The organism is Rummeliibacillus sp. GQ308 (genome assembly GCF_059759115.1).
In genome coordinates this window covers 691,405-749,075 of the sequence record NZ_JCAXDQ010000001.1, presented here as the reverse complement: position 1 = coordinate 749,075, position 57,671 = coordinate 691,405, and the positions used below count along the sequence as shown (strand labels likewise).

Genomic DNA, 57,671 nt, shown 5'->3' with positions numbered 1-57,671 from the left:
AAACCTCGACTCTTTAGCATTAAACAAATGCTAGCGAACCATTTCTCCCTTATTAAATGGGCTTTCTACGACTTAATTATATTCATCTTCTGGTTTTTTCAATGTTACAGTTAATTTCGCATTTCCCTCATAAATAGTTCCTGGCTTGATGCTTTGTTTTGCACCAAATCCATCTCCACTTGTATGAATTTTAATTCCGGATATTGATTGATAAGCCAATATATCTCGCAATGACCAACCTTTGAAGTTTGGAATTTTAATGTTGTTGCCATCCGTTTTAAGGAATACATGATTTTTACCTAGTAAACTGCTTCCTTCCTGCGGGTATTGTTCCAATACTTCACCGTCTCCGCCAATTTGAACAGGCTCCATACCTTGAGATTTTAACTCTTTGGATGCTGTTTTGCTGCTACCCCCTACATATTGGCCAACGATTACAGGTTTTTCAGTCTTCATTTTGGAAGGTTTTATATTTAAATATTTTAAGCTACTGCCCATGACTGTATTGAATACTTCTGAAGTTGGCTCAGAACCAACTTCTGTCATACCTAATTGCGGTTTTTTGATAGCAATATACATAATTAGTTTCGGATTTTTCTTCGGCGCCATGCCTAAGAAAGAATAAAGGAAACTATTCTTCCCCCAGTAATAGCCGCCAGAGGGTCTTGGAATCTGAGCTGTCCCTGTTTTTCCTGAAACCTCATATTCTTTGCTTGCAAAATTCTGAGCAGTACCTTTTTTGGACGTAACAGTCGTCCCTAATGTATCTCTTACTTTTTTAGCGGTGGCAGCTGAAATCGGCTTACCCTTCACTACTGGCTCATGCTGTTGGATTACTTTCCCCGTGTTTGGATCGACGATTTTGTTAATCACATAAGGTTGCATCATTTTACCATTATTCGCAATAGCGGTAAGTCCTTGGATGAGCTGAATCGGTGTCACGGTAGAACCTTGTCCATAGGTTGTTGTTACTCGGTTAATCGGGTATTCATCCAATATTTTACCTGTTGCTTCATTTGGCAAATCTATTCCTGTTTTTTGCCCGAATCCAAATTTCCCTAGATAGTTGATAAAGGTCTTATCTCCAATCTTTTTGAGCAAGTTTGCCATTCCGACGTTGGAAGAACGCTGAATACCCTCTAGATATGTAATTGTTCCCCATCCAACTTGGTTGGCATCTCGAATTGTACGATCATATACCTTGTATTGGCCTGATTGGAATTTATCATTTGGATTCCATTTTCCTTCTTCTATAGCAGTAGCAAGAGTGAACGTCTTCATCGTTGAGCCTGGTTCCAAGGTTGTTTCAGTTAATGAGTTAATCCAACTATTATTTAGACCTGCCCCTGTCTGAGGATTAAAGGTAGGCCGCTGTGATACAGCCAGAATTTCTCCAGTTTTAGGATTGGCAACTACAGCCATCATAGATTCAGGTTTATATTTTTCATAAACCTTCGTCATTGAAGCTTCTAGAAAGTTTTGGATTGTCCGATCAATGGTTAAATAAACATTCTCACCATCTTTAGCTGGTTGGATCATTTTTTTACTATTCGGCAGTAAATAGCCAAATAAGTCACTCTTATATTGTACATTTCCATCAACACCAGAAAGCTCTTTATTATAAATGGATTCTAAACCCATTTTTCCAACAGGAGCTTTTTCGTTATCTTCTTTTCGCGCAAACCCTACTAAATTCGATGCGAATACACCATTTGGATAGAAGCGTTTTTTGTCTTCCATCAAAATAATACCCGGTAAATGTTCTTTTTGAATTTTTTGCATGGTAGCATGGTTAATATTACTACCTGCATTTCCAAACTCAACTTGCCATAAAGGCTCGTGGTTTGCATTATACTTTTTGAGCAGTCTTTCGTAAATTTCTTCTTCATCCATCGGTATATATTTTGCTAATACTGCAGCTGTTCTTCTTGGATCCACCACATGGATAGGTTTTTTTGAACCTTTTGATGCATCCGGGTTAACAGTAGCTGCAAGGCGATACGTCACTGCATCCTCTGCAATAATTTTACCGTTTCGGTCTAATATGTTTCCTCTGTCTGCTGTAATTGTTTTTTTCTTTTCATATCTGGCAGCTGCTTTTGCGGCTAATTGCTGCCCTTCTACTTGCCCAGTGACTTGGATATAGAATATTCTAAAAAACATTAAAAAAAATAGAAGCCCGTAGATGATAAGCATCGTGGAGGCTCCCCATTGAAATTTGTTCTTTTTCATTGTCCTGACGCTACTTTCATGTTTTTTTCGTTCAATTTTAGGCCTAAAGCGTTTGCTTTTTTCCAAATACGATCATATGTTGAAAGTTCACTTATTTCCATAGACAATTCTGAGTTTTGCTTTTTCACTTCTACTATATCAGCTTCTGTTTTTTGAATATCGACTGTTGTGCTGTTGATAGAAGACTGGACATTCAAATTCCCTACAGCAATAAAAGCAATTGTAGCAGTCATTACAAGCATTAGAATTTTTTCTAGCTTGGTGATTCTTGATTTACGCGGTTTAGTGACAGTCTTTGGAATATGCTGTTCGGGTGCTACTGGTTGTTTTATATACGTATGATGTTCTCTTTGTTGTGGCAATCCCATATAATCAACTCCTTTAGTCTTTTACTCTTTCAATTATCCGCAGTTTGGCTGAACGTGCGCGATTGTTTGCTTCTAGCTCTTCCGTTGAAGGCACAATCGGTTTTTTAGTAACAAGCTTGATGGCTGGCTCCATATGGGCGGGAACAACTGGCAAACCTGGAGGTAAATCTGGCAAAGAAGACACCTCTTTAAATATGGTTTTGCAAAGCCTGTCCTCGAGTGAGTGGAATGTAATCACGCTGACTCTTCCACCGACAGTAATGGTTTCAATCGCCTGTTGCAGGGAATCTTCCGCTGCACCAAGCTCATCATTCACTGCAATGCGAATGGCCTGGAAAATTCTCTTCGCAGGATGTCCACCTTTACGTCTTGCAGCTGCCGGTATCCCCTCTTTAATGAGATCAACCAATTCACCAGTTGTTTTGATTGGCTCATTTTTTCGTGCCTCTTCTATTTTGCGAGCAATTTGCTTAGAAAACTTCTCTTCTCCATAACGGTAAAAAATCCTAACTAAATCACTATAATCCCATTCATTCACCACTTCATATGCAGAAAGAGAAGCTGTTGTATCCATCCGCATGTCAAGTGGTGCATCTTGATGATAGCTGAAACCACGTTCAGCCTGATCAAGCTGAGGTGATGAAACACCTAAATCATATAGAATGCCATCGACTTTAGAGATCCCTAAATTAGCTAACTCCTCTTGCAAATAACGAAAATTTGCATGTATGAATGTCACTCTGTCTAAGTATGGTGCTAGACGAATCTTTGCATTTTCAATTGCAGCTAAATCTTGGTCAAAACAGATGAGGCGTCCTTTACCAGATAATTGGCTAACAAGGTACTCACTGTGTCCTGCTCCTCCTAAGGTGCAATCCACATAAATCCCGTCCGGACGGATGTTCAATCCATCAACGGTTTCTTTCAGTAATACGGTCGTATGATTGAACAACTGAAATCCTCCTCTTGGTTGTTATAAATCAAAATCAATCATATTCTCAGCAATTTCATTAAAGGAATCTTCAGACTCAGCAAAGTAATCTTGCCATGCCTGTTGCGCCCAAATCTCAATGCGATTGGACACGCCAAGAATAACACATTCTTTTTCAATGCGGGCATGCGATAGCAAGTTCATGGGTATGTTGATACGGCCTTGTTTATCAATATCCACTTCTGTCGCTCCAGAAAAGAAGAAGCGCGTAAACGCTCGAGCATCTTTTTTCGTTAGCGGCAATTTCTTTAATTTATCCTCTAGCTTTTCCCATTCATCCATTGGATAACCAAATAAACATTGGTCTAAGCCTCGAGTGATGACAAAACCGTCTTTAAAATACTCTCGAAACTTTGCTGGGATAATTAAGCGGCCTTTTGGATCAATGTTATGTTGGTATTCTCCCATGAACATGATACTCACCCCACTATATGAAAATAGAGTACCACATTCCCCCACTTTCCACCACTAATTCATAGACAAATTAATGGCAAACATAAAAAATATGAAAATTGTCCTTGCTATTATGTATGCCTCAACATTTTAAACGTAAATGAGCTAATGTATGCGCGTTATCGGGATTTTATGGTTGTTGCCCCTTCTTAAATAGACATCTTGGTCCATATTCAAACCAAAAGCTTTATATTTCTTGCAAATTAAAAAGACAAAAGGCATTGAGACGTATCTCCCCATGCCTTTTGTCGAATCTACCTGAGCATATTGTTCTATAAAAATACAGCTTTGTGTTTGCTGTTAAATGAAAATGGTAATCCCATCAGATCTTGAATAAAGCTTTCGCCATATTCATTCATAAATAAGAAGGGATTAAATGTTCTCTCCTGTAGGCCGCCTCCTGGTAATAGGCGATCTTCTACTAATCGATATCTTCTTAATTCTACATCATGTTGAAGTAGGATTTCTCGTTCAATCTTCTTATTTAAAAAGTCTAATTGTTGTTGATGTATAGACAGGTTTTTCTCTGCTAATTTTTCTAGCTGTATATCATTTTTGCGCATGTGTTCTAGCAGTCCATCATATTGTTCGCGTAATAAGTCCATTGTTTGGTCAATCATCTCTTTAGCGCTTACATCATATACATCCGCTTCATAGGCTCCTTTTAGCAAAGTTGCTTTACCTGCCAAGGCATCCGCAACAGACAAATCTAACTCTCCTAATACATGTTGTACCTGTCTATCTATAATTGAAACGTTTAAACGAGGCACAAAAACAGGCACTTTCATGTCTAACAACGCGAAAGCATCCTTTAATGTAGCCCAGTAGGCCAACTCACCAGGCCCTCCAATAAATGCAAGTACAGGAAATACCATATCCTGCATTAATGGTCTAGTCACTACATTATTGCTCAATTGTTCAGGGTGCTCATTAGCGATTTCTAGCATATCATTTTTACTAAATTGGACATTTGCTATATGGTTTATAAATTTGCCATTATGGTGTTCTAATAAGAATCGCTCGCCATCTCGCACATAAAATAAATTGGCTGCATCCTTTGTTGCACCAATCGGAGTCCCATAGCCAAGCTCTGCAAAATCCGCTTCCCGCTGAGTGACGACATCTGCAATTTGCTCTGTATGCTTAATCAATTTTTCAAAATAAGGAGACTCATAAGCACGCAATTTAGGATCCGCAGCATCAACAAACAAGAGCCCTTCTTCTTTAAACAGCCAGTTCATAAGAGCTGTAAAGAAATCCGTATACGTTTTGCTTTCTACCAAAAATTGGTCGATTTGCTTCAGAAGCTTTTCAGTATACGCTGTCTCGCCATATTGCTTGAATGTCTCTTGGATAAATGAACGTACTTCTTCTGTATCTAATACTGTTGTAGAAGCCATTAATTTCTTTTTTGAATTGCTTCTATAGATATGCTTTTCTAGTCTGCCATTAATCGCTGTAAAGGTATGATTAATTTCGTCAATGTCATGGTCCTCGCCAGCAATCCAAAATACAGGTACAACAGGCAATCCAAGCTTTCTTCTTTGTTCTTTTGCAAGCAGAATAACCGATAATGCTTTATGTACAGAATACATGGGCCCTGTGAGTAAGCCAGCCTGCTGGCCACCTATCACCACTACTGCTTGGTCTTCTAATTCTTTTAAATGTTCTTCTGCCTTCTCTGAAACGCCAAACGGTTTCATATAGTCACGAACAATTGCAGCCAATTGTTGTCTTCTTACAGGGTGGTTTTGTATATCCTCTAGTCGTTTCGAAAAGGAATCATCTCTATTTGCATAATGAAAAAAGGGAAGAATGGATGACTTTTCTTCGGTATAATCTTTTAGTAAAGGATTCGTTATAGGAATCTCAACTTGTTCCAATTTCATATTTTGTAAACTCCTCTATAATGGTTAGCTATATTGAAGTATATCATTTAAACACCTGTTAACAAAAAAATACGCTCACTCACAAACGTAAGAACGAAATAACAATTTTTTGTAATTGATTAGGCTTTAAAAATAAAAAAGAAGCACTTTATGTTCAGTTAACCATAAGGTGCTTTTCATCGTTTGTTTTAATTTTATACAGCTTATTCGTGCTAAACAAAGTCTATTCTTCGCATTTTAAAATCGTTAAAACGTGCTTGAGTTAATATAGCTCAATAACTTTTTGAATAATAGCGGCTAAACATATACCTATGTATGCAAAGGTTAAAATCAAAAACATTAACCGCCAGATTTTACGAAATAGCTTTATTAAATCAATTTCTTTGCTTTTTATCCATTCTACTATAGTTAGGATCATCGCAATAAAAATCCCGAGTATAATGACGATAAAGCCCAAATCAAAATGCCATATTAGTTTAGTAAGGGCAGGAATGGAGAAGAACAACAGTAAAGTTGTTGCGTCTGCTGCCTTACTAAAAGCATTCGACTTTTTGAAAAGTTTCTTAAAAAAGAAGTAGACAAACAAGAATAGGAAAAAAGGAAAAAGAATGAATGGATACGCAATCAAAGATAAAAGTGCTATCACATTTTATTCCTCCTTTCCTTCCAGAGCTAGCAACAAGAGATAGAGTGTTTTGAGCATAGGCAAATCATGCCCTCTTTCTTTTGCTAACACCATAACTCCTCCAACAATTGTGTCTATCTCCATTTTTCTGCCATGGCGATAATCTGCAAGCATAGATGAAGTATTCTGAGAGGTATTTTTGCAGATTTGTTCTATATTACTAAATGGCAACATGTTTTTTTGTTCTGGAAATGCTGAGACTATTTCAAAATACAGCTCTTTTAATATTCTATGATGAGATGGTAGGCGAATCAGATCACCATTGGGAACTTCTAAAAGTGTTGTTAGCGTATTAATTAGGCAATTGACAATTGTTTTGCGCAACAACATTTCTAAATAATTTTCAGAAAAAGAAATAGGTAAATCGATTGCTGTTAGACGCTGACACTTTTCGTTATTCCATACTTCACCTTTAAAATTGGCAATATTAAAGATACCAATGCCACGATGAATCACTTTGTTGCTATTTACTTTCTCTGCTCCAAATTCAATGGTTCCCATTAATATATTCTTTTGTTTTAAATCACGAGCAAATTCTATATGTTTAATTCCATTTTGGATAAATAATAGGATTGTTTCTTCTGGTAGCTCATCAAAAAGCAGCTGCATGTCTTGTAAGTGATGATATTTAACAGCCAGAATCCAGATTGCTTTCTTATTTAAGTTCTGCGGGTTAGTGGTAACACTTATTGGAAGAGTCTTTTCTTCGCCAACATCGTTAATAAATGTTAAACCGCCGCCAGATTGGATTGCCTTACACTGCTCTTTAGAATGTACCAGCACTTCTACATTGTGCCCATGTTCAAAAAGCTTACTTGCTAAGACTAGTCCTATGGCTCCTCCTCCCACTATTACGAAATCCATTTCGACACCTCTTCATTCTCCGCTCTAGATCGGTTACTATACCATTGCTATTATACTGTTACAAAGCAAAAAAGGAAACATCGCCTAGATGTTTCCTTTTTTTAAGAATTTAGACCCTGTTTCGAGCCACTGGAGCACTTCTACATGATCATGCTGCAATTGCTCATGCTTTTCTTTTAATTCATAGTAAGCTTCTGATAATTGATCAAAACTAGTTAAAGCTTGCTTTAAATGTGTTCTCATCATTTGTTTTGGCTGAGATTTTGCATTTTCTAGTTCTTTTTCATAAACCTTGCGTAGTGTTTTATTCCATCTAAACCCGCAGGCTTGTTTTGTTCGTCCTAATGCTTCTGCCGCTTCTTGAAATCCAGCTAATTGTGATCTTCCTTCACTCACAGCCTGTAATATAATGTTCGCTAACCTATCATCATCTTGCTGTAACCATTGATCTTTTCTTTTTTTCACTTCCATACGAATCACCTCGCATTTTTTATTACTATATGCGAGTTTTTGAAGTTTAGAAGTTATTTCGTTTTTGATAGAAATTGTTTAACAGCTTGATGATGTGCTTCGCTTTCCCATAGCTTCGCACATGTTCTTACTTCTTCCATAACTCTTTCCTTGAGATGCTGACTATTCCATTTGCGAATCAAAATTTCTTTATATGCTTTATGAACACTCGGATGAATCTTTTCCATATCTGCTATGAAATCTTTAATAGCCTCATTCTTTTCACCTTCAAAGATATATTGCGCAAAGCCCAATGCAAACAGTTGCTCTGCATTATATAGCCTAGCCTCTAATAGCATTTTTAATGCTTTCTCCTGCTGTAGGCCTCTCTCCAATAAATATGTACCACCACCCCATCCTGTGGTAATCCCTAATGTACCTTGAATAAAACCGCAGCGTGCTCCTTTCTTAACTAAGCGGAAGTCGCATGCAGCCGCTATCTCGCATCCTCCCCCAACCGCAACTCCATTGATTAATGCAATGGTTGGTATAGGTAATGTAGCTAAATCATATAGTATTTCCGCCATCTTACTGAGCATGCTATAAGCCTCTTCTTCTGTAATCAAGTGATGAAATTCTGCTAAATCCCCGCCTGAACAGAAGGCTTGATCACCAGTTCCCGTAATAACAAATGCTCGAACTGTTTCATGATTATGTATATACTCTATTGCTTCTTTCAAACCTTCCATTACCGCATAATTTATCGCATTTCGCCTCTCTGGCCGATTAATCGTAAATGTCATTATTCCCTCTTGCTCTGCAATGATAAAGTCCATCCTTCATATCCCCTTTATTCAGAATTGCTATCATCTTACCATAACTAGAATAAGAGACGAAAAAATATAAAAAAAAGAAAACCCTTAAATAAGGGTTTTCCGTTGTGTTAAAACTGCATTTAAGTCTGACTAAAGAGCCATGGTCTCTCTAGAAAGTCTCCTTTAAAGCAAATACTGAATTATTTGCTTACTACTTCTTTACCTTTGTATGTTCCGCATGCTTTACATACATGGTGAGACAATTTAAGTTCACCGCAGCTTGGGCAAGCAACCATACCTGGTACAGCTAGTTTAAAGTGTGTGCGACGTTGACGTTTCGCAGTTTTAGAAGTTCTTCTAAATGGTACAGCCATTGATGGCACCTCCTTACAGATCGGTTATTCGTCTGTTTGATCAAAATACTTAGCTAAAGCAGCCAGTCTTGGATCCGTTTTTTGGGCGTCTTTTTCTTTTTGACTTAAAAACTCTTCCTCTGTTAAATAAGACCAAGCGTCATTATTTTTGGATTTTGGGTTTTCGGCATCTTCTTTGAACACTTGTATAGGAATCTCTAATAAAATTAGTTCTTCTAATACTGGATCAACATCGATTATTTCCCCTTTTACAGGATGAACATTATCATGCTCATCTGTAGCGGCATAATCAGACCAGCTAAAGACTTCATCTGATTCAATGTCAAAAGGAAATTCGACATCTTCCCATGTGCGTGAACAAGGAAGTGTAAGCGTGCCTGTCAAATGAAAATGACAGTTCATTTGGCTCGCACCAAAAGTGCAAAAGCCTTCTACGTGGACAGGAGTTATATGGCGTATATCCGTATTGCGACGCATAATGCCTTCCAATTGTACAGTTTCGTCAATTGGCATCCCGCTTTGGCGATATTTAGATAGTTGTGGGATTGCCCATTTCATACATTATCACCTCTAAACAACAAAGTTGATTATATAATGCTCATTTATAGATGTCAAGATATTTTCTTGTCACTAGGCTAAACTACTCGTATAATCATAGTACTAAGTATAAACGGGGTGAAGACTTGATTGCAACTGGCGTAATTGTTGAATATAACCCATTTCATAACGGACATCTCTATCATATCAAACAATCGCGAGAACTTACAGACGCAGATCTTATCATTGCTGTAATGAGTGGCCATTTTTTGCAGCGCGGAGAACCGGCTTTTGTCGATAAATGGACAAGAACGAGGATGGCGATTGCAAATGGGGCTGATCTCGTAATTGAACTGCCTTATGCATTTGCTACCGCCCAAGCAAGTGACTTTGCAAAGGGTGGCGTACTGCTTCTCGATGCTCTGCAATGCGATTACTTATGTTTTGGTAGCGAACAAGGAAGCATAGATCCTTTTTTAAACACGTATACGCTTTTAGAAGAGCAGAACGCGTCTTTCCAACAATTTATACAGGAATTTGTTAAAAGCGGCTTAAGCTATCCTTCTGCGCTAAATAAAGCCTATCAAACACTTATCCCTGATAGTAATGCGCAGTTTGTGGATTTGTCTCAACCAAATAACATACTCGGCTACCATTACATAGAAGCTGCACGGAAATTTCAAACAGCTTTAAAACCGACTACTATTCTTCGCAAGCAGGCAGGCTACCATGATCCCGTCCAAGAAGGTACCACCATTGCAAGTGCGACGGGGATTCGACAAGCGATTCATGAACAACAGGCTATTGAGCATGTATCTGGCTTCTTGCCTTCTGCTTCATTTGATCTTTTGAGTGAATGGAGTCAGGGAAACCAGCCATTTGCAAGCTGGACGTACTTTTGGCCATATTTGCGCTTCACATTATTACGTTTAACACCTGGGGAACTAAAAGAATACGCAGAAGTGACAGAAGGAATTGAATTTTTGTTGCTGGAAGCTGCAAAAGAATGTACGGATTTTACAAGCTTTATGAAAAAAGTTAAATCGAAACGCTATACATGGACCAGAATTCAACGAATGCTCACACATATTTTTACGAATTTTACATGGTCGCAGTTGAAAAGCATGGACACACCTCGTTATATCCGTATCCTTGGTATGAACCAAAACGGTCAGAAATATTTATCCGAACGAAAAAAAAGCATGTCGTTACCTTTAATCAGCAGAGCCGCAAGTTCCAAAGAACCAATGCTACTTCAAGATATAAAGGCAACAGATCTATATATGCTTGGACTTGGCAAAAATAAAATGGGCTTGGATTATCGCATCCCGCCCATTCGTATTTAATCATTTTTTCTCCGGCAATTTTTCCAAGTAATCAAGAGCATCATTCACATTCTTTACAGGTACGATTTTCATTTTCGTACCTATTTTTTTGGCTTGTTTTAGTGCTTCCTGATAATTTGGCAGAATATCGGGATATTTCTTCTTCACAACCTCTGGCAATGTATCATTTGGCGCAAAGAAGATTTCAACGCCTGCATCATCTGCAGCAATCACCTTCTTCTCAATGCCGCCAATCCGACCAACATCGCCAGTCGCTAGCATTTCACCTGTTCCTGCAATATTATAGCCCTTTGTTAAATCGCCTTTTGTCAATTGATCGATGATTTCGAGGGTAAACATTAAACCAGCTGATGGCCCGCCAATATCCTCTGCTTGAATTTTCACTTCAGGGTCTGTCTTGATAGAAGTATTATCTGCAAATGTGATACCAAGACCTACTTTTCCTTTCGTACCTGGAATAGCCTTCAATACCACCTTTTTCTTCATGTTCTTTCCATCACGCTTGATCTTAATAGTTACAGTATCGCCTGATTTCTTTGTTGTTAAGTAATCAACCAGCTGCTGATGTTTATGAATTTTCAAACGGTCAATGCCAGTTACCTCATCCGCTGTCTCTAATATCCCATCTGCCGCTCCGTTCTTCACAACATAATAGACATAGACGCCATTATAGACAATTTTATAATCTAATCCTGTTTTTTTAAACGCAATATACTTTGCATTAAACTGAGAATCTGTCATAAGTTTAATTTGACGATTATTATAATCCTTATCGCTCTCGTTTGGACTTCTGACCTCATCTTCTTTTAAAATATCCTTTTCATCGTCTGCATACGCAGCAGCATATGTAAAAGGCGTAGCAACAGCCATAGATACTGTCATCATATTTAATTTCCCTTTGCCTTTTTGATCTGCATTGTCTACTTTTACATACTGATCTAAATCATATGCTCCTCCCGGCTGCATAATATAATAAGGCAGCGGATATACAAATCCCACTATAATGATTGCTGCTAATGCAATGACAATCAAAAATTTTTTCACACTCATTGAGGAACCTCCTAGATAATGTCCAATTGATAAAAGGACGAGAACTTCTGTGCAGTTTTATAAAAAATATATTACATGATTGGATGATGTAAATCTTACTACACTACAGCAATATCGCAATATGCTGGCTTTTTATTTTTTTATTGCTCTTGCAACCCGAACTAGCCCATGAAGGTGCTGATTTAGGGATTAAAATTTTTGTAGATAACTTATTCCCTTATCTACTCCCTTATTTGATTTTGACGCAATGGCTTTTGCGTTTAACGAATATTTCTAGTATACCACAGGGATCTAAATGGCGTTTTTACGTACAATTATATTGTTTGGGTGCTTTAGGCGGTTTCCCAACAGGCGCAGCGACGACTGGCTTTTTATATCAGCAACAACAGCTGACACAAAAAGAGGCTCGTTATCTATTAGCCATTTGCCATGCACCAAGCCCTCTTTTTGTCGTCGGTTTTGTCGGCATGGAAATATTAAGAAACCCCATAAGCGGATGGCAAATGCTTGGACTGTTCCATTTTGTTAATATAATCATGCTAGTCATTTTTATTCTTGTTTTCCGAAAAACGGTTCCACCTACGAACCTTCCGCCAAAACCAAAAGATACTGGCAATCCTCTAATTGAGAGTATTAAGAGTAGCTTGCCTACGGTTCTACTCGTTGCTGCGACCGTTATATTTTTCACGACCCTCAGTTATGTTTTCACACAAACTTTAGAAAACTTTGTTGATTCTTTGCCAAAGGGCGTCATGTTATCACTTTATAGCATTCTTGAAATGACATCTGGTTTAGCAGCATCGGAAGATTTCTATGGCCATTCAAGCTGGCTTCCATTAATCGTCATAACGATACTAACAATGCAAGGACTTAGCATCCATATGCAAGTTGCTGTTTTAGCAAGAGAAGCCAAAATATCGTTGAAACCTTATATTTCCGCACGGGTACTTCAAACATTGGTTGTACCGCTCTTATATTGGATTATTTTTATGTAAGAAAAGACAAGGCCTCCACCATTCATAATGGCAGTAGCCTTGTCTTTTATCTTTCTTCAAACTTTCCCTTTAAAGCTTCTTCAACAATCGGTGGGACAAGTTCATGGATATTGCCTCCATATTTACTGACTTCCTTTACAATGCTTGAGCTTAAGAAGGAATATTTGTTTTGGGTCATGATAAAGAATGTTTCAATATGTTCATCCAAAAAACGGTTCATTGAAGTAATTTGCATTTCATATTCAAAATCTGAAATGGCGCGAAGCCCACGTACAATTGCATCTGCTTTGACTGATTTCGCATAATCTATTAATAAGCCTGAGGACGAATCAATCCGAACATTGGGAATATCTTTTGTGACTTCCCTAATCAAATCCATTCTTTCGTAAACATTAAATAATGGATTTTTGCTTGAATTATTCATCACCGCTACATACACAATATCAAAAATATCCGCAGCACGCTTAACAATATCTAAATGTCCATTTGTGATTGGATCAAAGCTTCCTGGTACTACAGCAATTTTACCCAATATAATCCCCTTCTTCCTCTACAAAACGATAAATTGAAATGATAGTACTGCCATATTCCTCTTCTCGTACTTTGTGAAAGTCTAAAAATACCGCCGGCAAATCGACTTCCCTATCGTGTTCGCACACGATGGTCCCATCCTCGTGTATCATTTGATTTGCAACGATGTCTTCAACCATATTGTAATACTGCTGCTTTTTGTAAGGAGGATCTAAAAAAATCAAATCTGCCTGTACTTTATTTTTAATGAGCAATTTTATTGCTCGCAAAGCGTCATTCCGGTAAACTTCTGTACAATTTTCATAACGGCACTTAGAAATATTCTCTTTCAAATTTTGGAATGCGCGACTGTCCTTTTCAATAAAGATTCCGTGTTCCATTCCCCGGCTTAAAGCTTCAAGACCTAGACCTCCGCTTCCTGCAAACAGATCCAAAACAGTACCACCACTAAAATAAGGGCCAATAATGTTAAATAACGATTCTTTTACTTTGTCTGTTGTCGGACGGGTTGTCATGCCATTAACAGCTTTAAGAGCCATCCCTTTTCGCTCACCTGAAATTATTCTCACTTTGCACCAAACCTTTTACCACCGTTTACTGGCGTTTAATATTTATTTGTTTCTCCGATTTTTCAATATCCACTATAAATAGCCTTACAAGCCAAGCTTCTTCAATATAATAGTCACTGCCGTACTTTACAATCGGCTGTGAAAGTAAATCATAGCGATGTTCATTATATACATAGAACGGCTCATCCATAGGGAACCTAAAATTGCGCTCCTTACTCTGTGCGTAAAAACCATGTACACCTATTTTAGTCGAATAGCCCAGTTTATTTAATAGTGGTTTTACCGAATAAAGGATACGTCCATCTTTTAATATAACTTGCATATTTTTTTGTTGCAAACCATTTAAATAGATTGGCCGTTTGTCTTCAAACAAGAGCGGCGCTACCTTATTTCCATTTTGTGCATTCATTTTGAAAAAGGATGTTTTCAATTCTAGTGATGAGGACAGCTTATCATCAAGCAATCCAGCCGTTATCTTTTTCCCCTGTAGATCCTCTAAGCTTGTCTTCCAGTCTTTGAGCTGCTGTTCATTCATATAATCTTTTAATGTAGCGACCATTTTAGAAGCTTTTGGAGAGCCTACCCGACGTTCGGTCAGGAAAGAAGCTACAACTGCCGGCCCCCAATTAGGAAGCATATCAAAGTTATATTTTTGATTCATTTGCGATAAGATATATTTTTCCGTCAGCGTTTTTTTATTTAATTCAGAGGTAAAGAGGATTCGATCCCCTGATTTTTTATACTTCTTGCTTTCTATGATTGCCACATGCTCGAACCCTTCTATATCCAACCCCTTGAGGGCTTGTGCCAGGTTGTCAGAAGCATGTCCATTGCCATAAAGTGTAACTTGATCATTTGTAAATAACTCTTTCATTTTAGCCTTTTGCCAATATAGCGATGTAACAGGTCCATTCCCACTAAACATACTATATTGAATAAGCTTTAAATTTTTACTCTTCACTTCAGGCAATCCAGTAATCCACTGTCCGCCAGAATGCTTTTTATCTGTAATATGGATCGTTGTATGTACTGGTTTTCCTAAATTTAATGACAAGAAAATGTTTTTGATCACTCTACCAGACAATTTTCCCTCGCTTGGTGCAGGAATCGTATATACAAAGGTTTGTTCCTTCGTTTTACCTTTATTTAGGCTGGTCTTTGTCTTATTTAAACGGTTGCACTTCTCCGTCTGTTTATTCCCACACTCTTTTTTAACGCTTTTAGCAGGCCAGTTCAATCTCACCTGGCTTTCCGGTAAAGAATTTAAATGATGACGAATGGTAAATTTATTTTTATGATAGACAACTTCAATATCCTGATCGTAATAAAACGCCTTATCTTCTTCCGTTAATTGATTGGAATAAACATGGTATTGAAAAGTCAACATTATTCCATTTATAAATAGCAGTATGGAAAATAAACCAGCTGCTAATTTCATATGCGAATCCCCCAAATCGTGATACTATGTGATAGAAAGGAAGTGTATAGTATGATTCAACAATTTATAGAGCTAGGAGAAGGTTACGGCGATGTATACGAGCTATGCGAATTAATGAAAACAAATAAACATCGCATCAGCCGTACTATTATATTCACTGCAACAGAAGGAGAAAAAAAGGTAGCTTCTATTGCGGCCGTATTTAACCCTGTCGGAGAAAGCAAATTTACTCCGATATATATCTGCCGGGAAGGAATCCCATATTCAGCAGAAAAACCTTCAAAGCGTCTAGAAATCTTCAAGGAGACAGTAAATAGCTTAGATCAGCTACTTATTACATTAGATGTAAAACATTCTTCTATCTATGCTGAGAAAGATCTTTACTACCAATACTTAATTGGCATATTGCGTCTTTATCACTATATCCCATCATTACACTAGTCATTCTACTTTCTTTTCTTTATATCGTCAGAGGAACACAAAGGTTTATTTAGAAACAGTTTTTTTCACTAATTGTACTTATTCTAGCAATCATAGGCCTATTTTATAATCGTATTCTTTTGCTTTATCTGGTTTCGCATTTTCATATTCTGTCGAAACAAAAGGACGATAAGAAGGCAGGACTTCCTTCACATAAGGGAGCCGTTTTAGTTTCATTATAAGGCTATCGACTTCGTCTTGGTCGCAATACAAAACAACATATTTAAGCCTTCTAGAAATATAATGAACATGGCCGTATCGACGCATTGTTTTCGCTTGTTTTAAATGATGTACATAGACGATTAAGCCTTGTCGGTCTTTCATACGCATTCCCTCATTTCTTACCTTAAAGAATACCATATCTTTGAAAATGGAAGCAACCAAGGATACTGACAGATTAGAAGGCATCCGTTATAATAAAGGAAAACTTCACTCAGAATATTTTATTTAGCGCTCTGAGTGTTAAACCCTTCCTACTGTCTATAATTAAGACTTATTACCTTGGCTATAAACAGTATGAACCCGACTGTCTCAACTAGAAAAAAGCATAATTAACTGAAATGGCCAATCGGGCTATTACTTGCAAGCAATAGGGGTAAAGTAATTTACTTAACCGGCAATTCAGATAGGAGGATTATAATGGGAAAGAAAACAAAAGTGGCGGTTGCAATTGCTGCTGCAAGTGCTGCAGCATGGGCAGGCTCTAAGGCTTTATCCAAACCAGGAAAACGAGCTAGTAAACACGCATTGGAGTATAATCGCCCTGTTATCTTAGCACATCGTGGAGGATCACATTTAGCTCCTGAACATACTATGGCTGCATTTCGCAATGCTAACAATTTAGGTGTAGACGGCTTTGAGATTGATATTCGTCTTACAAAGGACGAAGAGATTGTTGTGACACATGATGAAACGATTGACCGTACCAGCAATGGATCTGGACGAGTTGCCTCTTTTACATTAGAAGAATTGCGCAAATTTAATTTTGGGTATCATTTCGTAAATTTAGACGGCTATTTGTCTTACCGGGAAGACTTTGAGCCGATTGTCACGTTGCGTGAGCTATTGACAGAGTTTCCACATATGTATATTAATATTGATATGAAAGATGCGCCGGATACATATGAAGGCGGTCTAATGCCTTCAAAACTATGGCGCTTGCTTGAAGAACTAGACGCCACCGACCGCGTTGTTGTTACGAGCTTCCATGACGAGCAAATTGACCGCTTCAACCTGTATGCTCAAAACAAAGTAGCATTAGGAGCTGGCCAAACTGAAGTACGGAGAGCCTTCACTTCTTTCACTAGCCAATTTGGACATCTCTATCATCCAAAGGTAGATGTCTTCCAAATTCCTGTAAAACATGGCATCATTAATCTTGATTCAGCACACTTTATTCATTTTTTAGATGAATTGAATATACCTGTCCATTATTGGACAATCAACAATGCTGCTGCTATGCAGGAGTTAATCGCTAGCGGAGCTCGAGGAATAGTAACAGATCGTCCCGACATCGCTTTAAAAACAATAAATAAATAACACAAAAAAGGATTCTACAAGATGTAGAATCCTTTTTAAATAACCAGGCTCCTTATTATGCTGAACAAGAGCAGCTACCGCCAGAGCCACAACCTCCGCTTGAACAAGATGACTTTTCGAAAAACGGATTGCTGACAGATACTTTTACTGCTTCTGATACCGTTTTTCCAACTAGCAAGCTAATCTCATCTAGCAGATCCTGGTATTCATTTTCTGCTATACGGAGTGCAGAGATTTTATCGTTTATGTCAAGTTCACGTTTTTTCACGCGAATCGACTTCATAATTATTTTGTAATCCGGATGGTATTTTCCAAATCGTTGGACATCCTCATACTGATCCTTCATCCTGTTGAAATCATCTACTTGGCGCACAAGCTCGGCGTCTGTATAGACAGCTTGGTGGGCCATTTTTAGATTTTCAAATTGTTCGGAGGAACGGATCATTTTATTCAATTCTTCTACTTCTTCAAGAATCATTACCCAATCGGAAGTTATCATCATTGTTTTTTCCCCCCATACACCTATGATAACAGATTTTCCCCAACTTGTTTAATATGATTGCAAATCTATCCAGTAGAATTTAGTATAGGTGGTTCATCTGGTCTTCTATTTAGTGTATAGGGAGAGCTTCTCTATCATGTAAACAGGAGGTTATTCATTGGCACTTTTAGTCTTTTCCAGATATTCATTAACTACATGCTCATCAGAGAAAGGTAGTATATCAGAACCTATTATTTGGCCTTCCTCATGTCCCTTCCCTGCTATAATCACTAGATCTCCCTTTCCTGACATGGCTAGCGCTTGTTGTATAGCTTTCTTTCGATTTGGTTGAATGCTATAGTCTGTCGTCTCAATCCCTTGCGCAATACTGTTTAATATAATGCTAGACGATTCAGTACGAGGATTGTCATCAGTTAGAATGATAAAATCAGCATATTGATCAGCAACAGCTCCCATTTCTGCTCTTTTCCCTTTATCTCTGTCACCACCGCAACCAAATACAACAATTAACCTTTCGGAAGTCTGTGTTCGCAATGCGCCTAATAACGCATTCAGTGCGCTAGGTGTATGAGCGTAATCAATAAAAATCCTATACCCCAAGTCATTATTTAATTCTTGCATCCTGCCTTTTGGTAATGTCAGTCGTTCGGTATGCGGCGCAATTTCTTGTAAGGAAAAACCCAACTCCGAAATGGTTGCAACAGCTGCTAGAACATTATATTGTAAATATTCTCCTTTAAACGGCAAGTTAATATCTACGGGAATATCGTAGTCCTGTATTAATAACCGCATTCCTTTACTGGTGGTTTCCTCATGTATGATGCTACAGTCAGCTAAAATTCCCTTGCCAAAACTTTTAACAACAGGATGCTCCATTCGCAATTGATTGCAAAACTCATCATCTATATTCACCACAATTTGCTCCGAGAATAAGCACAATCTCTTTTTAGCTGCTAAATAATACTTTTCGCCACCATGTTCTTCATAATGGTCGCGACTTACATTGAGATACACACCGATATCGATTTTACAGTCATCTAATCTATGCTCCGACAAAGCTAAAGACGAAGCTTCCATAACTAAATGGGTCACGCCTTGACTTACACAATAAGCAAATATTCTATATAGTTCTGTTGCCAATGGAGTAGTTAAAGGTTCAAGGCTAACAGTTTGCTTTTTTCCATTTATAAATAGACCGACAGTTCCTACAACAGCCACTTTATTGCCAAGTGATTGTAACAGCTGGCCAATAAAATGGGTCACTGTGGTTTTTCCATTTGTACCGGTAACCGCAATAATTGTCAGCTCTTCATCATATGGGCCGTATAGCTTCTTGCTAGCATAGGACAAAAACGTGGAACAGTTAGGGACCCATATAACGGGTAAAGGAAATTCCACACTGCTCTCATATCTGTTATGAATAATAGCTGCTGCCCCATTTTGTATCGCAAGGTCTATATAATCCCATCCATCATACTTCTTCCCTTTACGGGCAACGAACACATCGCCTGGCAATACATCACTTGCTCGATCTGTAATGCCTTTTACCTCAGTCCGAATGGATCCACATTCCAATTCACAAGGCCATTCTTTTAATAGCTCTGCCAAGATCAACTATGTTCCCCCTGCACCTTTTAGTAAGAAATGAATACATTACTATAACCACCCACTACTACTTTTATCGTATGAAAAACATGTTGAATATGTCACGAGGAGATAGGAGTTACAAAATGATTATTCAAAAATTTGGCGGAATTGCTATGCAATCGAAAGAATCGCGTGTGCATTGCCTCCACCATATTAATAGGGCGATACAAGAACATGGAAAAACAGTAGTAATTGTATCGGCAATTGGCAGAAAAGGAGACCCTTATGCTACCGATACGCTGCTGAATATTACCGAGGCATTGCAAGAAACTGCAAAGGCAAAGGATCTAGTTGCGGCGTGCGGGGAGTTAATGGCTGCTGCCGTCCTTTCCTCAGAATTAAAGGAATTCGGAATTGACAATTTACTAGTTTACGGGCCGAAACTTGGCATTACTACAACAGAGCACTTTGGAGATGCTGAAATTATAGATATAAACTGCGAAAATCTTTTATATGACTTAAAAGATTTTGATTGTATTGTAGTTCCCGGCTTTCAAGGAACTACCCTTCAAGGAGAAATTGCGACACTTGGCAGAGGAGGTAGTGATCTAACAGCTGCTGTTCTGGGAGCACATTTGCCAAGCTCAATCGTTGAATATTATAAGGATGTACCCGGGGTTATGACTGGAGATCCACACATAGAGAAAGATGTAAAACTGATTGAGTCTCTTTCTTATAGTGAATTTTTAAAGCTATTAAATAATACACATCCCATCGTCCAAATAAAAGCAGCGGAATTGGCTAGAAAACACCAACTCACGCTGCATATACGAAACGTATTTTCAAATGAACGTGGAACAATAGTTTATCCAAATGTTTGAAAGATGCAGTAAGTTGGTTTACTGAACCCTTTCAATAAATACCTGTGTAAAATGTTTATCAAAGACACCCGTGCCTATCTCATTAAATTGTTCATTTAATAATGTATCACGATGCTTTTCGGAATTTAGCAATCCATTGACAGCTTCTGGTGCATCTAAATAATCCTCTGTCACATTCTCGCCCGCAGATTCAAATTGAATGTCGGCATTTTTCAAGCGATCTTTAAACGCATCATTTTTTTGTTCTTCTTGCGAAATTTTATTTTTAGCAAGCTTTTCGCTATGCTCCATTGCAAGTTGGTTTAAATCATCTTTCGATGATAATGTCTCTAAACCTTTTTGATTTCTATATACATTCGTCAACTCAAACAATTGTAGTTGATTTTCTCGATCTATTTCCTGTTGTTTAAACGAGGAAGGAACAGAAGGTGTTATCATATCTCCCATATAAGTCATGTCGTATGGGTGTTGTTTAACTAATGTTTCTCCATCAATAAAACGAACAGCCTCTAACGATTTATCTATTTTGTCGAAGTATAATTGGACATATAAACCTTCATACATGACTAAAATGCGCGTTTGTAAATCCTCTTCGTTTAATACAAATGTATAGATATTATCATTAATCTTTACCGTCACTTCTGAATCTGTGATTGTATTGCGATAAAGTTCATCAATTCCCTGGCCTATTTTAAAAGGCAGGGCCTCAGCTTCCTTACCGGCAATATATAGTTGCTTCACTTTTCCATGCTCTACGCCAGCTAAAACATAATTCGCATCGGATAGCGGATACACCCACCAATCAAAATCGTAACCAGAAGGACTCTTGCGTGTTGGTTCTCCTAGTGTCTTCTGTAACTCTTTGGTTGATTGGCCGACTAATGTGGATAAACCACTGGTTGGCCGTTCAACCGTATTTTGATTTAGATTGCTGGGTGCTTTATTTTGCGGAATTACCTTTCCATTCGAATTTGGTGCTTTTAAAGGCTCATTTTCTTTGACTGGTTGATTTAAGTAAAAAAATACAATTAGTAGTACTGCTAATATAATTAAAACTCTCCATAATACTTTCAAGTTAACCTCTCCAATTTGTTGTTATACTTATTATACCTATACCTTCGGCTGATTAACAATGTTGCCATTGCAACAAACGTTATTTTGCTCTATTATAAAATGGAACCTATATTGTACGAAAGAGTCGAAGGAGGATTTTGCAATGTATTTTGAAAATACGGGACTTGAAAACAAAAGCGCACATATTACTTTACTTGATGATTTAATGGAGAAACACGGATTAATCCGTGCTACAGGCTGGGACTATGAACGTATCACATGGGATCGTAAATTCGTAGTCACTGAAGGCACTTATTATCTACGCGTGTTTGGGATTTCAAAAGAAGGTGACAATGGATCTAACGATTCTATTATCACACTTTCTAAACCAGTTCTAGGCAAGCACTATTTCCCACATGGCGTAGAATATGGAGACAATGAAATTTATCCTGCACAAGTTGTGAAAACTTGTCAACAAGAATTAGCAGCATTAGCAAATGAGTTAGAGCAATTTTAATATTTTCATACTTTTATAGACATATCACTAGTTGATATGTCTATTTTATTTGTCCTATCGAGCGGCTGTAGATTCTATTTGCATAATTTGGAGAAAACTTCACACACTATGTCAAATAGTTATGGGTGATGATAAGATGATACAACCGATTCAACAATTTTTTATAAAGTACTGGCCTTTAATTCTCATTGTTATAGTCGCAGTTTTCTCCTTTTTATACGCACGCCCCATCCTCTTAGCTTTTTTAACGGCACTATTACTAAATCCCCTTGTAAAGAAAGTTGAAAAAAATTGGAGGAAAAGCAGACGCTTTATCGTATTTATCTTTTTTATTATTTTCAGTATATGTATCCTTATTTGCTGTTATTTGCTCTACACGGTTATTCTCATAAAAATCAATGAACTCTCCATATGGGTGCCCCATTTAATAGCTACGCTAAATGAGAATTGGATAATGCTACAATCTAAAATCTCAACGATGACCCATGATCTGCCACGCCCTATTATCTTATCCATTCAATCTTGGATTGGAGACATGTTAATTAGCTTACAAGAATTGGCAACTAACTATGTTGAGGCAGATCGTATGCTCAATCTATTTCAGCATATCCCCTCTCAAATCTTCAAGCTATTTATTTATTTTTTAGCTCTTTACTATCTAATGCTTGAATATCCCCAAATCATCGCTTCATTTCGAAAGTGGACTCGTCTTGAACATAGCACCTTTATTGCTCTCTTCTATCAACATTTTAAAAAAGGGGCTTTTGATTTTGTGAAAGCGCAATTGATTGTAAGTTCAGCCATTTTCTTTGTCACTCTCTGTGTTTTACTATTCATTATACCTAAATACGCATTGTTCATGGCACTCCTAATATGGTTTGTCGATTTGTTGCCTCTTTTAGGTGGTATGATGGTACTCCTGCCATGGGCTGGTTTTAATCTGTTAAACGGTGATACCTTGACTGGCACTATTCTGCTTATATTAACGATTGTCATCATTGCGCTAAGACAGATACTCGAAACAAAAGTAACAAGTAGTCATCTAGGGCTTCCTCCGCTTACAACGCTGATTTGTATGTATGTTGGTTTTGAGATTTTCGGTGTTATCGGTTTCTTTATCGGACCCATTTTTGCCATTCTGATTGTTGTAGTGAAACAATTCAGGCAAAGCTGGATATTTATTAATGAAAAACAAAAAGGCTAACTTCTTCGCAGAAAGTAGCCTTTTTGTTCTTGCTTATAGTTTGTCCATAGGTTTAGTGATTATTTAATATAGCTTTAATAACAGAAGTTGTAGGACCCCCACTAAAGAAAACATAGAGCAGTAGGTATACAGCGACGCCAGTAATTGCTACGAAAAACCAAATAATACTAGTTATTGGAGCGATTTTTCGATGACGCTCTAATTTATTCGTAAACCCAGCAATTAGCGTAATAATCCCAAACACTGCTCCCACAGTTGCTAATGTAATGTGGAAAACAAGGAATATTGTATAATAAATTTTTAAATGCTCCGGTCCACCAAAAGCTGTATTTCCAATAAACACTGTTCTTGATACATATATCAGGAAGAACAATAATGCAGAAATGGCAGCAGCAATCATAGTTTTTTTGTGCGCTTCAATTTTTCTTTGTTTTATTAAAACCCAACCGATCGCAATAAGTATTGCACTTAATACAATAAAAGAGGTACTAATTGTCGGTAACAGAGGCAAACTCATACTTCTTCTCCTCACAAATAATATTATTTAGTTTAAAATTGATTTCCATAAAGTCGTTGTCTTTCTTTTAATGCATCTTGTGTAATTTGGTCCGCATTTTCTTGCTCATCTCTATACCAAGTAATAAATACGCGACCTAACACTACTGCGAAAATAATTTCTTGAATTATTTTCATAAGTACCCCGCCTAATTGTTGATCTTCTAGGGATGACATGCTTGTAAACAATTCAGGACCAGACAATGTTAGACCTTGTAAAGTAGAGGCCGGGACACAAAGCGCCATCGCTTTCATCCACATAGCACCATCTGTATATGTTACATAGAAAGGCGTGTTAGAAAAAATAATCAATGCGCATGCTGGTGTTATTAAAACGGCATTTGCAATAATATAAAACAACTTATTCAAATTCTTCATTTTAGGCTCATCCTCCACCGTATTAAGCAAAGGCCAATACATAAACAAAGCAGAGAGGAAAAGAATAAATGTATAAAGCGAATGTAATGTTTCATGTAGCTTAATATAGTCGAAGAGAATCGGTAAATGATACACGGAAAACATTAATACAAAAAAGATAATAGCAAAAATTGGTTTAGTCATGAAGTGAAATATTGGTTTAATATAAGGTAAATTGATTACCGTTTTCCATAACCAATTTGGAATACCCATGATAATAAATATAGGGATTAAAAGCAGCAATAAAGCCATTTGCACCATATGCATAGTAAACATAATGTGCGACATTAAATCTATTGGAGAGCCAATGACGGTATAGACTAATAACATGGCAATAAGGAATGATATAGCTTCACCCTTTTTTAAAGGTAGACTATTTTTAAAATCCTTCCTCCACTTCATTGTTATCAAAAAGTAAAGAATGGTTAGGAATACTAATACAATTATTAGGCCCGGACTCCACATTGCTCGGAAACCGAAAATACTTAGAGGCATTAATCTTCGCTCCTTTTTATTCACTACCTACATTATATAGTCGTTCAGATGAAACTACAATGAACGATTCATGACATTTCCACTAAGCGTACTGTATCTTATTTTACTTTAGTGCAAAAAAAGAACCAAGCTAAAGAGCTTGGTTCTTTCTTAATTACCACCAAATAATTGTTACAAAAGCTAGAATCATTGTAAATGCAACGATCATGCCAGAATACATGAAGAACTGCATAATGCCTGTTCCCTTTTCGCTTAAGTGCATAAAGTAATACAGTTGAAGTGCAACTTGAACTCCTGCAAACAATAAGATCAAAGGGACTACTAGGAATGCTGAGAATCCAGCTTGAACAGTGGCGAAAGCGACAAATGTCAAGAATATCATAATCGCAAAAACAGTAACTTGGTTACGCATCGCTTGGCTAGCTTTACGACGATTATATTTATACTCTTCCTCGCTTCGTGCTTCTACATGGACATCATGTGACATTATTTAATCACTCCCATCAAGTAAACTACTGTGAAGATGAATACCCAAACAACATCAATAAAGTGCCAATACAATGAAGCAATAAAATACTTAGGTGCATTGTAAAGGTTTAAACCACGTCCTGCATTTCGAACCATTAACAATACAATCCAAGCTAAACCAATCACAACGTGCAATCCATGAGTTCCAACTAATGTATAGAAAGAAGATCCAAATGCACTTTGTGAGAAAGTAAATCCTTCATGCACATAGTGAGTGAACTCGTAAATTTCTAAGCCTAAGAAGCCAAGGCCAAGCAATACAGTGATCGCCAACCAAGCTTGCATACCTTTAAAATTGTAGTTCTTCATATGGTACATTGCATAAACACTTGTTAATGAAGATGTTAAAAGCAACATCGTCATGATAAATGCAAGAGGTAATTCAAATAAATTTTGAGTAGTGAATTCCATTCCACTTGGCCCTTTGTTTTTAAGTGCCAAGAATGTTGCAAACAAAGTAGCAAATAACACTGTTTCTCCACCAAGGAAGATCCAGAAGCCCACTACCTTATTTTTACCTTCTGCAGTAGAAAGTTCTGGATGTTCAGGCCAAGATTGTGGGGTGAATTTAGATTTTAAATTCATTATTCATTACCCCCTTTGTCATTCAATAAATCTTCTTTGTGAATATGATATCCAAGATCATCTTTAAGAGAACGTACAATCATAGCACCTAATGTGATAGCTAATCCAACAATCAACGCTACAAGTGACCAAGGTTTATCTGCATCTTGATTATAAAGAGCACCGAAACCAGCTACGAATAGACCGATTACCATTACGAATGGAATGAAAGAATTGTTTGGCATATGGATATCTGAAATTGGTTCAGCATATGACATACCTTCTTTGTTTCCTTCCATTTTTTCAATCCAGAAAGTATCTAGCCCACGTACAAGTGGTGTTTGTTTAAAGTTATAAAAAGGTATTGGTTGTGGGATAGCCCATTCAAGCGTACGTCCGTCGCCCCAAGGGTCGCGTCCACAAGGTTGCCCTTTAATTGATGTAATAATTACATTTATAACTAATAGGATAACCCCAATTGCCATGAAGAATGCACCGACAGTTGAAATTAAGTTAAATGTATCTAATCCTTGATTTGGAAGGTATGTGAATACACGACGAGGCATACCCATTAAACCTAAGAAATGTTGGATGAAGAATGTTAGATGGAAACCAATAAAGAAGAACACAAACGTAATCTTTCCTAATGTTTCATTTAACATTCTATTAAACATAATCGGCCAGTAGAAATGAGTAGCAGCCAATAATGCTAGGACAATCCCACCAACGATTACATAGTGGAAGTGAGCTACGATAAAGTAAGAATCATGCAATTGGTAATCGACAGGAGCTGCAGCTTGCATTACCCCAGTCACACCACCAGCAACAAACGATGGAATGAAACCAAGTGCATAAAGCATAGGCGTGGTAACTTTGATAGAACCGCCCCACATTGTACATAGCCAGTTGAACACTTTCATACCAGTTGGTACTGCGATAGCCATAGTCGCAATAGCAAAGATAGCATTAGCAGTAGCACCAAGACCTACAGTGAACATGTGGTGAGCCCAAACCATGAAGCCTAGGAAACCGATTAAAATTGTTGCAAATACCATTGATGAATAACCAAATAGGCGTTTACGTGCGAATACAGGAATAATCTCTGAATAAATACCAAACGCAGGAAGTACTAAGATATATACTTCAGGGTGTCCAAAGATCCAGAATAAATGTTCCCAAATAATTGTATTACCACCCATTGTATGGTCAAAGAAATTCGAACCAAACATACGGTCGAAAATCAAGAAGAATAGACCAATTGTTAATGGTGGGAATGCGAATAAGATTAATGCGCTGGCAATGAATGTTGTCCATGTCATTAAAGGCATACGCATAAATGTCATACCTGGTGCGCGCATATTTACAATTGTTACGATAAAGTTGATCCCTGATATTAACGTACCAGCACCGGCGATTTGCAAACCGACTGCATAGAAGTCAATACCATGACCAGCAGATGCTAGTGATAATGATGCGTATGAAGTCCAACCAGCATCAGGAGCTCCGCCTAAGAACCAAGAAAGATTTAAGAAAATACCACCCCAGAAAAATAACCAGAAGCCTAGTGAGTTTAGGAATGGAAACGCTACGTCTCGTGCACCAATTTGTAGTGGTACAACAGCGTTCATGAATGCAAATAACAACGGCATGGCAGCAAGGAAAATCATTGTTGTCCCGTGCATTGTTATAATTTCATTAAAGAGACCCGCACTTACAAAATCATTATCTGGTTTTGCAAGTTGGATACGAATGAGCATTGCTTCGATACCGCCGATGACGAAGAAAAGTGTACCGGCAAGTAGGTAAAGAATGGCGATTTTTTTATGGTCGACTGTTGTTAAATAGTCCCATATAGTTGCGCCAAAGCCCTTTTTCTTTGCAGTTGAGCTCACAACCTTAACCTCCTTCAAAATAATTCAATTAAATTTTTACATTAAGTATTATTTTTCTACAGATAAGCCCATTAAATATGCAGCCAATGCATCTAGCTCTTGATCTGAGAATTTCTTGCCATTATTAATTTTTTCAGGTTGAGGCATTGTATTGCCCGGTTTTACAGATTGTGGATCGTTAATCCACTTTTTAATTTCTTTTTTATTATGGTCAAGCACACCTGCAACGCGGTTACGGTCACCAAATGTTGCTAAGTTAGGTGCAATCCCTGTACCTTTACCATCGCCAGATACAGCATGGCAAGTAATACAGCTTGTTTTAAAGATATCTTCACCTTGTTTTTCCAAGTCTCCTGAAGCTACATGGTTTTTAGATGCTTTCATTTCAGAAACCCAGTTATTAAAGTCTGCTTTGCTCAATGTTTTTACTTTAAAGTCCATTAATGCATGGGAAGGACCGCAAAGCTCAGCACATTTACCGTAGAAGACTCCTGTTTCAAGATCTTTTGATTCTTTGTCAAATTCTAAGTAAAATTTGTTGATGTTTTCAACGTTTGTATCCATTTTACCACCGATAGTCGGGATCCAGAATGAATGTTTTACGTCTCCTGATTTAAGGTTAAAGTAAACTTTTTCACCTGTAGGAACAACTAATTCTTGTGAAGTAACGATTCCTTCGTTTGGATACTCAAATTGCCACCAATATAATTTTGCAGTAACATTTACAGTTACAGCTTTTGCTTTACCATCAGCGTCTTTTGCATCCATAGCTTTCGTATCAGCAAATTTGTAAGTAAGTGCAACTGTTGGAACAGCTAAGATTAGAAGTAAAATGATTGGAATTACTGTCCAAAGCACTTCTAAAGTAGTACTGCCTTCTACTTGCTTAGGAATAACATTTTCTCCAACTTTTTTGCGTCGGAATTTGATGATTGCAAGTACATAGATTACTACTACTACCAAAATAACAAGCGTCATGATAGCCGTTGCTAAAAGCAGTAAGTTGTGTTGTTCTCTACCAACTTCACCAGCGGGTGTTAAAGTTGATAAATAGTTTTTGCCACAACCCGAAAGGAAAACAATAAGTGCTGTTAGCAATGCAAATAGACGCCACTTTTTAAGCCCTTTCATCATAGCTTAATTAAACCCCTCTTTCTTTGTTGTATTTCATGTGTAACCAGGACTGTGGTTGTTTTATATGAATTCTTTAAAAAGAAAGAACTCCGTAGTTATAAAGGCTTTGAATATATTCAATGGAACTTTTGCCACTGCCATACAGTCTAATGAGTAAATAAACTCTTTATTCGCCCAAGAGAAATCGTTTCTCAGCCTAAAAAACTTCAATGCAAGTACAAACCAACTTAATCGTAGTATTAAATAAAATCAAACTAGTTTGGACGGTAAAACGGAAACGGATATAAGAGCTATGCCTACACTGGTAAAATCAATCATTCATCTTTGCAATCACAAAGTAAAGAAGGAGGTTACCAAGCTAAAAGGATGCAAATATACATCTACAAAAAATATCTACTACTTCATAATCATCCAACGGCAGTCAAGCCAAAATTTCAGTACATCCTTGAAATATCAGCTGTAATTTGCTCCCACGCTTTCGCTTTAGACCACATTGAATATAAAACGACAGTTATAATCCTGCTAGTCTCCACACGCCGGCAGCATTCTATGCCTAAATAACAAAACTTCGCTCCAAAAAGAAAATAAGTTTAAATGCCTGTTTAGACATAGTTCGCCTAATAGACATTTTACCCTTCAATTCAATTTGATAAGCACATTCCGTTAAACATACTATAACCAAAAAATGCGATTATTTCTAGACGAAAAGCAAAATTTCGTGTCGACGCGCTGGAATAATTGGTAACCATAACACAACATATCTATAGTAAATCATTTTAACCACTAATAATGTGAAGGATGTGAAACGAATTTATGAACATTTTGTGAAATAAATAGACCGATAGATTACCAATTTTTTTTACAAGTTGTTTTTTGGTAATATTTTCGATATTATCGAGATTGAAAGTATCACACGTTACGTGATTACTATAGATAAAGTAGGTGTCAAAATATGCAACAAAGTAAATACATGAAGTGGTTTGCTGTTGCTGCAACAATTGGAATGGCGCTCATATTACTGGGTGGAGCTTTGGTCACCAAAACTGACAGTGGAATGGGTTGCGGCAGAAACTGGCCTGATTGCAACGGTTCCTTAATACCAACACATATTACTCCAGAAATTTTAATTGAATTTTCTCATCGTGTTGTGACAGGTTCGGTATCTATCTTAATCTTTATATTATCTTTTTGGTCTTGGCGAAAACTTGGACATGTTAGGGAAGTTAAATTCCTTTCTTTTCTTGCGCTCTTCTTTTTGATCGCGCAAGCATTAATTGGTGCAGCCCAAGTGCTTTGGGGACAAGGAGATTTTATTTTAGCTCTGCATTTTGGTATTTCTCTCATTTCTTTTGCAGCTGTTTTCTTACTCACATTAATTATTTTTGAAGTAGACCAGAAATTTAATGCGAACAACGTTCACATTGGGGGCGTATTAAAATGGAACACGATCGGCGTTACTATTTATTCCTATCTTGTTGTATATACTGGAGCCCTTGTTCGCCATACAAATTCTAGTTTAATCTGTCCTGATTGGCCATTATGTCGTAATGATCAAATGGTTCTACCAGGTAACTTTTATGAATGGGTGCAAATGGGCCACCGTTTAGCAGCAGGCTTAATTTTTATTTGGGTTCTTATTATCGCTATACATGTTATCAAGCATTATAAAAAACAGCCGGTACTTTATTGGAGTTGGATTATCGCACTTATAATTGTCTGTTGCCAAGTCATTGCCGGCATGGGCGTTGTATTAACTAGGCTAAATATCGTTGTTGCGCTTTTACATACGTTATTTATTTCTTTATTATTCGGCTTACTATGCTACATGATAATGCTGATATCCAGAAGCAGCCACCAGGCTAAAAAATAATATTTTGTTATTGCAAAAGTATTAAACACAAAATGAAAAGAAGAGGCGTTCTGTTAAACTTAACAGGATAGCCTCTTCTTCTTTCTTCTCAGTTTGACATTAAAGCAATTGATTAGAAAGCTAACATTTCTGCTTAAGACTCAATTTCAATAAGCAAGTCTCCGGTTGAGATGGCATCGCCTTCTTTAACGTGTACTTCTTTAATCACGCCATCTTTTGGCGCCTGAACAGTAGTTTCCATTTTCATCGCCTCAGTAATTAAAATATGCTCGCCCCGTTTTACTTCACTTCCTGGCGAAACAACTACCTTCAAGACAGTACCAGGCATAGTTGCACCAATTTGGTTGGCGTTAGATGGGTTGGCTTTTGGCTTACGCTCTCCAGCTACTTCAACTGTCATATCTTGAATCACAATTTCACGGGATTGTCCATTTAACTCAAAATAAAGCACACGCGTTCCGTCATGCTGCGGCTCTCCAATTGAGACCAATTTAACAATAAGAGTTTTTCCTTTTTCTATTTCCACTTCTATTTCTTCGCCTAATTTCATGCCGTATAAGAATGTTAATGTATCTAATACAGATACATTGCCAAACTTCGAAACAGTTTCCATATATTCTTCAAATACTTTCGGATACAATGCGGAAGCTAATACTTCATGACTGTTTATAGGGCGATTATATTTGTTAAAGAGATTATCTCGTATTTGTGTGAAATCAATTGGAGCAAGCAATTTTCCAGGTCTATCAGTAATGGGTACTCGATCCTTTAACACAGCTTTTTGCAGCTCTTTCGGAAAACCACCATAAGGTTGGCCAATATAGCCCTCAAAAAATTCAATGACTGAATCCGGGAAATCGATAGCATGGCCTCTTTCAATAACTGATTTTTCATCTAAGCCATTTTGCACCATGAATAATGCCATATCTCCTACCACTTTAGAAGATGGGGTGACTTTAACAATATCCCCAAACAATAAGTTCACGCGTGCATACATCTTTTTCACTTCTTCAAAACGATCGCCAAGGCCTACTCCCTTTGCTTGTTGTTGGAGATTGCTGTACTGGCCTCCTGGCATTTCATGCACATAAATTTCAGAATGAGGACTAATCATGCCACTCTCAAAATCCTTATAATACTTTCTAACATCTTCCCAATAGGTTGAGAGTCTTTCTAAGCCTTCGATATTAGCCCGTACATGCCGTTTATTGCCTTTCATTGCATAATACAAGCTGTTTGCACTTGGTTGTGATGTTAAGCCAGCCATAGCCCCTAAAGCTGTATCTATAATGTCTACACCTGCTTCAGCTGCTTTGGCATATAAATAAATGCCATTCCCGCTTGTATCATGTGTATGCAAATGTATAGGCAACTCCGTTGATTCTTTCAATTCAGAAATTAGTCGATAGGCTGCCTCTGGTTTTAAAAGACCGGCCATATCCTTTATCGCTAATATATGAGCACCAGCGGCCTCCAATTCCTTCGCCATATCTTTATAGTACTGTACTGTATACTTTGCTCTTGAGTCATCTAAGATGTCTCCTGTATAGCAAATGGCCGCTTCGGCAACTTTTCCCGCATCTCTAGCTGCATCAATGGCCACTTCCATTCCTTTGATCCAGTTAAGGCTATCAAAAATACGGAATACGTCAATACCTGCTTGAGCAGACTTTTGAATAAATTCTTTAATTAAATTGTCTGGATAGTTTTTGTAACCTACTGCATTGGATCCTCGCATTAGCATTTGGAATAATACGTTTGGTATTTTTTCACGTAGTGTGATTAATCGCTCCCAAGGATCTTCCTTTAAGAATCGGTATGCTACATCGAATGTTGCCCCTCCCCACATTTCCAGTGAGAAAAAATTGTCCATGATTCTGGAGGTCTCTTCTGCAATTTCATACATATCATATGAACGCACACGTGTAGCAAGAAGCGATTGGTGGGCGTCTCTCATCGTTGTATCTGTCAATAACAGATCATCTTGCTCGCGAATCCACTTTACTAATCCGTCAGCGCCTCTCTCATCTAAGATTTGCTTAGTACCGCCTGGTATAACAATTTTGCGGTCAATTGGCGGCTTATGTGCTTTTGTAAAAAGAGGCTTTGATTTTTTCTCAATGCCTGGGAACCCATTTACCGTCACATTGCCGATGTAGCTAAGTAATTTAGTACCGCGGTCTCTTGCAAGCTTGAATAAAAATAATTCCGGCGTCGTATCAATAAAGCTCGTATCAAATGCTCCATTAATAAAATTAGGATGCTTAACGACATTTTCTAGAAACGGGATATTTGTTTTGATACCACGAATACGAAACTCTTGTAGATTTCGATCCATTTTAGCTGCAGCTTCTTTAAATGTATTTCCCCAAGTTGATACTTTTACTAATAAAGAGTCATAGTGAGGTGATATAACAGCTCCTTGGAAGCCGTTCCCTGCATCTAGTCTTACACCGAACCCACCGCTTGAACGATATACCATTAACTTGCCTGTGTCAGGCATAAAGTTGTTTTGTGGATCCTCTGTTGTTACCCTTGATTGTATTGCAAAGCCAAAGAGCGGTATTTTAGATTGATTTGGTATATTAATCTCGCTACCATGCAAATCATAGCCATTGGCAATGTTAATTTGTGCATGGACAATATCAATTCCTGTCACCATTTCCGTAATTGTATGCTCAACTTGAATACGTGGATTGACCTCAATGAAATAAAACGCATCTTCTGCCACTAAAAATTCCACCGTACCCGCATTAACATAATCTACATTTTTCATTAGTTTGACTGCCGCTTCACAAATTCTTTCTCGTAAGCTTTGTGATATCGAATTAGACGGAGCAATTTCTACTACTTTTTGATGACGTCGTTGGATTGAACAGTCGCGTTCGTATAAGTGAACAATATTCCCCTGATCATCACCTAATATTTGTACTTCAATATGTTTTGGTCGTAGTATACATTTTTCAACGTACACTTCATCAGAACCAAAAGCTGCCTTTGCTTCTGATTTCGCCCGATTATAAGCTTCTTGTGCTTCTTCTGCTTTATGTACAACGCGCATGCCTCGTCCACCGCCGCCAAGAGCCGCTTTAATCATAATAGGATAGCCATATTCATCTGCAAATGCCCTGACCTCTTCAATGGTTTCGACCGGACCGTTAGAACCAGGAATGACTGGTATTCCTGCAGTAATCGCCTGTTCACGTGCTTTAACCTTATCTCCAAACATATCTAAGTGCTTGGACTTAGGGCCAATAAAGAGAATGCCTTCTTCTTCACAACGTTTTGCAAAGTCTAAATTTTCAGATAAAAAACCGTAGCCTGGGTGAATGGCATCTGCTCCCGACTCCTTGGCAATCGTTAAAATCCCCTCGATATCTAAATATGCCTCGATCGGTTTCTTGCCGCTTCCTACAAGATAAGCCTCGTCAGCCTTATAACGATGGAAAGACCCGCTGTCTTCTCTTGAATAAATAGCAACTGTTTTAATGTTCATTTCTGTGCAAGCTCTAAAAACTCGAATGGCAATTTCACCGCGATTAGCAACTAAAATTTTACTAATTGGCATAGTAAATCCTCCTTAAAGTATAATAGCTAGTCTAAAAGAAAAACAGAAATATATAATAAAAATTTGATGTGTTTTACAGGAATAAAATACAAGAATTTCTCATTGTAGTGACCGACAAGCCTCCTAATAAATAAATTGAGGCTTATCATCACTCGAGAGATTCATAGCTACATATTCTTTACACATCAAATTAATATCCCAAAACTGAGAAGAAACTTTTATTCTAATCTTTCATTTTTATATTGTTCTCTTTTAACCATCATAGAAACATTGGCTAATATCCCCATAGCTAAAGATAACAAAATTACTGAGGTACCGCCATAACTTATAAATGGAAGCGGAACACCTGTTAGTGGAATAATACCGCTCAATCCACCAACATTGACAAATGTTTGAATGCCAATCCAACTACCGACTCCAGCAGCGATCATTCGAGCTAATGGATCTTTTGCTTTGATGGCAATACGCATTGATCGATAGACAATAAAACCTAAGCCAAACAGAACAACTGCAATCCCGAAAGTCCCCAACTCCTCTGAAATAATCGCTAGGATAAAGTCAGTCTGCGGCTCTGGAAGGTAGCCCATTTTTTGAACAGACTGGCCTAAACCAAGTCCCTTCACTCCACCTGAGCCAATAGCATAATATCCATTTACCATTTGATATCCAAAGGCATCCGCGTCCTTAAAAGGATCCAGATATGCTTTTAAACGCCCCATTCTACGTTCTGTAAAAAATGAATCTTTGAAAATAAACAAAAGTAAAAATACAGCGAGCATACCACCTATTAGCGTGCCGATAATTTTTCCGAATGTCTTAAATTTCATGCCACTTGCCGCCATTACGGAAAGGACAATGATCGTTAACAAGCCGATTGCCCCCATATCAGGTTCCAGAGCAATAAAGAATAATACAACCATAAACACACCAATAGGCGGCACGATTGATTCATTAATTATATCTATTTTACCTGTCTCACGTTTTTTAGTGAAAAAGGCTGCAAAGTAAAGGATCATACCTAGCTTAGCCAATTCGGAGGGCTGTAAGTTAAATAGACCAAGATTCAGCCAACTCTTTGCGCCAGAATTACCAGGGCTATACCCTACAAAAAAGACTGCGATTAATAAAAATAACATGGCGCCGATTATAAATAGCATCATCCTGCGGTCTTTATAGCGCTTGTATGGAATAATAAATCCTATTAAAAATGTAACCATTGCGAGTATAAGATTGACTAATTGTCTTTTATAGAAATAATCCGGTGCTTGTCCTAATGTATTGACAGCCCAAAACATACTGGAACTATAAATCATGACCAAACCGAACAAACATAGTAGTACAAAAGTAAAGAATAAAGGATAGTCAAAATACTTCGCATATTTTTTGAAATATGTTTTCATTTTATTACCTCTTCGTTTAGCAAAAAAACCCAAACAACGTTGTGTTTGAGTTTTCTTTTATTTCTCTGTGAATGCATCGTGCAAAGCAGATAATTCTTTCTCAAGTGAATCGAGAATCTCTCTGCCTTTATCACGTTCAAGCAATCCAAGTTTAACTGCAAAGTCAATTTCACGCGATAAACCAAACATTTGCGTGTCTAAAACTTCTTCATACAACGGACATTGAGGCATTGTCAAATGCTCCATTTGTACTCTTATTAATTTTGCTATTTTATCCGCATCGGCAATTAGGAGTTCCAATGCTTTCTCCTGATACGAATTTTGAGATTTTGTATCCATGAGGACGCCCCCATTACCTGATATTTCTTCAATTCTATCTTAATAAAGTTTATCTTTTATAAAAGGAAATTGCAAGCATCTATATAGTAAATTAAGAATCACCATATAATTTCTTTCTATCTTGTTCTTAAAAGCGTTATACTAAAAAAGAGTTTTGATTAGAGGAGGAAGATTTATGGAATCCATCATCCAAGTAAAAGGCGAAGTTAATTTTCAGATCACATTAGATCCAACAGTATGGATTTTTGATGACCGCAAACTTGATTTAGACCAATATTTCACTGAAAAACACGTTGAAATAGATGCTGATGAAGAGTATATCGAAAAAGCCGGAAAGTTTTGGTCTCGCGAAATTATGGAAGGCGCTACTTTCCCGCCAACTTTAAAAACAGAACGGAAATTCGACCGACAAAAAATGATGTCAGGCACATTTGGCATTAAAATCGAACCATTTATTCAAAATGCTGAACCTAAAACAGATGCAACGACTGTTATTTTTGGTACACAGAGCGGTGAACAGCATAGCTTCCCTATCGAAGAAGCCAAAACTTTCATTTTCCAATTTAGCCAAGAAGGAAAAATGTTATCACAGGATGGCCCTGTTTATTTATTATTTAATGATGGATCTAATCTTGAAAATCCTATTAAAGGAATCACATCATTAGAGGTGAAATAGGGGGGGACACAATGAGAGTTAAATGTGTGATTTGCGATGAATTTAGCGAAATCCCTGATTTTTCACCCCTTGCAAAGAAATTGCGAAATCGGCCAATTCATACGTTTATGTGTGAAACATGCCACGATCGCATATCTGAAAAAACGCATGAACGTTTAAAGACAGGCAAGTTCCGCTTTATTCGGCATACCAGCTTGCAGCAAGATAATTTCTAACTTCATAATAAAAGCTTTTATAAATAGGGTTGTTGCATCTCATGCAACAACTAATGGGAACGTCTAATTTGTAGACGTTCCTTTCTTATTTCGCCAGTTATTAAAGTAATTTATATTGTAATCCTACCAATGTACTTGAAGTTTATTACCAGTGGGGTCGTAAAAGTAGAAATAGGCATGCCCATCATCATCTTTTAGTATATCTTCGACCTTAACTTGATTATCCATTAAGTGTTGATGAAATGTTGATAATTTTGGACTTGTGAAGCCAATACTAAATGCTTCCTCATTATCGATTGTAAAATGCGCATATGTTTCATCTCCAGTCGAAACTAAGATAAGTAAAAATGAACCTTCATTTACTTTGATAACTGCTCGTTCCTCAGTAATATTTAATAACTGGAGTCCTAGTACATCTCTATACCATTGTGCAGAGAGTTCTAAATCTTTGACAGGTAATCTAATATAATGAACTTGTTCAATAAATGACTTCATCGTAGACTATTCTCCTTTATTAATACTTTTACTTATATTAAATAGTTCCCTTACTATATACCTTTTTCCTTCCCCCTATTGAATTAATCTTCTCTTCAAAAGAACAATCCTTACATAAAAAAAAACGATGCCATAAAGGCATCGTTTTTTTATGATGTAGCTTCTTTCTTTTTATCCCGGCGCAATCGCATTCTATAGACAATAAGAACGAGAGCCGCAACAATCAATCCTTCTACCATTGGTAGGAAGAAAGCTAGGAATGTAAGGATGATACATCCAACAAATAAAAATACATAAATTACACCTGTTTGCCAAGGCTTTAGCCCTTCTCTAGCAAAACCAAGGTGGTATACAATCGCTGTTAGCACAAAGATAACAGCAAATAATATATAACCAGCTACAGTGAAATTAGGGGCACCCTCGTAAATATAGCGAGCAACGCCGGACAGGCGCTCAAATACAAAATCGTGTCCATCTGACGTTGCAGTTGTAGATGTAGCAGCCTGTATAAAATTCAGTTTTAATAATAAAGCTGACTTAAACAAGTTCAACATCCTCCTAACTGGCGAATAATAGCTTACTCAGCGTTGCGTAGCTTTTTCGCTGCTTTTTCACGTTCATTTTTATTTAAAATCTGTTTGCGAAGACGAATAGATTCTGGTGTAATTTCTAGATATTCATCGTCATCCAAGAATTCTAATGCTTCTTCAAGCGTTAAGATTCGAGGAGTTTTGATTACGTTTGTTTGGTCTTTTGTTGCAGACCGCACGTTTGTTTTTTGTTTCATTTTTGTAATATTTACTGTGATGTCATTATCACGTGTATTTTGGCCAACGATCATGCCTTCATAGATTTCAGTACCTGGTTCAACGAATAAAATACCACGATCTTCTACTTGCATCATACCATAAGTAGTTGCTTTACCTGTTTCCATTGATACAAGTGCACCATTACGGCGACCACCAACACGACCTGAAGCTACTGGTTGGTAAGAATCAAAAGTATGGTTGATAATACCAAAACCTTTTGTTAATGACATAAATTCAGTTGTATAACCAATCAAACCGCGTGCTGGTACCATGAAGATCAAACGAACTTGTCCGTTGCCTTCATTGACCATATCTTGCATTTCACCTTTACGATCGCCTAATGATTCAATTATAGCACCTACTGAGTCTTCAGGCACGTCAATTTGAACACGTTCTACTGGTTCACATTTAACACCATCAATTTCACGAATAATAACTTTTGGCTTAGATACTTGCAGTTCATAACCTTCACGACGCATGTTTTCTACAAGAATAGATAAGTGAAGTTCACCACGTCCTGAAACAGTCCATGCATCAGGTGAATCTGTTGGTTCAACACGTAAAGAAACGTCAGTTTGTAATTGAGAATTTAAGCGTTCTTCAATTTTACGAGATGTGATCCATTTACCTTCACGTCCTGCAAATGGTGAGTTGTTAACTAAGAACGTCATTTGTAATGTTGGTTCATCAATACGCATTGGAGGAAGCGGTTCTAAGTGGTCTTGAGGACACACTGTTTCACCTACATTGATTTCTTCCATACCGGATACAGCAATCAAATCGCCAGAATATGCTTCTTGGATTTCTTCACGTTTTAAACCGAAGAAACCAAACATTTTTGTTACACGGAAGTTTTTAACTGTGCCGTCCAGTTTTGCTAGTGATACTTGTTGACCAACATGAATAGTACCACGGAATACACGACCAATACCGATACGTCCAACGAAGTCATTATAATCAAGCAATGCTACTTGGAATTGCAATGGTTCATCGCGAGTATCCATTGGTGCTGGGATATGGCGAATAATTTCTTCAAATAAGCATTTCATGTTTTCTTCTTGTTTGCTTGGATCTGGATCTAGTGATGCAGTACCGTTAACACCAGAAGCAAATACTACTGGGAATTCAAGCTGATCTTCATCTGCTCCTAATTCGATCAAAAGATCAATTACTTCGTCCACAACTTCTTCAGGGCGTGCGGAATCTTTATCCACTTTGTTGACTACAACGATTGGCGTTAATTTTTGTTCTAACGCTTTTTTCAATACAAAACGTGTTTGAGGCATACAGCCTTCATATGCATCAACTACTAGTAATACTCCATCAACCATTTTAAGGATACGTTCAACTTCTCCACCGAAGTCAGCGTGTCCTGGTGTGTCAAGGATGTTAATTTTAGTATTCTCGTAGTTTACTGCTGTATTTTTCGCTAAAATTGTAATCCCGCGTTCGCGTTCGATATCATTAGAGTCCATTGCACGTTCTTCCACATGCTCATTTGAACGGAATGTACCTGATTGTTTTAATAATTGGTCGACTAATGTAGTTTTACCATGGTCGACGTGGGCAATAATTGCTATATTTCTGAGATCTTCTCTTAATTTTGTCATTATTCCACTCCACATTCTTTTTTCGAGTCCATAACTGTGCTATTATAGCACAAAAAATTCATTTTGTCTTATTAGCTTTTCCTTTTTATTTTTTTGTGTGAAAGGCTTGCTTAACTCTGTATTTCGTTCGACAATAGACTTATCAAGTTTTTCTTGGAGGTTTAAACATGAAAGCAAAAATTGTGATGGCTATCTTTGCTCTAGCGGGCATTTTAGCGATGTGCTCTATTGGGTATGCGATTGCTGCTGGAAGCACTTTCGGTGCGATCGGTGGAATTGTAGCTGTAATCGTAGTATTTGGCTTAGCGTTCAAAACTAAACGCCAATTTCGTGATCAAGGGCTGTTATAATACTGTAAACTTTCCTTAGAAGGTTTTCCTACCCAGCAATGTGTGGGAAGAAGAGTCTGTAGAGTACCATCCCTTTTTCTATAGTAAAAGAAAAGAAGGATTGTCTGATAAAGTTGTTTAAAACCCAACTTCATTAGACAATCCTTTTCTTATTTTAATTCTATATAGTTTTCCACAATCTCTTTGTGGATGAAGGGATTGGCTATAATAAATGTATCCCGCTCCAGTAAATTTATCGGCTGGTTTTCTAAATTACTTGCAATAGCTCCTACTTCATTTGCGATCATAACGCCACCTGCTATATCCCATGGCGATAACCGCATTGAAAGATAAGCATCCATTCTTCCACTCGCAACAGAGACAATTTCTAAAGCTGCTGAACCATATGATCTTGTCCCTCTTACCTTATGTACAAGCTCAATCATTGGTTCATGCTTGATGCGTTTATTAGGCGTCGCCCATACAGCATTCAAACCAATAATCGCTTTGTCCAATGAAATTTCCTCTAATGCTTTTAATGGCTGATCATTCATGTATGCACCTTGTCCCTCAATCGCATGATATAGGTGATCTCTCATGACATCATATATGTAGCCTAACTTTCCAATTCCATCAACATAAATACCAACCGAAATGGCAAAATTCCGATGCTGACGTACGAAATTCATTGTTCCATCAATAGGATCGATAATCCATACAACTCCATCGAGTGATTGAATTTTCTCGCCCATCCCTTCTTCCCCAATAATTTTATGAGAGGAATTAAAGGTGCGAATTTTTTCGATGAAAAACAATTCAATTTCACGGTCTATATTTGTGACTAAATCATTTGCATCGGCTTTTGTCTCGATTGTCCACTTTTCAGAAAAGGATTGTCTGATTCGATCTCCGGCTTGGAGTATAATTGATTTCGCATACACATCTATCTTAGATAATTCCATAAATCCCCCACCCTACTTTTTAGAAACCTTTTGATTTTTTTATTATAACAAAAAAAACACCTGCTTCTCATATTGATTAGCAAGTGTCACTATGAAGTGAAAGCGGTTATTTCTTTAGGCGAATGCATGGAAAGCCTCCAGTTCCATATGAATTTCCGCTAATCTCGCCTTACTTTCTGACATTTGTTTTGCGTCATTTTTTTGGATGGCGTCATATAATGTAGCCAATTCATAATCCACTTCTAATTGAAGACCTTTAATATATTGCTTCTCAAAATCCACTTTACGTATAATATGCACGACCTGTTTCATGATATCAGCTCCTTTGTACTTTTTATCAATTCACTCTTTTTATGCTAATGACTATAGCAAGATTGGTAAGTGCTTCTACAAGATTTTTTCCCATATTTCGCATAAAATAAACATAAATCTTTACAAAAGGAGAGGAAATAAGTGGCTGTAAAATGGACAACCGATGATTTTGATGTTTTTACTATACCCGGCCTAGAGCAGCGTATGGAAGCTCTAACAGAGCATGTGCGTCCTAAATTTGAAGAGCTTGCAAAAACGTACACTACATACTTTACATCTAAGATAGGTATTGAATTTTATCCGCATATCGCAAGACACGCTAGAAGGAAAGTGAATCCTCCGATTGATAGCTGGGTTGCATTTGCGCCAAATAAACGAGGTTATAAAGCGTTGCCTCACTTTGAGATTGGTCTTTTTGAATCGCACGTTTTTATTATTCTTTGTGCTATTTATGAAGCGCCTACTAAAAAAGCTATTGCAGATAACCTATTAAACAATCTTGAAACTGTTAAGGCACTGCCCCATTCTTTTTTTGTAACCGGCGATCATTTTGATCCTAAAGGGACCTCCCTTAACGAGGCGATTGCAGATGGGACGCTAGAAAAACTGCTTATTCGTTTAAAGGAAGTTAAAAAAGGCGAGTTTTTGATTGGTTTGCAAATACCAAGGGAAGAAGCAATACAACTTTCAGGAGAAGAATTTGAAGAGAAAACAGAAGAAACATTAGAAGAGCTTATGCCAATTTATAGGCTAATGGCTTCCGCCGATTTAACCTAGGTATCAAAGAAGCAATCGATACACTGCAAATTGCAGAAGTTTTCGATTGCTTTTTTTTGCTTAAGTGCGTATTTATATTTGTATCTAGCGACTTTTTTTCTCACCTTTGATGATTGTGCCATTTTCTTTTGTTTTTGTCTGCTTCACAATATCATAACTAACATATCCGCTTTCTTCTTCAAACTCGCGAAAAATAGTTTTTTCTTCTGCCATTGATGGGACTATTTCTTTAAATCTACGGTATTTAGATAAAACTTCTTCTCTTTGTACACCTTTTTCATAAGCTTTCTCTACTGTTTGAAAAAAGGCAATGACGTCTACAATTTCGTTTGTTGACCATTCAATTGAAAATGGGTATGAATATTCCATGCTATTACCTGCCTAACTTTATATAGTGTGTTTTGTTCATTGTAAACGCTGAATAAAGAAAACTGCAACCGTTGTTGTTTATTAGCATATTCCCCGGGAAATGAAATTATTCATGCTTATTGTGTCGATGTGTATCCTGAATTCTTATCAAGACACTTATTAAAACTACATAAAAAAAGATTGCACCAGGAAATCATATACTTTGATTTCCTGGGCAATCCATTCATGTTAGTCTACTTTATTCTCGTGTGCCCGGTCTTTTTTCAGGATTCTAGAGAGTAATTCATATACTAATGGCACAATTAATAGTGTTAAAATAGTCGAACTGATTAATCCACCGATTACCGTTACACCAACGCCTTTTGAAATCAAGCCGCCGCCTTCTGCTCCGATAGCAAGAGGTATTAAAGCACCAATTGTTGCAATAGCTGTCATGAGGATTGGTCGCAAACGAGTTGCTCCTGCTTCAAGTATGGCTTCACGCATGCTTTTGCCTGCATGTTCCATATGAATGATCCGATCGACAAGCACGATGGCATTCGTCACCACTATACCAATCAGCATTAATAAACCGATAAGAGAAGATACACTAATGGTTTCACCAGAAATGTATAGAGCGACTAATGCACCGATCACTGTAAATGGTAATGAGAATAGGATAGCGAATGGCGCTAAACCTTCTCCGAACGTTACCACTAATGTAAAGTAAACGATAGCAATGGCTGCAACAATAGCTAAGCCTAATTGTCCGAAGGCTTCATTCATATCCTCTGCTACCCCACCAGTATCTACTTCTACACTATTTGGCAAATCAAGTTTCTTAATTTCTTTTTCTACCGCTGAAGATGCTTTTGTAACATCTTTGGATGTTACTGTTGCCGTTACATCCGCATAGACTTTACCTTTACTGCGGTTTATTTGATTAGAAGTCGTGCCTTCTTTCACATCAGCTACATCAGAAATTTTCACTTTTTTCCCTAATGGAGAATCAACAGTCTCATTTAAGACATCCTTGAATTCATCAGGAGATGCTGCTTCCTTATGAACATTCACATCGAGTTCTTTACCTTCTCTTGTAACTGTAGTCAATACTTCAGTTTGCGTATTTGGGTTGATCGCCATGGCGATTTGGCCAGTTGTCAGCCCCAATGCTTTCGCTTTATCTTGATCGATCACCAATGTTTTTTCTTCATAGTTTTCAGCAAGCGAAGACTTCGCATCTTTTAGATGATCTTGCTTTTTCATAATGTTCTTGATTTTATTTACTTCTGGTTTAATATCTTCCACTGTATTGCCGTAAACTGAGTAAGAAATTTCATTGCTTGAACCTGTTGATGAAAAGTCTTGGCTCTTCCATTTACCTTCATGGCCGATATTTTCTACTTCTTTAATTAACGATTCTTTTTTATCACCAAAGTTTTGCGTATCTTTGTCATAAATAACATAGACAAGAGCGCCATTGCTGTTACCTGGACTCATTGGATTTGCTCCGCCAACAGAAGATTGTACTGTGTCTACATTTTTCTTCTTCATAGCGACTTTTTCAATATCTTCCACTTTCTCTAGAACTTGGTCACGTGTTTCACCAGGCTTCGGTGTATATGTTAGATATACCATTTTTTGTTCATCATCTGGAAGGAAACTAAACCCTACTAAAGGTGCTAAGAATAAGCTCGCAACTAAAATCACGACTGAAAGAATAGAAGTAATCCATTTATGGTTTAATACCCATTCTAGAATTCGCTTATATCCATTTGCCAACTTGCCGTGCTCTTCTTTTTTCGTCTTTTTCTGACCATACAACTCTTTTTTAAACAATGAGTGTGCCATAACAGGTACAATCGTTACGGCCACAATGAGAGATGCGATTAACGCAAACGCCATCGTTAATCCAAATGGCAAGAATAATTCTCCGACCATGCCGCCCACTAATCCCAACGGCAAGAATACTGCAATTGTTACAATTGTTGAAGACAAGATTGGTTTGAACATTTCCATTGTCGCTTCACGAATCAATGCTCGGCCATGCAGTTTTTCGCCTTCAAGATAAATTCTGCGATAAATATTTTCAATTACAACAATCGAGTCATCAATAACACGCCCAATTGCAACAGTCATCGCGCCTAATGTCATCATATTGAGTGAAATATCCATCTGTTTCAAGACACCTACTGCAATCAATAATGACATCGGGATAGAGATAACTGAGATAATAGTAGAACGAATATTGCGTAGGAACAACATAATGATAATGACAGCGAAAATGGCACCGAATAATGCTTTATCAAGCATTGTTTGGACTGACTCTTCAATTGGCTGTCCTTGGTCAAGTGTAACCTCAATATCCATTCCTTTGTTTTCTTTTTCAAACTTGTTAGAAGCTTTTTTTACATCATTTACTACATTGACTGTATTCGCTTCTTGCGATTTAACAACCTGAACAGCGATTGCATTTTGGCCATTTGTACGTGATACTGACTCTACTTCACCGATCACTTTAATTTTAGCTAATTCGCCTAAATTTACGAATGGCTTTGCAGGAGGTGCTTGTTGCATGCCTTGTGCAGCACTGGCTTGCGAAGCATCACCTTGTGCAGCATCTGCTGGTTGTTGAGCTTGAGATGAATTCCCCATTGATACAGGAATACTTAATTTTTTCAAATCTTTAATAGTTGTCATTTTACCATCAACAACTACAGATTGTTCTTCATCCTTAAATTGGAACATACCTAGCGGAACTTTTGTATCCATTGCTTTCACATATTGCTTAATTGAATCTTCTGTTAAGCCATATTGAGCTAATTTCTTTTGGTCATATGTAAGCTCGACCTTTTCCACTTGTTGCCCGGAAACTGATACTGAGGATACACCGTCAATACCTTCTAGTTTCGGTACAAAGTAATTTTCGGTGGTTTTTGTTAGGTCTGCGATTGACTGATCTTTATTAGCTACACTTAACGCTACGATTGGAAATGCATTAATATTAATGCGATCAACGGTAGGTTTTTGAGCTGTTTCTGGAAGTTCTACTTTCTCAATCGCTTCCTTAATATTACCCACAGCTTCTTTCATATCTGTTCCATACTTGAATTCAATTTGCAGACTAGAAGCATTTTGATAAGAGTTGGAGTAAACAGAAGAAACTCCCTTTAAATGATTGACTGCCTTTTCATAAGGAATAGATATGTCATCAGCTACTTGTTGCGGAGTGGCACCTGGATAAACAGTTGTTACAGTAGCAACAGGCACTGAAATATCCGGTATTGTTTCTAGCTTCATCTTAAGCCCCGAATAAAGGCCTGCAGCTGCTACAATTATGGTCAATAGCCAAACTGCTAGTTTATTTTTCAGCACAAATTTAATAAGCGAATTCATTCATACACCGTCCTTTTTTGACTTACTGGTCACAATTCAATATAATAAATGACTAGCTGGTCAAAAGTCAAATTATAGAAAGAAAGTATCATAGAAAGAGTGAAACAATGTCAAAACGAGACCTAATTATCGAAAAGTCTATGGAAATCTTATCCGAGCGTACCATTTCATCTACGTCTATACAAGATATTACAGCAGCATGCGGAATATCTAAAGGCGCGTTTTATCTTTCTTTTAAATCTAAGGAAGAACTCTTAATTGCAATATTTGAATATATTATTCGAGATATCACAGCAAAGTATCAGGTTCTCTTAAATTTACAAGCGGAACCTAGGGAGAAACTAATACAGTATTTTGTTATTTCTTTTCAATTTGTCGAAAAGAATTATCCTTTTTTAATGGCACACGGTCGTGAGCTGATTAATATTATAGACCCTAATGCCCTGGAAGAAATCATTCAACAGTTCAAGAGAGCGGATTATGTCGCCTTGTTTCTTTTAGATGAGGTATATGGCAATCAAATATCTCAAAACAAATATGACCTTGTCGTATGTATTCAAGGGCTCGTAAAAAGCTATACAGAGATCATTATGAACCCTAAACAACGCGTCGACTATTATGAGATGAGCAAGATACTTGCACACCATATTGATGTATTGGCCACAGCTCCAATTGAGCCGTTAATTACAAAAGAAATGTTTGAGTTAAATCATAAAAAAAGCCGCCATTTGGAAAAAGAAGAGTTACTATCAGAAATTGAAAAGTGCAAAAAGGATATTCTAGATGATGCAGTATTACAAGACACATTCGATTTGCTAACGGAAGAATTGCAGAAGGAATCTCCACGTAAAGCCTTGTTGCTCGGCATGTCATCAAATTTAACTGCAAGCAATGAACTTCGTTGGCTTGCTACATTAATCAAACAATATAGCCATCATATGTATGAAAAAAGCAGGACAAATTAAATTGTCCTGCTTTTTATTATTAGTCTGCGATTAGTAGCCCCATACCATTGCAAGAAGCGTACCAAACACCGTAATTAAACCTACAACTACTGCATAAATAATAGTGACGTAGAGAGATTTTTTGTCATCAGTTTCACCGATATGCATGAATAGTATCAGTTGGACTAGCGCTTGAGCAGCAGCTGTAATCAGCAAGATGGTCATAGCCAATCCATTAGACATACCTTTGAACATAATAACAGTTAACGCAGCGAGTGTTAAAAGAAGAGAACCTACGAACCCTAATACGTGCTCTTTAGGAAAAAGTTCTTTCATATTACAACACTCCTTTCAAGTACACAAAACTGAAGATGAAGATCCATACAACATCAAGGAAGTGCCAATACAGTGAAAAGATAAATGCTTTATTAGCTGTTTTCGCATTCAAGCCATGTCTCTTAATTTGAATAAGGATGGCTGATCCCCATAGGAAACCAAATGTTACGTGGGCACCATGCGTGCCTAATAAAGTCATTAAAGCTGACATAAACGCACTTGTTGTAATTGTTGCACCATCATGAATATATGTTAAGAACTCGTTAATTTCTACGCCAAGGAATACTAAGCCAAGAAGTAACGTAATGATGTAGAATACCATCATCGCTTTCTTACGACCAATACGCATTGCATGAACGCCTAAACCGATTAAGAAACTACTTGTTAACAACACAAATGTTTCTATTAATACTGGTGGCATTTCAAATATTTCTTTACCTGTTGGGCCAGTACCTGTGCGATCTGCTAATGCAAAATAAACACTAAATAATGTCGCGAAAAGAACAATTTCTGCTCCTAAGAATACCCAGAAACCAAAGATTTTCATCTCGTTCTCATGTGTGCGGTATTCAAGTGGGGCTGATGTATTTTCTTTAGACATTATTGTTCACCTCCCAAACGTCTTTCTGTTTCAACAATTTCAGCCACTTCGATGTAATGGCCATCATCTTTTTCAAATGAACGATATGCCAAGAATCCGAGAGTTGCTAGACCAAAGACAATTACTCCAGCCCATACACTAAATACGAAGAAGAAAGCAAACAAGAACATAACACCGGCCATCCACATTGGCGCACTACTATTATTCGGCATATGAATTCGTTCATACTCGCCAGCAGTAATGTCTCTACCTTCTTTTTTCGCAAACCAATATTCATCCAATTGGTTGATTTTTGGTACTACTGCAAAGTTGTACTCTGGAACTGGACTGTGTGTTGCCCATTCAAGTGAACGTGCATCCCAAGGATCTCCAGTTGTTTCACGTGGACTGTGACGGAAGCTGTAGTAGATGTTGTAGCATAGTAAGATAAAGCCTACACCCATCATTAAAGCTCCTAGGAACGATACCATATTCAATGGACCATAGCCTGTGTCAGCTGAATATGTGTACATACGACGCGCATAACCATCTAAACCTAAAATGAATAGTGGGAAGAACGCAATGTTAAATCCTAAAATGATAAACCAGAAAGCAGATTTACCTAATTTTTCATTCAAACGGAAACCAAAGATTTTTGGCCACCAGTAATGGTAACCTGCTAGAACACCAAATACTACCCCAGGAATCAATACATAGTGGAAGTGAGCTACCAAGAACATTGTATTATGGTATTGATAGTCAGCACTTGCCATAGCAAGCATAACCCCTGTTACCCCACCAATTGTAAAGATTGGGATAAACGCTAATGCATAAAGCATTGGAGTCGTAAATTGGATTTTCCCGTGCCTCATCGTCAGAAGCCAGTTAAATATTTTTACACCTGTCGGCACTGCAATCAACATAGTTGTAGTTGAGAAGACGCCGTTAACCATTACACCGTGTCCCATAGTATAGAAGTGATGAGCCCATACCATGAAGGATAGTAACGAGATAATGACCATACTCATAACCATTGATTTATAACCGTAAAGGTTTTTGCGTGCAAATGTCGCGATAATTTCACTGTATATACCGAATGCAGGAAGTATAACAATATATACTTCTGGATGTCCCCATACCCAGAATAGGTTAGCCCACATCATGTCCATACCGCCATCTTGCATTGCGAAGAATTTTGTACCGAACTGGCGATCCAAAGTCATTAATGCTAGCGCTACAGTTAATACAGGGAATGCAAATGTAATAATCACGTTTGTAATCAATGCGGACCAAGTAAACATTGGCATTTTCATTAATTTCATGCCAGGTGCACGCATTTTAAATATAGTTGTAATAAAGTTGATACCTGTCATTAAAGTACCAATACCTGAAATTTGAAGAGCCCAAGCGTAATAGTTATTCCCTACACCTGGATTGAATTCAGTACCTGCCAACGGGAAGTAAGCTGTCCAGCCGGCATTTGGTGAACCCCCGATAACAAATGATACATTCAACAAACCGGCACCTGCTGCAAATAGCCAGAAGCTAAGAGCATTCAGACGTGGAAATGCAACGTCTCGCGCACCAATTTGTAGTGGTACTACAATATTCATCAAACCAATGATGAATGGCATCGCCATGAACAAAATCATGATCAAACCATGTGTAGTAAAGATTTCATTATAGTGTTCGGAGTTTAATAATCCGTTTTCTGGTATAGCAGTTTGAGCACGCATTAATAAAGCATCAATACCGCCTCTAAACAACATGATAAGCGCTACAAAGACGTACATAACGCCAATTTTTTTATGGTCAACAGTAGTTAGCCAGTTTTTATATAACCAGCCCCACTTTTTGAAATAAGTCAAACCTGCGACAACAGCAATAGCTCCTACGATGATACTGATACCAGCCGCTAAAATCATCGGCTCTTTCATCGGAGCGAATAACTCATCAAAACTCATGTGTGTAACTCCTTTCATTCTTTAGAATGATAAATTAATGAGACATATCCATGCCTTCCATATCCTTATCCTTCATATTCTCCATATCGTGTTTTCCATGTTTTCCATGTTCCATTGGAGCTGGTCTAAAGGTTAGGTGAGTAGATGAATAACTTTTACGTCCTACAAAAGAAGTTTTTAATAGCTTATCGAACTCTTTTTCAGTCAATTTAGGTTCTTTCGCTTTTACATCTTTTATCCATTCATCAAAATCTTTTTGTGACATTGCTTGAGCCTCAAACTCCATTTGAGCAAAGCCTTCACCGCTAAAGTTTGAATTTCGGCCCATATAAGAACCTTCTTGGTCAGCAGCTAGGTGAATTTTTGTAAGCATATCACTCATTGCATATTTTTGACCTGCTAATTGCGGAATCCAAAAACTTGTAATCGGACCGAATGAATATAACCTAAATTCAATTGGTCGGTCTGTCGGGATGTTCACATAATTTACAGTTTCAACACCTTGTTCTGGATAGCTAAAGTGCCATTTCCAGTTTGAAGAAGATGCATATATAACGAGCGGTTCTTTATTACCATAACCCTCTGGTTTCTTTTCAACTTTTGATGTTGTAAACACTGTTACAATCGCAAGTGCTGTAACAATAAGGATTGGTATTACTGTCCAAACAACTTCCAGTACTTTGCTGCCCTCTTCGTGCGGCGGCTCATAATCTGGCGCTTGTTTTGACGCACGATATTTTGAAAGCATGTTAATCAAAAGAACATATACGACTAATAGAATGACAAGCATTACGATAATCGACATTATGATTGTGTTTGACAACGTTCTTGCATTAGGACCTTTTGGATCAAAGATCATCAAAGGCTGACATCCGGATAAAACAAGTGTCAAGAATGCCATAACAAAAGGTAAGATTAACACTTTTTTCTTCATAATTTTACTCCCTTCTCAAGAAAACAAATAAAAACATTATAAAGTGTTTTAATGAATTGTTGGTCCCTTCTAGAAACTAATTTCTACAAGCTTTCCTTTTATAATTGAAAAAACATAAAAGTAAAAGTATAAAACTACTTGTTGAGACTTTTTTACATTTCCACTTTATATATAGTAGAAAATAACAACAGCAATTTTAATTCACCTTACTTCCCTATAAATTCAATCATTCTTTTCTTGATTCATATGAATTATACTCCAACCGATTTTTATTAAAAGAAAAAAGCACTCATTATCACAATTCATTCAAGGATTTTTGAACGTTGTGTGTATTAACTTTGAACAAAATGTGTACGAAGAAAAAAACTAAAATATAGTTCTAAAAAAGGAAAGTTTTTGATGCTTTTTTGCTTTAAATTGAATGCAAAAATTAAAATTTTACAAAAAATAAAACCCACCAAAGGATGGAATCTTTGATGAGTTTTTACTTTTAAAGAGCAGGTGCAGCTCCACCATCTATATTAACGGCAGTACCGCTTACATATGACGCTGCATCTGAAGCTAAGAATGTAATCACATTTGCTGCTTCAACAGTGTCCCCAATCCTGCCAAGCGGAATGGATTTCCCCACTTCTTTTGAGTATTCTTCCCAAGATAGCTGTGGTGATTCATGTTTCCACTTTTCTTCTATTTGCGCACTGCGAATTAATCCAATGCAGACAGTATTGACCCTTATGTTTAATGAGCCTACATCTTTGCTCATCGCATTTGTAAGTGCCATTCCAGCTGCACGGCTTACAGTAGTTGGCAGTGAAGATGCTGGAGGAGTTTTCCCTAAAACGGCAGTAACATTTACAATTGATCCTCCACCTGCCGCTTCCATATGTGGAATCGCTGCCTTTGCCGTATAAATTGCGCCAAATAACTTTAAATTCAAATCGCTTTTCCAAAAGTCTGTATCTACATCTAAAAATGAATGAGCAGCTGAAGTACCCGCATTATTAACTAAAATATTAATTTTTCCATATTTCTGTATGGTTTGCTCGATCAGGTTTTGGCAATCTTTTTCATTCGTAACATCTGCGACAACAGCAAATGCCTCTTTTCCTGTCGATTCTTTTATTTCTTTTATCGCTTCATCGAGAGAAGTTGCAGTACGCGCACATATTACTACTTCTGCTCCCTCTTCAACTAATTTTTTTGCTGTAGCGAGTCCAATACCTTTGCTGCCTCCCGTTACAATCGCTACTTTATCTCTTAATTTTAAATCCATTAACAGCACTCCCTTTTTATAATTCATGCACTCTTTAACTTTACCTTCTCCTACGTCTTTCAAACATTTTTATGCAGTGAATGCAGGATTTATTAAAGCATCATTAAGAAGTATAGGGTAGGAGACTAACAAGCAACTACATTCGATTTATGACCAGTTTGAAATAAAAAGGGCTGTAGGCAAACTCAAAAGTTTGAGTTTGATTACAGCCCATTCTCTTAATTAATCTATTAAGAGATTTAGATAAGGATAGATTATTTTTTTGCAATAATATGGATTGGGTTACCAAGCGCTACTTCAGCTGTTTCCATAGTAATTTCGCCTAAAGTTGGGTGTGCGTGAATAGTCATCGCCACATCCTCAAGCGTCATACCTGCTTCAATCGCTAAACCAATTTCAGCAATCATATCAGAAGCGCCAGAACCAACGATTTGGCCACCTAATAGCAGGCCATCTTCTTTGCGTGCAACTAATTTCACAAAGCCTTCTGTTTCATTTAATGCTAATGCACGACCGTTTGCAGCGAATGGGAATTTGCCAGTTGAAACTTCAAATCCTTCTTCTTTTGCTTGGTCTTCAGATAAACCAACAGTAGCCATTTCTGGATCTGTAAAGCATACAGCAGGAATTGCTAAATAATCGACAACAGATTTTTCGCCAGCGATTGCTTCTGCAGCCACTTTACCTTCATAAGATGCTTTATGAGCAAGTTGTGGTCCAGCAACGATATCACCAATTGCATAGATATTTGGAACGTTTGTGCGGCATTGTTTGTCAACTTTAATTAAACCGCGTTCGCCAAATTCAATTCCCACTTCTTCTAAGCCCATTTCATCCGTATTCGGACGACGACCAACAGTTACAAGTACGTAATCTGCTTCTACTGATTTAGCTTCACCATTTACTTCATATTTAACAGTTACGCCTGTTTCAGTTTCTTCAACACCTTGTGCTAAAGCATTTGTTTCGATTGTAACGCCTTTTTTCTTAAGACCTTTTTTCACAATAGTAGTCATTTGCTTTTCGAAGCCAGCAAGAATATCTTTACCACCTTCAAGAATTGTTACTTCAGCACCTAGGTTTGCATAAGCAGAACCTAATTCTGTACCAATGTAACCGCCGCCAATAACAACTAGTTTGCTAGGAACTTCTTCTAGGTTAAGCGCGCCTGTCGAATTTAAGACGCGTTTTGAGAATTTAAAAGTTGGAATTTCAACTGGACGAGAGCCAGTTGCAATAATTACGTTTTTAAAGTTGTATGTTTGTGCAGAGTTTTCTGTGATAACGCGTAATGAGTTAGCATCATGTAAATATGCTTCGCCTTTTACCACTTCAATATTGTTGCCTTTAAGCAAACCAGAGACGCCGCCAGTTAATTTTTTAACTACAGAATCTTTAAATTCTTGCGCTTTTTTGAAGTCTAATTTCACTTCTGAAGCAACGATTCCCATATCATCGGAATGTTTAGCTTTTTCGAAGCGGTGACCTACAGAGATTAATGCTTTAGATGGGATACAACCTACGTTTAAGCATACACCACCAACATTTTCACGTTCAATTACTGTCACTTTTTGTCCAGTTTGTGCTGCACGGATTGCTGCAACATATCCACCAGGGCCTGCGCCAATGACAATTGTGTCTGTTTCGATTGGAAAATCTCCTACTACCATTTTTTACGCCTCCATTAATAATAATTCTGGTTCGCTTAACAAGCGTTTAATATGATTTAACGCATGTTGAGCAGTCGCACCATCAATCATACGATGATCAAAGCTCAATGATAATGCTAACACAGGTGCAGCTACAATTTCACCATTTTTTATTACAGGTTTTTCTGCAATTCGCCCAATTCCTAGAATTGCGACTTCTGGGTGATTAATCACAGGAGTGAACCATTGTCCGCCAGCTGAGCCGATATTTGTAATAGAGCATGATGCGCCTTTCATTTCGTTTGGCGCTAGTTTTCCTTCACGAGCTTTTGTTGCTAACTCGTTAATTTCATTTGACACTGCAAATACAGATTTGCGATCAGCATGTTTAATAACAGGAACAAGCAAGCCTTTTTCTGTATCGGCTGCAATTCCTATATTGTAATAATGTTTTTGGATAATTTCTTGTGTTGCATCATCTAATGAACGGTTGAAATCAGGGAACTCACGCAATGTGCTGACTAAAGCTTTTACCACATAAGGAAGGTATGTTAATTTAATACCTTTTTCAGCTGCAGCTTCTTTGAATTTCTTGCGATGTGCCACTAATTCAGTCACATCTACTTCATCCATCAGCGTTACATGTGGAGCTGTTTGTTTAGAATGCACCATTGCTTTTGCAATTGCACGACGAATACCTGACATTTTTTCACGTGTTTCTGGGAAATCACCTTCAGGAATTGCCGGTGTTTTGCTTGTTTCTTGTACTGATTCTTGGCTTGTTGTTGCTTCAACAACTTCAGCTTTTTCTGTTGCTGGTGCAGCTTTACCGTTTTTAAATGCTTCAATGTCTTCTTTTAATACACGGCCATTTTTACCAGAACCTGAAACTTGTTTAATGTCTACGCCGTTTTCACGTGCAAATTTACGGACAGATGGCATTGCGATAACACGTGCATTGCCTACTGTTTCTTCTGGCTCTTCTCCTGCTGGAGGAGTTGCTGTTTTTGGCTCTTCTTCTTTAACAGCTGGTTCTTTTTCGACTTCTTTGCCTGATTCAGCAGTTGCTTGGACTTGCGCTTCTGTTTCTTCTTCTGCGTCTTCATCTTTATGGCCATGAAGTTCTAATTCTTCATATCCTGGTGCGTCAATTTCAAGCAATACAGTACCAACAGTTGTCAATGTACCCTCTTCAACTAGCACTTTTTCAATTGTTCCTTCTACCGGAGATGGAATTTCAACAACAGCTTTGTCGTTTTGCACTTCTGCCAATATTGTATCTTCTTCGATTTTATCGCCCGGTTTTACAAACCATTTGACGATTTCTCCTTCATGGATACCTTCACCAATATCTGGTAATCGGAATTTATATGCCATTTTAAGTCACCACTCCTTTTTAGAATTCTAAAACTTTTTTAGCTGTAGCTATAATGTCTTTTGAATTTGGCAACCACACAGCTTCAGCTTGTGGGAACGGATATACAGTGTCAGGTGCTGTAACGCGAAGTACGGGTGCTTCAAGACTTAAAATAGCGCGTTCCGTAATTTCACTAACTACATTCGCTGCAATACCTGCTTGTTTTTGTGCCTCTTGGACAACGATTGCACGGCCTGTTTTTTCTACAGATGCAATGATTGTTTCGATATCCAATGGTTGAATTGTTCGTAAATCAACTACTTCAACAGAGTAGTTTTCTTTTTCTAATGCTTCTGCTGCTTTTAAAGATTCATGAACCATAGCGCCATAAGCAAAAATAGAAAGATCTTTACCTTCGCGTTTTACATCTGCTTTACCTAGAGGAATAGTGTAAGACTCCTCTGGTACTTCTTCACGGAATGAGCGGTATAGTTTTAAATGTTCTAAGAAAACAACGGGATCATTGTCGCGAATAGACGAAATTAAAAGCCCTTTAGCATCATATGGAGTAGAAGGAACAACCACTTTAAGACCTGGTTGAGAAGCGACTAATCCTTCTAAGCTGTCTGAGTGCATTTCTGGTGTATGAACACCGCCGCCAAATGGAGAACGGATTGTAACAGGTGCATTTAGGCTGCCACCAGAACGATAGCGCATACGTGCTAATTGACCGCTGATTGAATCCATTACTTCATAGACGAAACCGAAGAATTGAATTTCAGGAACAGGGCGATATCCTTGTAAAGCTAGACCGATTGAAAGACCGCCAATACCTGATTCTGCTAGTGGTGTATCAAAAACTCGATCCTCGCCAAACTCTTTTTGAAGACCTTCTGTTGCACGGAAAACCCCTCCGTTGACACCAACGTCTTCACCGAATACTAGCACGTTTTCGTCATCTTTTAGTTCACAACGAAGTGCATCTGTAATTGCTTGAATCATTGTCATTTGTGCCATCGGTTACTTCGACTCCTTTTGCGCGTAGATTTCATATTGTTCTTTAAGATTTGCTGGCATTTCTTCATTCATAATATTAATTAAGTCTGTTACTTTTTGTTTTGGCGCTTCATCCGCTTTTTTGATTGCTGCTTTGATTTCTTCTTTTGCTTTTTCGATTACTTCAGCTTCTTTTTCTTCGCTCCATAAACCTTTTTCAGTCAAGTACTTACGGAAACGAACGATTGGGTCTTTCTTTTCCCATTTTGAATCTGTATCTGATGTACGGTAACGAGTAGGGTCATCGCCTGCCATTGTATGTGGGCCATATCGATAACAAATTGTTTCAATAAGTGATGGACCTTCTCCTGCTACAGCACGTTTACGCGCATCGCGTGTCGCCACGTATACAGCTAGTGGATCCATACCATCTACTTGGATGCTTGGAAGTCCTGCTGCAATCCCTTTTTGAGCAATTGTAGAAGCAGCTGTTTGTAGTTCACGTGGTGTAGAAATAGCATATTGGTTGTTTTGTACGATAAATATAGCAGGTGATTTAAATGCCCCTGCAAAGTTAATACCTTCGTAGAAATCACCTTGTGAAGAACCACCGTCACCTGTGTAAGTTACAGCTACTGCTTTTTTACCTCGTTTTTGCATGCCAAGTGCAACACCTGCAGTTTGCACGTATTGAGCACCAATGATGATTTGTGGAGCTAAAATGTTTACACCTTCAGGAACTTGGCCGCCAACGAAATGTCCGCGTGACCATAAGAATGCTTTCCATAAAGGAAGGCCATGCCAAACGATTTGCGGCACATCGCGATATCCAGGCAAGATATAGTCTTCTTTTTCAAGTGCATAGTGGGAAGCAATTTGAGAAGCTTCTTGACCAGCAGTTGGTGCGTAGAAGCCTAAACGTCCTTGGCGATTTAATGAAATAGAACGTTGGTCAAGTATACGTGTAAAGACCATTCTGCTCATTAATTCAACTAGTTCTTCATCAGAAAGATTAGGATTAGCGCTTTCGTTAACGATTTCCCCTTCTTCATTCAAAATCTGGAACATTTCAAACTTTTCTTCAATTTCGTGCAAATTTGCTACAGGATCAAATTGTTGTCCTTTTTTTGAAGCCATGTTCTCACATCTCCTTTATACATCTGTATTACAAAATCTAATGAAAATTATAATACAACTATTATTTAAGTCCAGTATACTGTTTTATAATTTATCGGTCAATGCAAGTAGCAGAGTTAAAAATTCATTCTCATATAGTTTATTGCAAGGAACCTGTATTATAAAGTGCGAATAACCTGTATTATACTACAGTGGTTTTTTCACTACCTTTACTAGCACAGTTCATTCCAATATATTTATTACCTTTTTAATATGTATTAAAACAATGTTTTCATCCTTCCGAGGTTCTTTTCTATTGTGGGATTTTGGGTGTGCGTTATAATAGAAAAGAACTTTTTTTGAAAGGAAGAGCAAAATGATTTTAATGCACGATATTATACGAGAAGGAAATCCAACTTTGCGTGCTGTCGCGAAAAACTTGTCCTTCCCCCTTACAGAAGAGGAAAAAAAATTAGGTGAA

The 57,671-nt window shown here is 37.6% G+C and carries 58 protein-coding genes (1 of these 58 running past the window's edge); 14 read left to right on the top strand and 44 right to left on the bottom strand.

Annotated features, from left to right (window positions below; genetic code table 11):
- Positions 1-72: 72 nt before the first annotated feature.
- The 11 genes from AC6CHJ_RS03535 to AC6CHJ_RS03485 form a co-directional block, all read right to left on the bottom strand.
- Positions 73-2,196 carry a penicillin-binding transpeptidase domain-containing protein gene (locus AC6CHJ_RS03535; protein ID WP_498287298.1) on the bottom strand — a complete coding sequence of 708 codons (2,124 nt, stop codon included), beginning with the start codon at positions 2,194-2,196 and terminating at the stop codon, positions 73-75.
- Positions 2,197-2,228: 32 nt separating this feature from the next.
- Positions 2,229-2,600, bottom strand: a complete 372-nt coding sequence (ftsL, locus tag AC6CHJ_RS03530) for a cell division protein FtsL (protein ID WP_066785194.1) — start codon at positions 2,598-2,600, stop codon at positions 2,229-2,231.
- Positions 2,601-2,613: 13 nt separating this feature from the next.
- Positions 2,614-3,552 (bottom strand): 16S rRNA (cytosine(1402)-N(4))-methyltransferase RsmH, encoded by a 939-nt coding sequence (gene rsmH, locus AC6CHJ_RS03525; RefSeq protein WP_249775643.1) that lies wholly within the window; start codon positions 3,550-3,552, stop codon positions 2,614-2,616.
- A 21-nt stretch (positions 3,553-3,573) separates the two neighbouring features.
- On the bottom strand, positions 3,574-4,005 hold the full coding sequence (gene mraZ / locus AC6CHJ_RS03520; protein ID WP_066785184.1) for a division/cell wall cluster transcriptional repressor MraZ: 432 nt from the start codon (positions 4,003-4,005) through the stop codon (positions 3,574-3,576).
- A gap of 311 nt (positions 4,006-4,316) precedes the next feature.
- The gene (gene bshC, locus AC6CHJ_RS03515; protein WP_147194267.1) at positions 4,317-5,933 is read right to left on the bottom strand and encodes a bacillithiol biosynthesis cysteine-adding enzyme BshC; all 1,617 of its coding nucleotides are present in this window, start codon (positions 5,931-5,933) and stop codon (positions 4,317-4,319) included.
- Between the two features lie 262 nt (positions 5,934-6,195).
- Positions 6,196-6,579, bottom strand: a complete 384-nt coding sequence (locus AC6CHJ_RS03510) for a DUF3397 family protein (protein WP_249775642.1) — start codon at positions 6,577-6,579, stop codon at positions 6,196-6,198.
- 3 nt (positions 6,580-6,582) lie between these two features.
- A complete protein-coding gene (locus tag AC6CHJ_RS03505; protein ID WP_498287296.1) occupies positions 6,583-7,482 on the bottom strand; it encodes a ketopantoate reductase family protein in 900 nt (299 codons plus the stop codon).
- Between the two features lie 84 nt (positions 7,483-7,566).
- On the bottom strand, positions 7,567-7,953 hold the full coding sequence (locus AC6CHJ_RS03500) for a transcriptional regulator (RefSeq protein WP_066785173.1): 387 nt from the start codon (positions 7,951-7,953) through the stop codon (positions 7,567-7,569).
- Between the two features lie 53 nt (positions 7,954-8,006).
- A complete protein-coding gene (locus AC6CHJ_RS03495) occupies positions 8,007-8,768 on the bottom strand; it encodes an enoyl-CoA hydratase/isomerase family protein (RefSeq protein WP_498287294.1) in 762 nt (253 codons plus the stop codon).
- A 179-nt stretch (positions 8,769-8,947) separates the two neighbouring features.
- Positions 8,948-9,121 carry a 50S ribosomal protein L32 gene (gene rpmF / locus AC6CHJ_RS03490; RefSeq protein WP_066785166.1) on the bottom strand — a complete coding sequence of 58 codons (174 nt, stop codon included), beginning with the start codon at positions 9,119-9,121 and terminating at the stop codon, positions 8,948-8,950.
- A 24-nt stretch (positions 9,122-9,145) separates the two neighbouring features.
- On the bottom strand, positions 9,146-9,679 hold the full coding sequence (locus AC6CHJ_RS03485) for a YceD family protein (protein WP_498287292.1): 534 nt from the start codon (positions 9,677-9,679) through the stop codon (positions 9,146-9,148).
- A 125-nt stretch (positions 9,680-9,804) separates the two neighbouring features.
- On the opposite strand from AC6CHJ_RS03485, the gene AC6CHJ_RS03480 reads away from it, so the two are divergent.
- Positions 9,805-11,004 carry a nucleotidyltransferase gene (locus AC6CHJ_RS03480; protein ID WP_498287290.1) on the top strand — a complete coding sequence of 400 codons (1,200 nt, stop codon included), beginning with the start codon at positions 9,805-9,807 and terminating at the stop codon, positions 11,002-11,004.
- Here AC6CHJ_RS03480 and AC6CHJ_RS03475 read toward each other — a convergent pair whose 3' ends face one another.
- A complete protein-coding gene (locus tag AC6CHJ_RS03475; RefSeq protein WP_244946637.1) occupies positions 11,005-12,054 on the bottom strand; it encodes a SepM family pheromone-processing serine protease in 1,050 nt (349 codons plus the stop codon). It abuts the gene before it with no gap.
- A gap of 254 nt (positions 12,055-12,308) precedes the next feature.
- On the opposite strand from AC6CHJ_RS03475, the gene AC6CHJ_RS03470 reads away from it, so the two are divergent.
- A complete protein-coding gene (locus tag AC6CHJ_RS03470) occupies positions 12,309-13,049 on the top strand; it encodes a hypothetical protein (protein WP_147194285.1) in 741 nt (246 codons plus the stop codon).
- Positions 13,050-13,095: 46 nt separating this feature from the next.
- Here the strand turns inward: AC6CHJ_RS03470 and coaD are convergent, their stop codons facing one another.
- From coaD to AC6CHJ_RS03455, 3 genes are read right to left on the bottom strand one after another with little or no spacing between them, the layout of a single operon-like run.
- Entirely contained in the window at positions 13,096-13,584 is a 489-nt protein-coding gene (gene coaD, locus AC6CHJ_RS03465) for a pantetheine-phosphate adenylyltransferase (protein ID WP_147194288.1), read from the bottom strand.
- Positions 13,574-14,149, bottom strand: coding sequence for a 16S rRNA (guanine(966)-N(2))-methyltransferase RsmD (gene rsmD / locus AC6CHJ_RS03460; protein WP_147194291.1), 576 nt, complete (start codon positions 14,147-14,149; stop codon positions 13,574-13,576). The genes coaD and rsmD overlap by 11 nt, the downstream gene beginning before the upstream one ends.
- 25 nt (positions 14,150-14,174) lie before the next feature.
- Positions 14,175-15,587: a hypothetical protein gene (locus AC6CHJ_RS03455; RefSeq protein WP_498287288.1), complete on the bottom strand. Its 1,413-nt coding sequence runs from the start codon at positions 15,585-15,587 to the stop codon at positions 14,175-14,177.
- 51 nt (positions 15,588-15,638) lie between these two features.
- Between AC6CHJ_RS03455 and AC6CHJ_RS03450 the strand changes: the two genes are divergently transcribed.
- Positions 15,639-16,028 carry a DUF7147 family protein gene (locus AC6CHJ_RS03450; RefSeq protein ID WP_066785143.1) on the top strand — a complete coding sequence of 130 codons (390 nt, stop codon included), beginning with the start codon at positions 15,639-15,641 and terminating at the stop codon, positions 16,026-16,028.
- Between the two features lie 90 nt (positions 16,029-16,118).
- Here AC6CHJ_RS03450 and AC6CHJ_RS03445 read toward each other — a convergent pair whose 3' ends face one another.
- On the bottom strand, positions 16,119-16,391 hold the full coding sequence (locus tag AC6CHJ_RS03445; RefSeq protein ID WP_066785141.1) for a YlbG family protein: 273 nt from the start codon (positions 16,389-16,391) through the stop codon (positions 16,119-16,121).
- 315 nt (positions 16,392-16,706) lie between these two features.
- On the opposite strand from AC6CHJ_RS03445, the gene AC6CHJ_RS03440 reads away from it, so the two are divergent.
- Entirely contained in the window at positions 16,707-17,606 is a 900-nt protein-coding gene (locus tag AC6CHJ_RS03440) for a glycerophosphodiester phosphodiesterase family protein (RefSeq protein ID WP_066785138.1), read from the top strand.
- Between the two features lie 55 nt (positions 17,607-17,661).
- On the opposite strand, the gene AC6CHJ_RS03435 is transcribed toward AC6CHJ_RS03440, so the two are convergent.
- Both AC6CHJ_RS03435 and AC6CHJ_RS03430 read right to left on the bottom strand, forming a co-directional pair.
- Positions 17,662-18,108, bottom strand: coding sequence for a YlbF/YmcA family competence regulator (locus tag AC6CHJ_RS03435; protein WP_066785135.1), 447 nt, complete (start codon positions 18,106-18,108; stop codon positions 17,662-17,664).
- Between the two features lie 150 nt (positions 18,109-18,258).
- Positions 18,259-19,722, bottom strand: a complete 1,464-nt coding sequence (locus AC6CHJ_RS03430; RefSeq protein ID WP_498287286.1) for a UDP-N-acetylmuramoyl-L-alanyl-D-glutamate--2,6-diaminopimelate ligase — start codon at positions 19,720-19,722, stop codon at positions 18,259-18,261.
- 116 nt (positions 19,723-19,838) lie between these two features.
- On the opposite strand from AC6CHJ_RS03430, the gene AC6CHJ_RS03425 reads away from it, so the two are divergent.
- A complete protein-coding gene (locus tag AC6CHJ_RS03425) occupies positions 19,839-20,576 on the top strand; it encodes an amino acid kinase family protein (protein WP_147194300.1) in 738 nt (245 codons plus the stop codon).
- A gap of 18 nt (positions 20,577-20,594) precedes the next feature.
- Here the strand turns inward: AC6CHJ_RS03425 and AC6CHJ_RS03420 are convergent, their stop codons facing one another.
- Positions 20,595-21,650 (bottom strand): CAP domain-containing protein, encoded by a 1,056-nt coding sequence (locus AC6CHJ_RS03420; RefSeq protein ID WP_150283840.1) that lies wholly within the window; start codon positions 21,648-21,650, stop codon positions 20,595-20,597.
- Positions 21,651-21,792: 142 nt separating this feature from the next.
- Here AC6CHJ_RS03420 and AC6CHJ_RS03415 point away from each other — a divergent pair, with 142 nt between their 5' ends.
- Together AC6CHJ_RS03415 and ytvI are read left to right on the top strand one after the other, a co-directional pair.
- The gene (locus tag AC6CHJ_RS03415) at positions 21,793-22,146 is read left to right on the top strand and encodes a YugN family protein (protein ID WP_066785125.1); all 354 of its coding nucleotides are present in this window, start codon (positions 21,793-21,795) and stop codon (positions 22,144-22,146) included.
- A 121-nt stretch (positions 22,147-22,267) separates the two neighbouring features.
- Positions 22,268-23,350 carry a sporulation integral membrane protein YtvI gene (ytvI, locus tag AC6CHJ_RS03410; RefSeq protein WP_147194306.1) on the top strand — a complete coding sequence of 361 codons (1,083 nt, stop codon included), beginning with the start codon at positions 22,268-22,270 and terminating at the stop codon, positions 23,348-23,350.
- A gap of 52 nt (positions 23,351-23,402) precedes the next feature.
- Here the strand turns inward: ytvI and AC6CHJ_RS03405 are convergent, their stop codons facing one another.
- The 6 genes from AC6CHJ_RS03405 to coxB form a co-directional block, all read right to left on the bottom strand.
- Positions 23,403-23,867, bottom strand: coding sequence for a DUF420 domain-containing protein (locus tag AC6CHJ_RS03405; protein WP_147194309.1), 465 nt, complete (start codon positions 23,865-23,867; stop codon positions 23,403-23,405).
- Positions 23,868-23,899: 32 nt separating this feature from the next.
- A complete protein-coding gene (gene ctaG, locus AC6CHJ_RS03400) occupies positions 23,900-24,817 on the bottom strand; it encodes a cytochrome c oxidase assembly factor CtaG (RefSeq protein WP_498287283.1) in 918 nt (305 codons plus the stop codon).
- A 154-nt stretch (positions 24,818-24,971) separates the two neighbouring features.
- Entirely contained in the window at positions 24,972-25,304 is a 333-nt protein-coding gene (locus tag AC6CHJ_RS03395; RefSeq protein ID WP_066785118.1) for a cytochrome C oxidase subunit IV family protein, read from the bottom strand.
- Complete coding sequence (locus tag AC6CHJ_RS03390; protein ID WP_066785116.1) at positions 25,304-25,930, bottom strand: cytochrome (ubi)quinol oxidase subunit III; 627 nt, start codon at positions 25,928-25,930, stop codon at positions 25,304-25,306. The genes AC6CHJ_RS03395 and AC6CHJ_RS03390 overlap by 1 nt, the downstream gene beginning before the upstream one ends.
- On the bottom strand, positions 25,930-27,801 hold the full coding sequence (gene ctaD, locus AC6CHJ_RS03385; protein ID WP_147194312.1) for a cytochrome c oxidase subunit I: 1,872 nt from the start codon (positions 27,799-27,801) through the stop codon (positions 25,930-25,932). Before ctaD ends, AC6CHJ_RS03390 begins: the two co-directional genes overlap by 1 nt.
- A gap of 48 nt (positions 27,802-27,849) precedes the next feature.
- Positions 27,850-28,935 carry a cytochrome c oxidase subunit II gene (gene coxB, locus AC6CHJ_RS03380; protein ID WP_147194315.1) on the bottom strand — a complete coding sequence of 362 codons (1,086 nt, stop codon included), beginning with the start codon at positions 28,933-28,935 and terminating at the stop codon, positions 27,850-27,852.
- 952 nt (positions 28,936-29,887) lie between these two features.
- On the opposite strand from coxB, the gene AC6CHJ_RS03375 reads away from it, so the two are divergent.
- On the top strand, positions 29,888-30,805 hold the full coding sequence (locus AC6CHJ_RS03375) for a COX15/CtaA family protein (protein WP_147194319.1): 918 nt from the start codon (positions 29,888-29,890) through the stop codon (positions 30,803-30,805).
- A 133-nt stretch (positions 30,806-30,938) separates the two neighbouring features.
- Here the strand turns inward: AC6CHJ_RS03375 and pyc are convergent, their stop codons facing one another.
- From pyc to AC6CHJ_RS03360, 3 genes are all read right to left on the bottom strand, one after another.
- Complete coding sequence (gene pyc / locus AC6CHJ_RS03370) at positions 30,939-34,373, bottom strand: pyruvate carboxylase (protein ID WP_498287281.1); 3,435 nt, start codon at positions 34,371-34,373, stop codon at positions 30,939-30,941.
- A gap of 218 nt (positions 34,374-34,591) precedes the next feature.
- Positions 34,592-35,773: an FtsW/RodA/SpoVE family cell cycle protein gene (locus AC6CHJ_RS03365; protein WP_147194325.1), complete on the bottom strand. Its 1,182-nt coding sequence runs from the start codon at positions 35,771-35,773 to the stop codon at positions 34,592-34,594.
- 57 nt (positions 35,774-35,830) lie between these two features.
- The gene (locus tag AC6CHJ_RS03360) at positions 35,831-36,112 is read right to left on the bottom strand and encodes an Fpa/YlaN family protein (RefSeq protein WP_066785098.1); all 282 of its coding nucleotides are present in this window, start codon (positions 36,110-36,112) and stop codon (positions 35,831-35,833) included.
- A gap of 175 nt (positions 36,113-36,287) precedes the next feature.
- Here AC6CHJ_RS03360 and AC6CHJ_RS03355 point away from each other — a divergent pair, with 175 nt between their 5' ends.
- Positions 36,288-36,788 (top strand): peptidyl-prolyl cis-trans isomerase, encoded by a 501-nt coding sequence (locus AC6CHJ_RS03355; RefSeq protein WP_147194328.1) that lies wholly within the window; start codon positions 36,288-36,290, stop codon positions 36,786-36,788.
- Positions 36,789-36,799: 11 nt separating this feature from the next.
- Entirely contained in the window at positions 36,800-37,003 is a 204-nt protein-coding gene (locus AC6CHJ_RS03350) for a YlaI family protein (protein WP_066785092.1), read from the top strand.
- Positions 37,004-37,126: 123 nt separating this feature from the next.
- On the opposite strand, the gene AC6CHJ_RS03345 is transcribed toward AC6CHJ_RS03350, so the two are convergent.
- From AC6CHJ_RS03345 to typA, 3 genes are all read right to left on the bottom strand, one after another.
- Complete coding sequence (locus AC6CHJ_RS03345; RefSeq protein ID WP_498287279.1) at positions 37,127-37,498, bottom strand: VOC family protein; 372 nt, start codon at positions 37,496-37,498, stop codon at positions 37,127-37,129.
- A 149-nt stretch (positions 37,499-37,647) separates the two neighbouring features.
- Complete coding sequence (locus tag AC6CHJ_RS03340) at positions 37,648-38,043, bottom strand: YlaH-like family protein (protein ID WP_371859432.1); 396 nt, start codon at positions 38,041-38,043, stop codon at positions 37,648-37,650.
- Between the two features lie 32 nt (positions 38,044-38,075).
- Positions 38,076-39,917 carry a translational GTPase TypA gene (typA, locus tag AC6CHJ_RS03335; protein WP_147194336.1) on the bottom strand — a complete coding sequence of 614 codons (1,842 nt, stop codon included), beginning with the start codon at positions 39,915-39,917 and terminating at the stop codon, positions 38,076-38,078.
- A gap of 167 nt (positions 39,918-40,084) precedes the next feature.
- Between typA and AC6CHJ_RS03330 the strand changes: the two genes are divergently transcribed.
- Positions 40,085-40,267 carry a DUF5325 family protein gene (locus AC6CHJ_RS03330; protein ID WP_147194339.1) on the top strand — a complete coding sequence of 61 codons (183 nt, stop codon included), beginning with the start codon at positions 40,085-40,087 and terminating at the stop codon, positions 40,265-40,267.
- A gap of 149 nt (positions 40,268-40,416) precedes the next feature.
- Here AC6CHJ_RS03330 and AC6CHJ_RS03325 read toward each other — a convergent pair whose 3' ends face one another.
- Both AC6CHJ_RS03325 and AC6CHJ_RS03320 read right to left on the bottom strand, forming a co-directional pair.
- Positions 40,417-41,208, bottom strand: coding sequence for an inositol monophosphatase family protein (locus AC6CHJ_RS03325; RefSeq protein ID WP_147194342.1), 792 nt, complete (start codon positions 41,206-41,208; stop codon positions 40,417-40,419).
- Between the two features lie 114 nt (positions 41,209-41,322).
- Positions 41,323-41,520 carry a YkzI domain-containing protein gene (locus AC6CHJ_RS03320; RefSeq protein WP_066785078.1) on the bottom strand — a complete coding sequence of 66 codons (198 nt, stop codon included), beginning with the start codon at positions 41,518-41,520 and terminating at the stop codon, positions 41,323-41,325.
- A 141-nt stretch (positions 41,521-41,661) separates the two neighbouring features.
- Here AC6CHJ_RS03320 and AC6CHJ_RS03315 point away from each other — a divergent pair, with 141 nt between their 5' ends.
- Entirely contained in the window at positions 41,662-42,297 is a 636-nt protein-coding gene (locus tag AC6CHJ_RS03315) for a YktB family protein (protein ID WP_498287277.1), read from the top strand.
- Positions 42,298-42,381: 84 nt separating this feature from the next.
- Here the strand turns inward: AC6CHJ_RS03315 and AC6CHJ_RS03310 are convergent, their stop codons facing one another.
- Both AC6CHJ_RS03310 and AC6CHJ_RS03305 read right to left on the bottom strand, forming a co-directional pair.
- Complete coding sequence (locus AC6CHJ_RS03310; RefSeq protein ID WP_147194348.1) at positions 42,382-42,666, bottom strand: UPF0223 family protein; 285 nt, start codon at positions 42,664-42,666, stop codon at positions 42,382-42,384.
- A 228-nt stretch (positions 42,667-42,894) separates the two neighbouring features.
- Positions 42,895-46,041 carry an efflux RND transporter permease subunit gene (locus AC6CHJ_RS03305; RefSeq protein ID WP_498287276.1) on the bottom strand — a complete coding sequence of 1,049 codons (3,147 nt, stop codon included), beginning with the start codon at positions 46,039-46,041 and terminating at the stop codon, positions 42,895-42,897.
- A gap of 107 nt (positions 46,042-46,148) precedes the next feature.
- Here AC6CHJ_RS03305 and AC6CHJ_RS03300 point away from each other — a divergent pair, with 107 nt between their 5' ends.
- A complete protein-coding gene (locus AC6CHJ_RS03300) occupies positions 46,149-47,006 on the top strand; it encodes a TetR/AcrR family transcriptional regulator (protein ID WP_147194354.1) in 858 nt (285 codons plus the stop codon).
- Between the two features lie 30 nt (positions 47,007-47,036).
- Here the strand turns inward: AC6CHJ_RS03300 and qoxD are convergent, their stop codons facing one another.
- The 9 genes from qoxD to pdhA form a co-directional block, all read right to left on the bottom strand.
- Positions 47,037-47,321 (bottom strand): cytochrome aa3 quinol oxidase subunit IV, encoded by a 285-nt coding sequence (gene qoxD / locus AC6CHJ_RS03295; protein WP_147194357.1) that lies wholly within the window; start codon positions 47,319-47,321, stop codon positions 47,037-47,039.
- Between the two features lies 1 nt (position 47,322).
- Positions 47,323-47,922, bottom strand: a complete 600-nt coding sequence (gene qoxC / locus AC6CHJ_RS03290; RefSeq protein WP_066785060.1) for a cytochrome aa3 quinol oxidase subunit III — start codon at positions 47,920-47,922, stop codon at positions 47,323-47,325.
- Positions 47,922-49,865 (bottom strand): cytochrome aa3 quinol oxidase subunit I, encoded by a 1,944-nt coding sequence (qoxB, locus tag AC6CHJ_RS03285; RefSeq protein WP_066785056.1) that lies wholly within the window; start codon positions 49,863-49,865, stop codon positions 47,922-47,924. Before qoxB ends, qoxC begins: the two co-directional genes overlap by 1 nt.
- A 34-nt stretch (positions 49,866-49,899) precedes the next feature.
- On the bottom strand, positions 49,900-50,799 hold the full coding sequence (gene qoxA, locus AC6CHJ_RS03280; RefSeq protein ID WP_147194359.1) for a cytochrome aa3 quinol oxidase subunit II: 900 nt from the start codon (positions 50,797-50,799) through the stop codon (positions 49,900-49,902).
- 490 nt (positions 50,800-51,289) lie between these two features.
- Positions 51,290-52,072, bottom strand: coding sequence for an SDR family NAD(P)-dependent oxidoreductase (locus AC6CHJ_RS03275; protein WP_498287273.1), 783 nt, complete (start codon positions 52,070-52,072; stop codon positions 51,290-51,292).
- Positions 52,073-52,326: 254 nt separating this feature from the next.
- A complete protein-coding gene (lpdA, locus tag AC6CHJ_RS03270; protein ID WP_066785047.1) occupies positions 52,327-53,742 on the bottom strand; it encodes a dihydrolipoyl dehydrogenase in 1,416 nt (471 codons plus the stop codon).
- Between the two features lie 3 nt (positions 53,743-53,745).
- Entirely contained in the window at positions 53,746-55,098 is a 1,353-nt protein-coding gene (locus AC6CHJ_RS03265; protein ID WP_147194365.1) for a dihydrolipoamide acetyltransferase family protein, read from the bottom strand.
- A 19-nt stretch (positions 55,099-55,117) separates the two neighbouring features.
- Positions 55,118-56,095: an alpha-ketoacid dehydrogenase subunit beta gene (locus AC6CHJ_RS03260; RefSeq protein WP_066785040.1), complete on the bottom strand. Its 978-nt coding sequence runs from the start codon at positions 56,093-56,095 to the stop codon at positions 55,118-55,120.
- A 3-nt stretch (positions 56,096-56,098) separates the two neighbouring features.
- Positions 56,099-57,211: a pyruvate dehydrogenase (acetyl-transferring) E1 component subunit alpha gene (pdhA, locus tag AC6CHJ_RS03255; RefSeq protein ID WP_147194368.1), complete on the bottom strand. Its 1,113-nt coding sequence runs from the start codon at positions 57,209-57,211 to the stop codon at positions 56,099-56,101.
- A 355-nt stretch (positions 57,212-57,566) separates the two neighbouring features.
- Here pdhA and def point away from each other — a divergent pair, with 355 nt between their 5' ends.
- Positions 57,567-57,671, top strand: partial view of a peptide deformylase gene (gene def, locus AC6CHJ_RS03250; RefSeq protein ID WP_249775626.1) — the start only. 450 nt of this gene lie beyond the right edge of the window; only the first 105 of its 555 coding nucleotides appear in the window; its start codon is at positions 57,567-57,569; its stop codon lies beyond the right edge, outside the window.

Bases quoted from the DNA above. Each gene is read 5' to 3' on its own strand.
- AC6CHJ_RS03300 (WP_147194354.1), top strand. From the start codon at position 46,149: ATGTCAAAACGAGACCTAATTATCGAAAAGTCTATGGAAATCTTATCC.
- AC6CHJ_RS03355 (WP_147194328.1), top strand. From the start codon at position 36,288: ATGGAATCCATCATCCAAGTAAAAGGCGAAGTTAATTTTCAGATCACA.
- pyc (WP_498287281.1), bottom strand. From the start codon at position 34,373: ATGCCAATTAGTAAAATTTTAGTTGCTAATCGCGGTGAAATTGCCATT.
- pdhA (WP_147194368.1), bottom strand. From the start codon at position 57,211: ATGGCTTCAAAAAAAGGACAACAATTTGATCCTGTAGCAAATTTGCAC.
- AC6CHJ_RS03535 (WP_498287298.1), bottom strand. From the start codon at position 2,196: ATGCTTATCATCTACGGGCTTCTATTTTTTTTAATGTTTTTTAGAATA.
- AC6CHJ_RS03405 (WP_147194309.1), bottom strand. From the start codon at position 23,867: ATGAGTTTGCCTCTGTTACCGACAATTAGTACCTCTTTTATTGTATTA.
- AC6CHJ_RS03440 (WP_066785138.1), top strand. From the start codon at position 16,707: ATGGGAAAGAAAACAAAAGTGGCGGTTGCAATTGCTGCTGCAAGTGCT.
- AC6CHJ_RS03495 (WP_498287294.1), bottom strand. From the start codon at position 8,768: ATGGACTTTATCATTGCAGAGCAAGAGGGAATAATGACATTTACGATT.
- AC6CHJ_RS03390 (WP_066785116.1), bottom strand. From the start codon at position 25,930: ATGAATTTAAAATCTAAATTCACCCCACAATCTTGGCCTGAACATCCA.
- qoxD (WP_147194357.1), bottom strand. From the start codon at position 47,321: ATGAAAGAACTTTTTCCTAAAGAGCACGTATTAGGGTTCGTAGGTTCT.
- AC6CHJ_RS03445 (WP_066785141.1), bottom strand. From the start codon at position 16,391: ATGAAAGACCGACAAGGCTTAATCGTCTATGTACATCATTTAAAACAA.
- AC6CHJ_RS03320 (WP_066785078.1), bottom strand. From the start codon at position 41,520: ATGAAACAGGTCGTGCATATTATACGTAAAGTGGATTTTGAGAAGCAA.
- mraZ (WP_066785184.1), bottom strand. From the start codon at position 4,005: ATGTTCATGGGAGAATACCAACATAACATTGATCCAAAAGGCCGCTTA.
- AC6CHJ_RS03275 (WP_498287273.1), bottom strand. From the start codon at position 52,072: ATGGATTTAAAATTAAGAGATAAAGTAGCGATTGTAACGGGAGGCAGC.
- AC6CHJ_RS03395 (WP_066785118.1), bottom strand. From the start codon at position 25,304: ATGTCACATGATGTCCATGTAGAAGCACGAAGCGAGGAAGAGTATAAA.
- ytvI (WP_147194306.1), top strand. From the start codon at position 22,268: ATGGGTGATGATAAGATGATACAACCGATTCAACAATTTTTTATAAAG.
- AC6CHJ_RS03325 (WP_147194342.1), bottom strand. From the start codon at position 41,208: ATGGAATTATCTAAGATAGATGTGTATGCGAAATCAATTATACTCCAA.
- AC6CHJ_RS03475 (WP_244946637.1), bottom strand. From the start codon at position 12,054: ATGAGTGTGAAAAAATTTTTGATTGTCATTGCATTAGCAGCAATCATT.
- AC6CHJ_RS03265 (WP_147194365.1), bottom strand. From the start codon at position 55,098: ATGGCATATAAATTCCGATTACCAGATATTGGTGAAGGTATCCATGAA.
- AC6CHJ_RS03260 (WP_066785040.1), bottom strand. From the start codon at position 56,095: ATGGCACAAATGACAATGATTCAAGCAATTACAGATGCACTTCGTTGT.
- AC6CHJ_RS03425 (WP_147194300.1), top strand. From the start codon at position 19,839: ATGATTATTCAAAAATTTGGCGGAATTGCTATGCAATCGAAAGAATCG.
- AC6CHJ_RS03505 (WP_498287296.1), bottom strand. From the start codon at position 7,482: ATGGATTTCGTAATAGTGGGAGGAGGAGCCATAGGACTAGTCTTAGCA.
- bshC (WP_147194267.1), bottom strand. From the start codon at position 5,933: ATGAAATTGGAACAAGTTGAGATTCCTATAACGAATCCTTTACTAAAA.
- AC6CHJ_RS03500 (WP_066785173.1), bottom strand. From the start codon at position 7,953: ATGGAAGTGAAAAAAAGAAAAGATCAATGGTTACAGCAAGATGATGAT.
- AC6CHJ_RS03455 (WP_498287288.1), bottom strand. From the start codon at position 15,587: ATGAAATTAGCAGCTGGTTTATTTTCCATACTGCTATTTATAAATGGA.
- AC6CHJ_RS03485 (WP_498287292.1), bottom strand. From the start codon at position 9,679: ATGAAATGGGCAATCCCACAACTATCTAAATATCGCCAAAGCGGGATG.
- AC6CHJ_RS03305 (WP_498287276.1), bottom strand. From the start codon at position 46,041: ATGAATTCGCTTATTAAATTTGTGCTGAAAAATAAACTAGCAGTTTGG.
- AC6CHJ_RS03375 (WP_147194319.1), top strand. From the start codon at position 29,888: ATGCAACAAAGTAAATACATGAAGTGGTTTGCTGTTGCTGCAACAATT.
- AC6CHJ_RS03435 (WP_066785135.1), bottom strand. From the start codon at position 18,108: ATGATGATAACTTCCGATTGGGTAATGATTCTTGAAGAAGTAGAAGAA.
- AC6CHJ_RS03360 (WP_066785098.1), bottom strand. From the start codon at position 36,112: ATGGATACAAAATCTCAAAATTCGTATCAGGAGAAAGCATTGGAACTC.
- rpmF (WP_066785166.1), bottom strand. From the start codon at position 9,121: ATGGCTGTACCATTTAGAAGAACTTCTAAAACTGCGAAACGTCAACGT.
- AC6CHJ_RS03450 (WP_066785143.1), top strand. From the start codon at position 15,639: ATGATTCAACAATTTATAGAGCTAGGAGAAGGTTACGGCGATGTATAC.
- qoxC (WP_066785060.1), bottom strand. From the start codon at position 47,922: ATGTCTAAAGAAAATACATCAGCCCCACTTGAATACCGCACACATGAG.
- ctaG (WP_498287283.1), bottom strand. From the start codon at position 24,817: ATGCCTCTAAGTATTTTCGGTTTCCGAGCAATGTGGAGTCCGGGCCTA.
- ftsL (WP_066785194.1), bottom strand. From the start codon at position 2,600: ATGGGATTGCCACAACAAAGAGAACATCATACGTATATAAAACAACCA.
- AC6CHJ_RS03415 (WP_066785125.1), top strand. From the start codon at position 21,793: ATGTATTTTGAAAATACGGGACTTGAAAACAAAAGCGCACATATTACT.
- AC6CHJ_RS03365 (WP_147194325.1), bottom strand. From the start codon at position 35,773: ATGAAAACATATTTCAAAAAATATGCGAAGTATTTTGACTATCCTTTA.
- AC6CHJ_RS03345 (WP_498287279.1), bottom strand. From the start codon at position 37,498: ATGAAGTCATTTATTGAACAAGTTCATTATATTAGATTACCTGTCAAA.
- AC6CHJ_RS03330 (WP_147194339.1), top strand. From the start codon at position 40,085: ATGAAAGCAAAAATTGTGATGGCTATCTTTGCTCTAGCGGGCATTTTA.
- qoxB (WP_066785056.1), bottom strand. From the start codon at position 49,865: ATGAGTTTTGATGAGTTATTCGCTCCGATGAAAGAGCCGATGATTTTA.
- qoxA (WP_147194359.1), bottom strand. From the start codon at position 50,799: ATGAAGAAAAAAGTGTTAATCTTACCTTTTGTTATGGCATTCTTGACA.
- AC6CHJ_RS03350 (WP_066785092.1), top strand. From the start codon at position 36,800: ATGAGAGTTAAATGTGTGATTTGCGATGAATTTAGCGAAATCCCTGAT.
- typA (WP_147194336.1), bottom strand. From the start codon at position 39,917: ATGACAAAATTAAGAGAAGATCTCAGAAATATAGCAATTATTGCCCAC.
- AC6CHJ_RS03310 (WP_147194348.1), bottom strand. From the start codon at position 42,666: ATGGAATATTCATACCCATTTTCAATTGAATGGTCAACAAACGAAATT.
- lpdA (WP_066785047.1), bottom strand. From the start codon at position 53,742: ATGGTAGTAGGAGATTTTCCAATCGAAACAGACACAATTGTCATTGGC.
- coxB (WP_147194315.1), bottom strand. From the start codon at position 28,935: ATGATGAAAGGGCTTAAAAAGTGGCGTCTATTTGCATTGCTAACAGCA.